Raw genomic sequence first — 57,671 nt, 5'->3', positions numbered from 1 at the left:
GTAATGTCAAGAATAGCATCAGCCTCTCTACGTAACGTAGGGCTACCGTAATATTCTAATTCTCTAATCATGATTTATCACCCCGCAGATTCGCTACGCATGTGCCTCTTCTATTGAATGAAAGGGACAGACTGTAGGCAATGGCGAAGGGTTCTCCATCTCTTTTTGAACTTTTTCTACTGAAAATATTGTAGAGCCAGGTAGTAGACCATAGAGACAAAATATATAAAAGACTTTTTTCATAAGATAGTGACTGTTTTAATTTTACTTCCTAAAAATAGATAATGTGCTTTAGGTAAAAGTCGATAACCTCTAGCGAAGCTTTCTATTCGCTAGAGATTTCTTCTCCATCTGAAGAAACTTGTTCTAGAACATGTACAGGAGGTTCTTGAGAATTTTTCCCCAAGTATGTTGTCGCAAAAGATAGAAACAAACAACTAAAGCAGAAAACTACTGCCAACCAAGCAGTGACTTTCTTTAAAATATCCGGGGTAGATACACCAAAAACGGAATCTCCTGAATCCACGCCAAAAGAAGAACCGAGTCCCATACTCTTGCTTTCTTGAATCAAAATCAGTCCGCAAAGAATTACGCACAAAAGAAGAAAGATAAATAAAAACGAATAAAACAAGGCGGTCACAATGCTTCTCCTAAATCAAAAAACCTATCTGAGGTGAATTCCTAGCCCTTTAATTCATTAGGATCTTAAAAATTTCTTTCTAAGCCAGTGTCTCTATAAACTGTAAAAATCCCTAAAAAGGCCCTGGAAATATTCTCGTATAAAACTAAATTAATCACCATATTGAAAAACATTTTATTGATTTGGAACACTGTTCTCAAACAAAACCTTGGTGTAAATTCTATGAAAATATTTCACACAACATGGCCAAAAAGCTAATATAATTTTTACTAGCTAACGATGAAAATTCGCGACAACATCGGCAAAAACTTTAGGATCTAAGGAAGCGCCTCCTACTAACAACCCGTCTACATCAGGACAACGAGCAAATCCTTCAGCATTATCTGCCTTTACAGATCCCCCATAAAGAATGGAAATCTCCTCAGCTTTCTCTTTGGAAAATATATTCGCAAGCACCTCTCGACAAAAGGCATGTGCCTCTTGCACATCAACCGCTGAAGCTACTTTACCCGTACCAATTGCCCATACGGGTTCATAAGCAATGATTACAGAGGCAGTTTCCGGAAGTTGCGCAAGCCCCAACATCAACTGGTTAGATAACATAGCTTCCGTCGCGCCTTTTTCTCTAACTTCTAGAGTTTCTCCGATACACAGAACGGGAATAATGCCTTCACGAGCTGCGGCACCAACCTTAAGCGCAATGGTCGTATCTTCTTCATGAAAAATATGACGGCATTCGGAGTGACCTAAAAGTACAAAATTGACATCAAATTCTTTGAGCATAGGCAAGGAAATTTCACCTGTAAAGGCTCCCGAGGTATCCTGATGGACATTTTGCGCTCCCAGCCACAGAGGACTGTGAAAAGACTTTATAGATTCACAGCAAGCATGTAACGCTGTGAATGCGGGGGTGATACCCACACGAGATACAGAAGCAACTTCTTCAAGGAGAGGGCAGAAAACAGACAAATAATCTTTAGCCTCTTTAGCTGTCTTATGCATTTTCCAATTACCGAAAATATAACGCTTACGTTCCATCTACGTCCTCTATTTGTTAGCTCGTTCATCTCCCACTATAGACATGATTTCACGATTCTTGCTAGTTTTTTACTAGGAAGGTGCTTTATTTTAAAATAATAGAACTTGAAACCTTTCTGTATTCTAGGGCATGGCAACTTCATCTCCTCCTCAAGCGGTAACGACTCTTACCGAGTCTATAAAAAATCTACTCGAGTCAAATTTTTGCCATATTGTGGTTAAAGGAGAATTAAGTAACGTCTCTTTACAGCCGAGCGGGCATCTCTATTTTGGTATTAAAGATAGTAAATCTTTTTTAAACGGTGCTTTTTTTCATTTTAAAAGTAAGTATTTTGACCGTCGCCCTAAAGATGGCGACTCGGTGATCATTCACGGGAAACTGACTGTTTATGCACCGAGAGGTCAATACCAAATCGTAGCCCACGCCTTAGTTTATGCTGGGGAAGGTGATCTCTTACAAAAATTCGAAGAAACTAAGAAGCGTCTTGCAGCCGAAGGGTACTTCTCTATAGAAAAAAAACAACCCCTTCCGAGAATTCCAAAATGTATTGGCGTGATTACCAGCCCAACAGGAGCCGTAATTCAAGACATTTTACGTATTCTTTCTCGTCGTTGTTATCAGTATAAGGTCCTAATTTATCCTGTGACAGTACAAGGAGCTACAGCAGCAAAAGAAATATCTCAAGCGATTGAAGTAATGAATAGAGATAAGCTTGTTGATGTTCTTGTCATAGCTCGCGGTGGTGGCAGTATTGAAGATCTTTGGGCTTTTAACGAAGAAATCATTGTCAAGGCCATAGATGCCAGCACAATCCCTATTATTTCTGCTGTTGGACATGAAACAGATTATACATTATGTGATTTTGCTGCTGACGTGCGTGCGCCCACCCCTTCAGCTGCTGCAGAAATTGTCTGTCAAAGTAGTCAAGAACAAATTCAAATATTTAAAAGTCATTTACGCTATTTGAATGCTCATGCACAGCAACTGCTTGCAGGGAAAGCAAAGCAAATTCAGCAATGGAAGCGGTACTTAGATCACGTAGATTTTTTCCGTCCTCCCCATCAATCTTTAGACTATCTTCGTGTCTCTATAGAACGGTCAATACAAACAAAACTTTCACAAAGCAAGCAACGCTATATGCAATATACGCGCTGGTTGCAAAGTGATATTTTACAACGTATGACGTACCGTCTCCAAGATCTTTGGAAAATGATCAATCTCGCTTTCCAAAATCGTTTGCTGGCTTTAAAACACCACTGTGTGCATATTAAAAAAAATCTTGTTATTCACAACACGCAGCAGTATAGGCAGAGATTCGATCCTTGTAGAGATCAAATTCACAGAGCTTTATCTCAGCGTTTAGGATATTTTCAGCAATCTTTAGCTCACAAGCAAACGTTATTAAAACATTTTACAACCAAAATTAATCAATTATTTATAAAAGAAACATCTGCCCTTAACCTCTTAAAAAGACGGTTAAATAAAGCTTTCGTTTATACAGTATGCGAACGTAGGGAGCATTTTTTATACGCTAAAGAAAATCTCTTCCTTTCCCTAAACCATCTTGTGGAAAGACATCGAGCAAAATACCACACTGTTTCCAAACAGTTAATTTCATTAAATCCTAAAAATGTTTTAAAACGCGGGTATGCTATGCTCTTTGACTTTAATGAAAATTCGGCTATCATTTCGGCCAAAAGTTTACATAAACATAGTTGTGTAAGGGTAAGACTACAGGATGGAGAAGCCACTCTTACTGTGACGGATGTTCAGAACTTTGAAACTCAAGAGTTTTAAACTATGGAAGAAATTCCCTTTGAAAAGGCTATGGAAAGGTTAGAAGAGATCGTAGATCTCATGAATCAACCTTCGACATCTTTAGATGCTTCTTTAAAATTTTATGAAGAAGCAGATGCCCTAATGCGTATATGTGAATCACGGATCCGTAAAGCGGAAGAGCGTGTACGTGAGTTGTCTGAAAAACGAAATGAAGATTTTCTTTCAGAAGAAGAGTCTTTCGTACACTAACTGTAGAGAGAGCGATGCCTTGTAATGATGTAGATACCCTAATTCAAGAGCTGAGTTCGTTACAAGATCATTTAAGCACTCTCGACTCTCTTGATGCTATTTTAGTTGTATATGAAAAAATGTTTTCCCTGATACATCAGGGTTTAGATGAGATCTTAGTCAAAGATCAACAATGTTATCTCCTTTCTGTTCAGCCTAATGGAACTCTTCTAAAAGATGCATTAGATGAACCTGTTCTACAAACATTTTCTATGACTACACAACCATGACTTCTTATACTTCCTCTATTTTAAGTCAAATTTCTTCTCCAGAAGATCTTAAGAAGCTTTCTTTTTCTGAGCTTTCTCTTCTTGCTGAGCAAATACGTCATAAAATTATTTCTGTCCTTATTAAAACAGGAGGACATTTAGCTTCTAATTTAGGAATTATTGAATTAACGATAGCTTTACATTATGTCTTTTCTTCTCCAGAAGATAAATTTATCTTTGACGTTGGGCATCAAACATACACGCACAAACTGCTTACAGGGAGAAACATAGAAGAATTCGAGCGCATTCGTCATGATGGAGGATTAAGTGGATTTACCTCGCCTTTAGAAAGTGCTCACGATTTATTCTTTTCTGGTCATGCAGGCAACGCTTTATCTTTAGCTTTAGGCATGGCAAAAGCTACTGAGAAATCTCAAACACACGTTCTTCCTATTCTTGGTGACGCAGCTTTTTCCTGTGGATTAACCTTCGAAGCTTTAAATAATATTCATACGGATCTATCTAAATTTATTGTCATTTTAAATGACAATAACATGTCGATTTCTAAAAACGTGGGTGTAATGTCCAAAAGCTTATCACAATGGATTCACCACCCTAAATTTAGTTTGCTTTCGCGCAAACTAGAAAGATCATTATCCAAGATTCCCCGCTACGGCAAAAGTATCGCTAAGTGCTCGCATAAGATTTCCACGTGTTTAAGGTCTTTAGTTTGTCCGATTCCTATTTTTGAGCAGTTTAACTTAGCGTATATGGGTCCTGTGGACGGTCACGACATAAAAGCATTAGTCTCTTTATTTCAGAAGGTACGTGACTTACCCTTCCCTATTCTTATCCATGTCTGTACAAAAAAAGGAAAAGGTTTAGAGATAGCTCAGGAAAATCCTACAAAATACCATGGAGTCAAGGCGAATTTCAAACTTACAGCGGAAGATAAGTTACTTCCGACGATTCAACCGCAGCTGACTTATCCTGATATTTTTGGGAAAACTGTATGCAAACTTGGAGAAATCTCTCCGAATTTACATGTGGTTACACCGGCGATGTCCTTAGGATCACGGTTAGAAACGTTTAAAGAAACATTTCCAGAGCGTTTTATCGATGTAGGCATTGCTGAAGGTCATGCTGTGACGTTTTCAGCGGGAATTGCGAAAGCGAATACTCCTGTCATTTGTTCGATTTATTCGACATTTTTGCATCGTGCTATGGATAACGTTTTCCATGATGTATGTTTACAAAATCTCCCGGTGATCTTTGGTATAGATCGTGCAGGTTTAGCCTATGGAGATGGTTGTAGCCACCACGGTATTTATGATTTGAGTTTTCTTCGTGCTATGCCCAACATGATTATCTGTCAGCCGAGAAGCTCTATAGTGTTCCAACAACAGCTACAATCTTCTCTACATTGGAAACAGCCTTCAGCAATTCGTTACCCCAATATTACAGCGCTTCAAGGTGACCCTATCGCTACCGATATAACGATGTATCGTGATCCAGGATTAGGAGAAATCCTGAGTCAGGGTGAAGATGTTTTGATTGTAGGTCTGGGGCACATGTGTAGTGCGGCATTATCTATAAAATTGCAGTTACTTAGCCATGGAATTTCTGCCACTGTCGTAGACCCTGTATTCATTAAGCCATTTGATAACAATCTCTTTAGCATCTTATTGATGCACCATTCCAAAGTTATCATTATAGAAGAACATTCTATTCGCGGAGGTTTGGCGTCGGAATTTAACGATTTTCTAGCTACCTATAACTTCAAAGTGGACGTCTTACACTTTGGCATTCCCGATAGTATCTTTTTGCATGGAGATAAAGAGAGTTTATTAAAAAGAGTAGGACTAGATGTAGATAGTATGGTGAAACGTATTCTCACATACTTTAACTTCCGTACAAAGAAGGCTCCATCTAACAAGTTAAGTATTGTCTAGTCCTTTAGCAAAGGATTATGTGTTCTTTTTTCCGTACTTAACCTGTTACAGAAGCTACAAATTTAGTTTCCCTGCAGCAACGACTAAACGGTGATAAGTATAACGTAGGAAGACACTGATCCGCTTGCAAAATGACGGGAGATAACACCGGAAGGCAGGGAATATAATTACGTGTACGCACTTTGCAATAGTATAACCAAGTCTCCATGAAAGATTCCTAGAGTATGTATTCTGAATATTTACTGACCAACAGCATTTAGGGAAATCCTCCCCTCTCTTCTGTTAATCCTGACGAGAAATAATACCATATTAGACTTTCAATTTCTTGTTTTTTCATTAAAAAAAACGCCTTTATAAAAATAAAAAATCTCTTATAAGAGATATAAATTAAAATCTTCTGCGTTTAATTTATATTTTTTCTCTTATATAGAAAAAGTCTGCTTTAACAATAGCCTGAGATGCACTTAGGCGTGCAATGAGAGAAGTTCAAATAGTTTGAGATAGTCATCGAGAGACAGGGTCTCTGGACGAGTTTTATCAGAAAAATTTAGTTGGCTTAAAGCCTCAAAAACACGTTCTTTAGGATAAAGATCTTTAAGAGCATTCGCCAAGAGTTTTCGTCTCTGGCCAAATGCCGCTCTAGTTAAAGAAAAGAATTTCGTACGGAGAGGTTCTTCAAGAGGAAAGCGATCTTTTACAGTCATATGAACAACCGCTGAGGATACCTGCGGTTTTGGTAAAAAGCATCCTGGGCTCACTTTAAAAGCGTAGCGCACATCAACGAAAAATTGTAAAAAGATAGTTAATGATCCGTATTCTTTACCTCCGGGTTGCGCTGTAATACGTCGCGCGACTTCATCTTGGATCATTACCGTAACCGTTTTCCACTGGTTAGGAACTTCTAAAAATAACTTTGTTAATAAAGGTGTGGTAACATGATAGGGCAGGTTAGCAACAACGCGTCCTTTTCCTTGCCATCCCTTATCTTGAAGTTGTGACAAAGGATATTTACAAGCATCTGTGATTTCTAGATGTATGGGAAGTTGCTTTAATGTTTCCTCAAACATAGGATCCTTTTCTAAAGCAACGACATGAGCTCCTTGATTCACGAGTACTTCGGTAAGAGCTCCGAATCCGGGGCCGATTTCTAATACCCAATCCCCTGCCTGTACACAAGAAACAGCAAGGATCTTCCTTAGAATATTCCCATCTATCAAAAAGTTCTGTGAAAGGCCTTTTTTAGGATGGCCATGAACTTCAGCTAAAAAGCGGGTAAGTTGTTCAGGAGAACTGCGTGACAAACGATCTCCTAAAGTAATGAAAATAGAGGTGGGGCTTCTTCAGAAAGCAACTTAGCAATCATCGATGAGTCAAAGCCGTAGCGCGCACGCAATTTCCTTTTATACTGACTTTCTATAGTCTCAGCATAATGCATAAATAATGTTTGCTTAATCTGAGTTTCTATTTCTTCCAAAGGCTGCATAGGCAGTGTTGATTTCTCAAGAAGCACATAGAGCTTATGCCCTGATTTATGAGCTTTCGGTTGACTACAGATAGCCAAGGGATAGTTCACACTAGATAATTCCATTTTATGAGCATCTGACAACTCTTTATCATTACGTATAAACTCTTCGGAACAGACAAATTGTCCCCCCTGAGATAGAGCTAAAGCAGATAAGCGCTCTTTATTCCAACTTTGTGTTTCATTTAACCGTGCGCATATCTTATCGGCAATTTGACTAGATAAGGATTCTGTCGCGGCTTTAATCGTGACTACGCGGTATTTCCATAGTTTAGTTTTTGCCGCTTCTTCAGCCAACTGGTTGTAATGCTCCCGGATTTTCCCTGGAGTCACTTTCAACATGACCTTAGAGCGCACCATCATACCCATCACTCTTTGAGCTATCAATGTACGATGCACGACTTTAAATATATCTTCAGGAGTCATATCGAAATGCACGTAAAAGAAAGATAAATCTCTACCAAACATTGCTTCGATTTCCTGATTGACTGTAGTAGGGTCAACTTGGATTTTTTTCGCTTTAGCGTCGGCAACCATAAGAAATTCGTCAATGACAGATTCTAAAACTACCGGCCACATAGCTGTGTAGTACTGTGAACGTGCTGGGTAGGACTCTAGAAGTTGCGGGTAGGAAGAAGCAAAAAGAAGATTTAATTTCTGGATAACATCTAAAGTCGTGACAACGGTATCGTCATCGATTTTAAATAACACACGATCATGAATAGCTATTCCTGCAGGCTCCTCAAGGATCTTTTCATTATGGTAGGGATACTCGCGCTGGTTAGTAGGAAGGGAGCCTTCATACCCTAGTAAACATCCCGGTAAACACACCAAACCGACCAAAGAGAAAACGCTGAATGTTTTGTTCTTCATGATTTGCTACTCCCTACTGGTTGACATGTCTAGGGACTAACTATAAGAAATTGACCAAATTTTGACCACTTCGAGAAGAAATCTTCTCACAAATAAATGAAAGACAAAGAATTATTTTGAATTCATATAGGTGCGAAACTCTTCAATGTTGGAGAATTTTCTCCCTACCCCCGATTCTAATAAGCAAATCACTGTGGATGTTTGCCCTTCTTTAGGGATCAGACAGTGTTCATATTCAGGAAGAATCTCTTCTAATGATTCACGCTCTTGTTCCCGCATCCAAACAATAGAGATATGGGGCAGGAACAGTCCTGCTAAGCAGGATAAAAGTTTCTCACGATCCTGTTCATTAGCTAAAGAAATAAGGATTTTTTGATGATTACGCGAAAAATATGCTTGTGCGGCCATGAGATTCCCTAAAGAAGAAAACTTATGGGTATGCCATCGGGCTTGGGCAATTTGTAGGATATCTTCCGCATAGGTAAGGTAATGCTTCTTTTCTGTAAGCATATGCAGTTTGATCAAAGCCTGGCAAACAAGAGCATTTCCCGAAATGGCTTCACCATCAGAGAGATTTTCCTGTTTTAACAGTAATGCCGAGTCTCTACCATCTGTGGTGTAAAATCCCCCACTTTCCGAACGAAAGGATACAATGACCTCTTTCATAAGATCTTCAGCTAGTAATAACCACTGAGCTCCACAACCAGTTTCGTAAAGAGCTAGGGCTCCTAGAATTACCCCGGCGTAATCTTCCAATCCTCCGGAGTATTTGGCGTCGCCATCGCGCCACCTACGCAATAACATGGGGCGTTTGCATAAATTTTTACAAATAAACTCGCCACACTTTTGAGCAACACCGATGTAAGAGAAATCACCGAGGATTCTCCCGGTATACGCTAGTGTGTAGACCATCCAACCATTTTGAAAAGCAAGAGATTGGTCATCTTTGAAAGGCCGTGCTTTTTTCTTTCTATGTAGGAGCAATTTTTCTTTAAGCCTATCGATAATCTCATGGAATTCTTCTATTGTGCAACCATACTTATCCGTAATTTCTTCGATATCAATATGCGAAGGAATATGAAGAATGTTTCTCCCATTACAAAACCCTTCTCTAGAAATCCCGTAGTATTCACAAAAGATCTCGGCATTTTCTCCCAGCACTTCGCGGATTTCCTCTCCGGACCAGGTGGCATATCTTCCCTCAGTATCCCCCCAACGTTCTCCATGTTCTGAAGTATAGAAGGCTCCCACCTCAGGATCATAGAGTTCAGAAAGAATATAATGGAGCGTTTGCTTAGCTATAGAACGATACTCAGGTTTTTTCATACAGACCCAAGCATCCAAATAATCTAGTAACAAGAAAGAGTTATCGATCAAACGTTTTTCAAAACAGGGAATTAACCATTTATCATCAATGGTGTAACAATAAAATCCCCCGCCCAAATGATCGAAAATCCCTCCTTGTGCCATCATGTGCAAAGAACGATCGACAAAAAATAAACTTCTATTATCTTGGTACTCTACACCATAACGCAAGAGAAACTGGATCAACAAAGCTGGTGGGGTTTTGGGAAACGCTTTTACTCCTCCATAATGGGGATCGATATCATGATATATGGCCTCGACTGTTTTTCGGAGGATACCCTCTTCTAACATTTCTTTTCTTGCGCATCTTTCTATAAATGAAGCAATCTCAAGAATCTTATGAGCTTGACGAACAAGCACATCTCTTTCCTCAGGATTCTCCCACATCAAATTCAGCCTTTCTATCGTCTGTGAAAACGACGGTAGCCCTAATTTCCCTTCTGCCGCCAAATAATTTGCGGAGAAAAAAGGCAGAAGATCTGGAGTTAAAAATACATTTAATGGCCAAGAAGGAGAACTTTGATGTTCTTCTGATATCGAAAGCATTTGTGCGAGATCAAAATAAAGATTCGCCACATGAGGCAATTCTTCTTTATCTACCTTAATATTAATAAAATTCTCGTTGAGTATTGCGGCAATTTCAGGATTTTCGAAGCTTTCCTGAAGCATAACCTGACACCATCGAGAATGTGCACAACCAATAGAAAGAAAAATGGGCTTATCCTCTTTCACAGCCAGGTCAAAAGCCTCGCTACACCAAGGATACCAATTTACCGGCGTATGAGCATAAAGAAGCAAATACGGTGATTTTTCAGTAATAAGTCTGTTCGTATATAGCGGCTGCGACATGATAAAATAAAAAAACCAAAAATCTATACTCCATTTTAGATCAAAAAACGTACTTTTAATATGATTTTATCATTCAATTTTTATTAAATTACTTATACATAAAGCCATAATTCTAATTAATTTCATTTCAATTTAAGCAAATAATAATAAAGATTCCCATCTTATTGATTTTCAATACAGTCGCTCTTGAGATGACTGTAGGACGTCTCCAACACCATGACAAGAGATCGCAAGGCACACTCGCGTGTTTTTAGCGTTTTAAGAATAGAAGAAAATTATGGTTGGGCTTGATTTCCTAGCGAGGAATACCTACACTAGTGCTCTCAAGGAAGAGTGGCAGAGTGGTCGAATGCATCTGATTCGAAATCAGAAGTTCTCTTAAAGGAACCGGGGGTTCGAATCCCTTCTCTTCCGTTATGTATTTCTTTCTGAAGAATTCAAGTTTAGGGAATCAGCCCATGGTTTTATCCTAAGGGCTTTTCCCTAACTTTTTTAAAATACTATCCTTGCCCCTCTGGACCAATGACATAGGTCAGCAAAGACTGAAAATACCTATCGGAGAGTTGGTTACATAATTGCAACCACTGCAGGTTAGCAATGTCAGATTTATAGCTCTTGACCCGTTTTACCGCAGGATTATAGAGCATCCCTATAAAATACACATTTGCTTGTTTACATGCTGCTTCTGCAGAAATCAGGTTCTCCTTATTCTGATCCAAATAGATCACTTGTTGAGGCAATGTGTCTAAAGTTGAAAATAAAGTAGAAAGAACTTCTTCCATGGTGATGCCGTTAACCAGCCCTCCAGTAAAGAGTATTTGCTCTTCTATAAACATAGCATGTTGAGGTCTACCGAATGTTTTAAGATGTGGCATCCACCCATCACTCCGGGCGGGTAAGCAGGAAGAAAACACTAGACCTAAAGCTTGGGCAGAACGAAGCAAATGATTCGCCATAGGAATAGGAAATTGAGACACTCCCATGACCCAAGCTTCGGATAAAGCTAAACTTTCTATAGCTTTAGGAACTTCAGGATGAATAAGCTCATACTCTACAGCAAAGGACACAGCGATTCTTTCGCAAAAAGCCTTAGCAAGAGGATCATAATCCGACTGTTCTTTTTTTAGATTTTCTAAACGTTCGTTAAACCAAGAGCTGGTTCCCAGCATTTGTTTAGGGAAGACGAGCGTTTCGTCCAGGCCTAATAAAACCAACGAACCTTTTCTCGCGTATTTATTCACAGCGTGTATATCAGATACTTTGATAATACTTGCTTCTAAAGAAAATACTGAAAAGAAAACTGAGATAAAAAATATTACCTTCATAGCAATGCTCTCAAAGACAAAAAATTGTTTTATTGTACGGAGCATCCCTTTAGGAATAAATAGTTTTTTATATAAAGCAATCTAAGGATTCAATATGTTCGAAAACTAAAAAAGGGCCCTAAGCACCCTCTCAGGGGGACAGAGAGGATACTATAAGGCTTGTTTCAAGTAAATAATGTTAACTCTTTTGATTAAGAGAATCTAGCGATAATTGCGCTGTAGCATCGGAGATCACCGCCAACGCATGTTCTTCTTGAATCTCAACCGCTGCCGAATAAGGGTAAACATAGGAAAATATGCTTTCTGCAGCAGGATAATATACTAAGCCAAAAAATTTGATCCCCAAATCTATACATTCTCGTCCTAAAGTTTTGATTTCTTCAGGATCATCAGTTAAAAATACTATGTTCTTTGGCATTTTATTTTCATAGATAAACAACAGCTTCATCGCTTCTGAAAACCCTAAAGTACTACAAAATAAAACACCCTCTTGTACTAATGCAGACGTACTGCACCTCTGTGTAGTTTCCAAAAAAAAGTCTTCTGTAGAAAATGCTCGCGAATGCAATTCTATACCGCATTCTTTTAAGCTCTTTAATGTGGAAGAAACGGATTCGATACCTAATGAAGACATCGCCAATAAAGAACATGAACATTCAGCAAGTATCTGAGCAAACCGCTCTGCCACATTTAACTCTAAACATTCTTTACTTATTAATGTATCTATGAGCACCTGTTCTTCAGCCACCCGTTTTTTTGCCTTAAAAAAATCTCCAAAACGCTTAGAAAGCTTTGACAACCTGTTTTGATACCAGCCCGGAGAACCTAGATATTTATGCTGAATTACACTATCTACGTTAATACAAAATAAAGTATCCTCTTTGTTTTTTTTTAAATGTGTAAAAACCTCGTCAAAAGAATAAACCATTGTCATCGGCACATGTTTTTTCTTTGCTGCCTCAGCTGTAGTCAATGTACCTAAGATAGCTACTATAAGTATGGACACCTTAGGAAGATATTTCAGCAGACTTGTCACGTTTGTCACATCTTGGTTATATAAGTGAAAAAGTCATAAGAATTTTTTGAAATAAAATCAACAAGAAAGATTTTATCCGCCGAAAAAAATTCGTCCCACACTCCTATTTCAACGCTATTTCCTTGTTCATGATAACCACGGAATTCCTTCGGAAAATTCCGTATTTCCCTTGTTCACTCGTGCCTGTCCATACGGTACTTATAAAAAAAATTCAGAACAGCGTCCTATAGAGATCAGCCTCATAGTCTTTGTTTCTGTATCTGCAGAAGGTGTGAAGAACATACATCCTCAGGATGAGGATAGTGCAGCACAAAGAATCTGGGTGCCAAACACCGCCAATGTCAGTGCATGACTTTCTGCGAGAACAACATGGTAGACAGAAAATGGGGATGGACAATCTTAGAAAGCAGCTGTGCATCATACAGAAAGCCTACTTATATTCAAAAATTTTTTTATAGACTTAAAATATTTTTTTGAAGAACATCTGCCCCCTAAATGCTTTTTAGCACATAAAATGAGGATAATTCACACATTTGTTGTTTCTCCAAGATTAACAATGTCATCTATCTATTTTACATAAGAGTCACAACTCTTATCCACCCTCTCCACAAGATGTCAAAAGTGCATAAATCCATTTAGCAAAAGAATAAGAACCATCAACAGTATAACGGTTCTTAGTAAATCACATTGTTATTTATGGAGTAAATTATATGCTGCCCTGGAATTAGCATGAGCTGCCGCTCAAGTCAAGATGCCTATGAAGAATAAACTATGTCTTTAAATGGGATTACAAAACAACCTGGATCCACTTCAGAATTTAGTTTAAAATTGGGTGATCCGTCATTACTAGATACCATTCGTGCTGCTGGAGACCTTGTCTTTGATGCTTTAAATTCTGCAAGAATACAACGCACCAGCCAATTCTGCCAAGATTCTTGCAGGCCTTGGTGTGCAGACAATTGCTGGAGTCCTTTCCTCTGTTTCTTCGATTGTCTTTGTACCTGCATGATTACTCCTGAAGAACAGCTAGGATCTGAAGCAAAATACGATGATTTAACTGATTTTATCCAACAACAAAGAGATGAGTTTGGCCCGATTTGCGTGGGTCTCGCAATGAAAAACGGTCCTTGGGATATTTCTAAACTACTCTCAGAAGGGTTGACTTTATCTGCAGAGCAGAAAACTCTATTTTCAGAAAAATGTGAAGAAGCAAAAAATCAGTTAGGTAGATGCTTAAAAGGAGGCTCTCAACAAGAACTCTTCAAAGTTGCTAATGCTGCCATCAACTTCCTTTAAAAGGTTCTACAGAGCTAGAAAATGTGAAAAACTCTTTAGAAGAGTCTATCAACATCTCAACTCCTCCTTCTCTTCCCATATGTTTAATTCTTTATCCTTCTGAAAACCATGACACAGCTGCGAATGAACAAAGATCTGGGTACTCTCTGAATATCCAAAGGTTACAGCACCAACTTAGCCAACTAGAAGTTTTAGATGTGAATTCTCAAACGACCGGTTTCTTAGGATTTCAAGCTCGGGCTGCTGTAAATTATTTTGTTACTCACTTTAAATAAGTATGTAAATGAGGAGAAAAATATCTTTGATCACCCAGGATTTGGATTGAGCATCGAAGAATCAAAATACCGTACTTTACTTATTCTTTCCTTACTAGCTTTAGGTTTTGTTCCTTTATTCCTTTAGGTGCAGAACAAGAGGTCCCTACGTCTTTAGAACAACTAGAAAATACAAGTAAAGAACTTCGTACAAAAGAGAAACATACGCCCGTATCTTCTGTAGATTCACGATCTTTCGGAACGGAAGTCAAAGTCAACGCAGGAACACTCCATCCTCTGCCTAAATACGGACAAAGAGTTGTTCTTAACGGTCGTTTGACTGAAAATGCTGGAACATCGTGTGCTGACGGGGTCACACCTGGAGACACAAGTGATGCTCAGCTTTGGGATTTCACAAATCCTAAATCTCAAGAAGCTCTTCTCAAAACGGCTAAAAACATCACAGCTATGACTTCAAGTCTATTTTTAAGATAATCATCAACACACGATTAGGGGCGGCTTCCTCCGCCTCTACTATCCCAACAAGTCCTTCAACTTATACAGCGATCTCACAATCTTGACTACGTAAAAACATGAAAACTTTTACATGATTCCGCACCAACCACAACTTCTACCGACTCTTACCTTATCCCCCCTATATTCAGACACCTAAAAAAAAAGAAACTCTTGGCAAAAAACAGCACTTTTTGAAAACATGGAAGGCTGTTTTAATCACAAGAGATAAGATGTAAGCATCTTAGCCCCTCTTTTATCATCAGGAGATATCGTATGTGCTGCCCACCTGCTGGATGCGGTTGCAAGTTGACTGTGCAAGAAGACAGCTGTGGCCTTCAACAAGAAAGCGCCCCACTACAACAACTACCGGTTACCCAACAACCTGGAAGGCAGGTTTCCTTGGAGGTTCAAGTTGGAGACCCATCCCTAGTGGAAACCATACAAAAAGCAGGAGCCATAGCAGCCTCTGTGTTAAATGCACCTCAAACACAACGCGGTGCGAGTTATTGCCATAAACATTGTAGCCCTTGGTGTGATAGCCATTGCCCGAATTGGCTTTCCCATTGCTTTCAATGCCTATGTACCTGCATCATCAATCCCCCCGAGGAACCGTCAGGAGTTAATCCTGATCTTCTGGACTTCTTAGGTAGTATGAAACAGAAGCATGGCCCGATTGTTTTAGGGCTGGGAATGGAGAAAAGCGGTATTGATTGGTCTTCTCTTCTTTCTGAAGGGCTCACCCTAACTGATGGGCAAAAAGACGATTTCGATCGTTTGTGCGTTGAAGCAAAAAAATTTTTAAAGAAACTCTTGGCAGGTGGAATACAACAAGAACTCTTTGATCTGGCTAATGATCCCAACAAAGTTCCTGAAGTAAACGACGTCGATACCTTGATGGCAAAACGTGGTTATGGTGATTTCCGCCATCAAAAATACGATATACCTCCACAATGTTGGGTTATCTATAACAAGAGGGAAGCTCAGGGAGAGCCTTCAGGATCACTACAAAGTGAAATACATTATGCTAAACAGCTCGATTATCTCAAACTGCGCTCTCAGCTCTACCATCTTACCGTGGTGGATCTAAATAATAGAGACGTGTTCCCTCTAGGAGGAAAAGAGGGGAAAAACGCCTTACGGATATTGCAAAATACGATAGCTTGTTTAGTTGGACACGCCCCATGCTTCACTTTTGGAATTCCAGGTTATAGCCTGAGTTTAGCACCCGAGGCCTTGTTAAAGCTGATTATTCTTGCACTTCTCGCATTAGGTTATGCCCCTACAAATAATAGAGGGGAAATTCCCGCAACATTTGATCAATTAAAACAGGTATCCGATTTCTTCAAAACGCAATGGGATACGCACGGACTACCATTTATCCCAGAAGATGATACTGATCCTTATGACGATGGTCTAGAAATAGATAGTGGAAGAGTGATTTCCGGACGCAATTCTCAACCAAAGCGTCCGGCACCAGATCCCTTCAACATACAATGTGGTAGGGGCGGTCAACAGCCTATCCCAAGAAATTATACTGATCCTTATGACAATGATGTAGAGACAGATGGTGGAAGAGCGGGAGCGGGGTCCAGAGGCCATACAAATGTAGCAAGTCTGAGGGATAAAGATGAGGACGAGGATGAGAACGGATGGTGTTCAAACCATCATCAGGAGCAATTACTCGGATTATGTAATAAAGTCTCCAGCTCCATAGCGTTTCTAGGGTAGCAATTTGAAGATAGGTAGAAATCCAGAGGGGCGAATTGTCCCCTTGTACTTGAGCAGAGGTTATCTACCTATTAGAAAAGAGAAAGTAGGGATCCTAACCACCAAATCGCCATACCACTGAAGACGATAAGTCCAGCCCACCAAAGATTAGACAAACTACGAATGGCTTTTTCTGGGGAATTTCTCCCTCCCATAGATTCTAAATCTAGCAGCATCTCCATATTATGCTCTGAAAATTCTTTGAAGATTTTCATAACATAAGGATGGTCTTGGAGAATGCGCTCGCCATCTAGCCCTAAATAGGCGGCATATTTCTTGATAAATCCCTGAGCGTAAATGGGAGAGATGAGCTTGCCTAAATAGCCGTTTTCTATAGCTTCTAAACAAGAGTAGCGTATGGATGTCGCTGCTTCTACATCTTTTAAAGATAAGGACTGTTCTTCGCGTTTTGTGCGAAACACCTCTCCTAAATGTAAGAGCTCTTTATGAATTTGTTCTGCCATGGAGATTCCTCTGCGGGTACCTAAATGCTAAACTCTAGATCTTTCTAGAGTCTTCTCGCCTTATTTTCTGTACAATAAGACTCTTTCCTCTGTTTCAAGATCCTGCTCACTTGCGGGAATATACAGGATTCACGTTTAATTTGTACTTCAAAAACTGCATTATACACTATATATCCTTATGCTATGTATAGCATAACAATAAATATACCTAGTAAAAACATACATAGGGATAGAGATTGCCCATCCTAAGTATGCCAAAAGAATTCGACGCTTATGTCCACACCGTTTGTTACTACACTCTCTCCTTCTCTCCACGGCTTACTGAAAGATCGCCTTGAGGAAAAGGGTTTTATTTTCACACAACCCCAGCACACGATTTTCCAAGCACGTTCTCCTTCGGTAAGCTGTACTCTCTACAATTCAGGGAAACTCGTTGTTCGGGGGAAAGGTACACAAGAGTTCATTGATTTTTTCTTAGAACCGGAAATTTTATTAACATTTACCCACAACCTTATGGAGAAGGATCTGCGTCCTCGCCTAGGTGTAGATGAATCCGGGAAAGGAGATTTTTTTGGTCCTCTATGTATTGCGGGAGTCTATGCTCGCGATGCGGAGACTTTGAAAAATCTGTATAAAACAAAAATCCAAGATTCAAAAATGCTCAATGACAACCAAATCCTAGCATTAGCAAAAACCATTCGAGCATGTTCTACATATGATGTGATGATTCTTTATCCTGAGAAATACAACGAACTCTATGCAAAGTTCCATAATCTGAATCTTCTTCTAGCCTGGGCTCATGCGACGATTATCGATCAACTTGCTCCGCGTCCCTCTGGAGAAGTCTTTGCTATCTCAGACCAATTTGCCTCATCAGAAAGTGTTTTACTTCAAGCACTAAGAAAAAAAAGCACGGATATCTCGGTAATTCAAAAAGTCCGTGCTGAGCAAGATATCGTTGTGGCTGCAGCTTCTATATTAGCAAGAGAAGCCTTCATTCATACTATAACCAAACTCGAACAACGTTTTTCTATAAAGTTACCTAAAGGAGCCTCGGCTCATGTGAAATCTGCAGGGAAAACTATATTAAACACCCAGGGAAAAGAGATTTTATCGCTTGTTTGTAAGACGCATTTCAAAACATTCTATGAAATTTGTGACTCTACAGATATATGACAAGGCGTTATGGAAAACCAAGCACAAACTTTAGAAATAAAGATCAGCGGATCCCATGCTCTTGTGAAAATGAGTGGTAATCTATCCTATGAAAGTATAGTCTAACTTTCATTAAGATAGGTCAAAATGGCTAACGTCCGTCTTCAAAAAAGACAACCTCTCCTTCTTAAAAAACATTACTGAGAGGATAGTTTCTTGTAGGAGTTGTAAATAGAGATATGTTGAAGTTGTTATTTCATGTGATGACTCTAGCTGGTCATCTTCTCTCCACACCCATCTACATTATTCATGATGCTTGCGGTATCGACAAAGAAACCCGTGAAGCTTCTCCTAAGCCCCATCCTTTTTCCTTACAAACTCAATACCTACAAGTAGAAAAAGCTGGCTTTAAAAAATTAGCCAATCAATCCCTGGGCTACCGTCAATTTGACACGACTGTACTGTGTACACTCCCGATCACATCACAAACCGGAGCCATCTTTTCTACAGGGTATGTAGGAGCGCGTATCCTTTGGGATAATGCTCAGCCTGTAGTTGGAGATCCTAACTCTTTAGGGTACTATACCTTCCAAAAGAAATCGTATTATAGTTATATCTTGCTGTCTGCAGGGGTGTACACCTTGTCATTAAAAAATTGGCAATGGTCTGCAGTTGTATCCAGCCTGATCGATCCGGAAAATATTGAGGCAGGCTATAGCCTCCACCAAGCGGTAATCTCTGGGAAATATCAAGCTACACAGCAACTCTCTGTGATTTTTGGTGTCATTAATGAAACAGGATTGCATCAAGAAAAGGCCTGGCCTTTACTGGGTGCCACATATAAGCCTAGTGACAAACTTACCATCAACTGCATCTATCCGGTCAACTTCTCTGTAGAGTATAATTGCACCTCTGTTTGTGATTTTGGTGCTGCCTATCGCCTGACGCGATTAAGAAAAAAACTCCATCCCAATGATCTTCCTTCTTCTCGGGGTATCTTTGAATACCAAGGCCGGGAAATCGAGGGCAATGTTAAACTCTATCCATGGCCAGGCAGCTTCCTGAAGTTATTCTATGGATGGTCTATCGGTAGTGATATCTCACTCGCTGATAGCCACAACAATAACGTGACGAGTTATCCGTTTAAATCTTCAGCTTTCTTCGGTGGATCTGCCGTACTTTCTTTTTAGAAGAAAATCTCCAGCATCTATTTTTCACCGTATAAATCACGGGGCTGTTACTGATGCTCTGCCAGAATCCTCCGTGTAAGTTGGAATTTCGATTGTAGTAAATTTTACAACTATCTAAAATGTTCGCATTCTAAAATGTAGACGCATTTTTAAGGTGAAAATGAATTGTCGTGAAGTTTGTAAAGAAAGCTCACAGATTTATTTCGATTCTACTTTTCCTGAGAGGGTGTTAGCGCGTCGTTGTCAAAATAAAGCGGAGCAATATCCCAAAACAGCTATGGCCATTGAAGTATTCGCCGCTGTTGTTTTTGGGACAATTAAAATTATTACTTTCCCTTTAATGACATTCTCTAACTTATTATCCATTCCCCTTACCTTCATAATCACAGCCATCCGATCAAGAGACTGCAGCCAAGCTCTTTCTTATTTCACTGCTTGGATGATGAGTTTGCTAATTTCTGCGGTGATCATCTGTACTGTTTTCGGTTTAGTGATGATCTCTCCACAAGTAGTTTTCTTTATGATCGGTGTCTTCGGAGCTCTGGGTGCCAGCACTACCCTTTTAAACATTCACCGGGAATTATTTCCTGTAAGATCTTTACACACTCCAAAGATTAAAAGAACTGCCAGCTTAGAAGAAAACACCTCGTCTCCATCCGTCGTGGAACTCTCACCGACACAGAACCAGCAAAATTCTTCTGAAGCCGCAAACCTCGATGCGTAAACTCTAGAAAACGAAAATATTGAATTTTTCATTTTGTTCTTACTAGGTCATATCTCGGGAAATCCTCATCTGAAGTTTTGCTAAGGAGAGGATCTTTACCTAAAATTAACATAGTTAAAGAATAAAACTATCACAACTAAATGAAGATAACTTTTATAATATAATTTACTAGTTGCTAACTAACGCATTTAAAACTGTTTTAACAACTAAAGACTATACAAAGAAAAATAGAGCTAAATACATGGTCAATCCTTTAGGGCAATCACACCAACCGATTCCAAGAAATCACGTGCCTGCATCGCCTACGAGCATAGGTAAGCGTATCGGAGCGACTTCCACAGGATTTTTTGGCAGGCTGCTTTCTCTTCCTGATCGCAATCCCAAGATGCGTTACATCTTTGACATAGGGATAATTGCTATTTCTGTGATCTCGATCATTGGTATTCTTGTCGCCTCTCAGGGGCAAGGTTTATTACTCTTTGGATTAATTCCCGGGTTTATCTTTGGTGCTTTGGGATTGACTATGCTCGTTTCTGATCTTGCTGACACACCAAAGTCACAAAAAATTGCCGATACGATCACAGCTGTTCTTTTACCCTTTATTCTTCTAGGTATTGCTTCGGCTTTAATTGCCTCTGCCTACTTCACTGCGGGAGGAAGTACGCTTATTCTGGCGAATCCTCAATTCCTTATGGGCTTTATGACCATAGGTCTGGCATTAGTATCATTGAGTAAGGTCACGTTCCAACACTTTAAAACTCAAGCTTTAATCAAGGCTCAGCAAAAAGTTATAGACATTTCCGAGCAGTCTATCACTCCCAATGCACCTTCTGAAAGAGATGCCAGACGTGTTTCTCAGGAAAGAAGACGGGATTTTGCTTCCGAGGCTCGACATGAGCATGCAGATCAAGAAAATCGCACGGATGCCCGGCATAGATATATCAGACAAAACTCCCAAGGAGTGCTGTATCGTGCATCTGGCAATCACCTAGAAGCCTCAGAAGCGGATTCTGACTTTATATCCTTAGAAAATGAAGAACACTCTCTATTTTCACCTAGGGACTTCTCATTCCTTCATGACTTATATAATCCATTTTCTCCTAACTACTACCAAGCTCCCTCGTCATCATTACCTCTAGAGGAGTCATCGTCTGCTGTACAGAACGCTCCTTTAGGTCAGGCTGTGACTGGCGAGCCTGTAGGGCCGGGGCCTCTTACCTCCACACCACGGAGGGTAAGTCGCGTAGAATCAGTAGCTTCAACAAAATCCCGTAGTAGAGACGAAGAACAACAAAGTAGAGATCATAGTCATAGCGATGACGAATCTTCTGATGCGGAAGGTTCGGAATTAGAAAACCCACCCAATAGGAAAAAACGCAAGAAGAAAAACTAAGTTTTTTGGACGTCTACGTAGGCAAAATAAAAGAGCTCTTTTGACGTTAAAAACGTCAAAAGAGCCTCCGTTCCCTTAGATACTCAATAGCATAAGACAAGCGATAAGATTTTTCAATTATTATTTACTTAATTCCACAAGTAAAAGTTCATTTACCCTATTTGGAGGGGCCTTGCCCTGGGTACGTTTCATAATTTGCCCAACTAAAAATCCTAACGCTTTGGTCTTACCACTTTTGTAGTCTATGATAGAATGCGGATTTGCGGTAATCACCTCGGAAATAATCGCCACCAACGCACTTTCATCTGTCATAGGCAACATTTCAGGATTTTCTTTGAGGATAGTCTCAGGACTCTTTTCAGGAGATTCCATCATCATGTCTGCGATATCCTTAGCGATCTTTCCGGTAATCACGCCTTGATCAATAAAATTCACAAGCTGAGCTACACTACTGGGCAGGATACCTGAGAAAGCGAGATTCTTACCCTTGAGTTTACAACGTCCGGCAAACTCAACAGTTAACCAATTAGAAAGGGCTCTGTAATTTTTACATTCCTGAGCGGCTAATTCAAAGAAGTGAGCACTATGCTTATCGCTAATTAAAATGGCAGCGATGTCTTCGGCAAGAGCATATTCGTGCAAATACCTTTGGTATTTGTTGAAAGGGAGTTCGGGAAGCGTATGACGAATTTCATCAATATACGCTTCTGTTAATTGCAATACCGGGAGATCAGGCTCTATGAAATACTTGTAATCTTCAGCTCGTTCCTTAAGACGCATCAACACTGTTTTTTTCTTTTCAGGATCCCAACGGTATGTCGCTCCCGGAATAACAGTTTTGGGGTCTGCATTTGGATTGTCTAAATATGCATCGATCTGACGACAACGCTCGGCTTCTAGAGCTTGGGCCATAAACGCAAAGGAGTTCATATTTTTAATTTCTACTTTATTGCGTAGTTCTTCGCTACCTTTAGGACGTACGGATATGTTTACATCAAAGCGTACCGAGCCTTCTTCCATATTACAGTCAGAAATGCCTATATAGTCTAATAAGAATACCAAAGCTGTGGCATAAGCAACAGCATCATCAGCACAAAACATGCACGGCTTAGACACAATCTCTATTAAAGGTACACCAGCGCGGTTATAATCTACTCCAGCAAATTCTCCGAAATGTTTTAGCATACCGGCATCATCTTCGATATGCGCTTGAGCCAGTTCAAAATGACGTTCTTCACCGTGAACGATAGCTTTTATATGTCCTCCTCGCACAATAGGATGTTCAAATTGGGTAATTTGAAAATTCCTTGGGCTATCGGGATAAAAATAGGACTTTCTATCAAAACGGCTGAGCAAAGCTACTTCGCCTTCAACAGCACAACCAAATAAAACAGCCTTTCTCACTGCTTCTTTATTCAGTACTGGCAGTGACCCAGGCATGCCGGTGCATACAGGAGAGATGTTTGTATTAGGTTCGTCTCCAAAACGGTTACGTGCACAACTGAATAATTTAGATTTTGTGTTTAATTCTACGTGGACTTCAAGACCTATGACGGATTCCCAATCAGCATAAACGTCGCTCATTATTTCACCTCTCCATCAACAAGTTTGTTACATCCTTTAGGGTATAAATTCTTAATTCCTGAATGTTCTTGGAAGCTATAGCCTACCTGGCATACCTGCTGATCCTTACCTTTTTGCCCAATCACCTGAAATCCTAGAGGCAACCCTTCTCGAGAAAACCCGGAAGGAACTGCGATAGCAGGGAGGAAGGCTAAGTTCATAGCAACGGTATAGATATCCTGGAGGTATAGAGAGGTAGGATCAAGAATTTCACCATCGGCGAATGCTGGGCATGAGCATACTGGCATCGCAATAACATCACACTTTTCATAAGCTTTTTGGAAAGCTTGAATGATTTTTGCTCGAATCGCCGAGCCTTTCTTATAATAGACACTTTGGCGTTCAGCTGATAACACATAGTTACCCAACAGAATCCTACGCATGACTTCCTTACCAAAACCTTGCACGCGGGAGATCGAATAAATATCTTCTATACTATAAGCTTCTGGAGAACGGTAGCCGTAACGAATACCATCAAATCTTGCGAGATTTGTTGCGGCTTCTGCAGAAGCAACAATGTAGTAAACAGACACAGCGTGATCTAGGATGTTAAGATCAACTTCAACAATGCGGCTACCTTGACGCTCTAAAACATTTAAAGATGCAAAGAAATTCTCTTTAACATCATCACGTAAACCGTCTAAAAATCCCATAGGCACGCCGATCAAACTCGGAACTTCTAAAGACAACGCCTCTTGGAAAGATCCTGTAAAAAACTTCTGAGAAGTTGCATCTCTGTCATCCTTACCTGCGAATACGTCCATAGCTAAGGCGACATCTTCAACAACGGTTGTTAAAGGGCCTATTTGATCTAATGACGATCCGAAAGCGACTAAACCGTAACGGGAGACTGCTCCATAGGAAGGCTTAAATCCAACAACTCCACAAAATGCCGCTGGCTGACGTATAGATCCCCCTGTATCGGAACCTAACGCTATAGGACAAAATCTTGCGGAAACTGCTGCGGCAGATCCTCCTGAAGATCCTCCTGGCACGCGGGAGAAATCCCAGGGATTTTTCGTAGGATGAAAAGCAGAATATTGTGTTGTAGATCCCATGGCAAACTCATCCATATTGAGTTTGCCTAAAATCACCCCATCTTCAGCCTCTATCCGTTCGACTACTGTAGCATCAAAAGGGGCTATATAGTTTTCTAACATTTTAGAAGCGCAAGTAGTGCGTAAACCTCGAATATGAATATTATCTTTTATTCCCACGGGGACACCTGCGAGTTTCCCTACAGGTTCTCCTCGTGCAAGTTTCGCATCTATGATAGCGGCTTTCTCATAAGCTCTTTCTTCACAAAGAGAAAGAAAAGCTCCTATCTGATTGTCTTCTGTTTTTATTCTATTATAAAAATACTTTGCTATTGCTGTAGCTGAAGACTCTCCACTAACTACGGCATTTCTTAACTCTAAGGCACTCTTCCGATACATATCTTCCTAAAACTGCGATCTCTACTTAATTACTGTGGGTACTTTTACTAATCCCCCTAAAGATTCGGGGACATTAGTAAGAAACTCCTCACGAGAGAAACTTGAGGCAACGATATCTTCTCGTAAATCTTCGGGACTGATGACATGGGATAAACCAACCTCGACAACCACGTCTGTTACATCCATAGCGATGGACGCTGCCATAGTTTTAATGACTTCATTCAAAGAACTTTCATACTCTTGAATAAGCTCTTCGCTTAATTCCAGAGCTGAACTCTTTGCCAAAAGTATAATGTCTTCTCTAGTTACATAGGGTTGTGTCATTTTCCTAATCCCGGTATTTCATTCCGATGAAGCTAATATTCACTTTTAGTTTTTATAACAAAAAACTTCTTGCACAACTTAACTCCTTGTATACAAAAAGTCAATGTCTCCCCAATAGCCTGAGAACAAAAAAAAACTTTATTAAATTATAAAAAAGATTAAAAGATGGAATTAAGTATACATCACTTAGGAGAAAAGCAATGCTAGGCAAACTCGTTCGGGGACTATCCTCTCTTATTGTTGTTCTTGGTGCATTGAACGTAGGAATTATAGGATTAACTCATCATAAAGTAAACCTTATTGCTCGACTATGCGGGGGCGCAAGTGCAACAGCAACACAAATTACTTACATTGTTATTGGAATCGCTGGGGTAATTTCTTTAATAAGTTTTTGTAGTTGTCGTGCTAAAAAACACCAAAATGGGGATTGCTGCCCTAAAGGACATTCATCTCACCATTGCGATCCTAAAAATTAAATTCCCTTCTTAAGCAAATCGAGATTTCTTCCTAAAATAATTCTCCTAGTTTTATAGAAGTTAAAGAGAAAAATCAAAAGCTGCGTGATTTTCCGTAGCTTTTGATATTTTTCATTTTCAATATCTCCAGGTATTCCCCTGTTTCTACTCGTCTAATGTCTCTTGATTTTTTAATTTCCACCACCTATTGCGTTGAGCAATCCTTTTTATCACCAAAAGAACCTTGTTATGAAGTCTTCCGTTCCTTGGTTGTTAATCTCATCAGCGATTACATTCCCCCTATCATCTCTTGCTAATGAACAAGCAGTATCGTCCTCTGCATCTCAAGAAACAGGAGAACAAACACTAAGCTCGAGTGATAATTACGATGGAAGCAGTTCACCCGAAGCGCCTTTTACATGTAAAAATTCCTCTAATTCCACAGGAACTACTTATACTCTTACCAGTGACGTATCCTTTACCAACGTAAGTACAACTCAAGCTGCTAAATCACAGCAATCCTCTGAAGCACAACAAAATAACTCTGAAGATACAGGTACGCAAGGGACTAGCTCTCCATCCACCCTAGCCACACCCCCAGTCTCTGATGATAAAAAAGAGAGCACGGATTCTAAAGAAGAAAATCATCCAGCCCATGTTCTACCAGAACTCTCCCCGACAGTGGGTACAGGTGAAGAGGCCAACTCTCCTAGTGGGGATACAGGAGCTGCTGAAAACACACAAGATAAAGAACATTCTGAAGAAGCAGACGGTACAAAAGTAGAAGAAAAGACAGAAGCAGATAAAGAAAGTAAAGAAGAAAAGGAAACTTTAGAAAGTTCAATACCCCATACACCATTATCTTTCACCGCATCATCTGATGTTGCCAATGAGAATGGCGCTCCAAGTCCTGAACCCAAAACACCACCGACTGCAACAACATCTCAAGCCAATGGGGACACTCCTTTAAGTTGTTTCTCCAATACTGATGGCTCTCTTGCTTTCGTGGGAGGCAGTCACTCTTTAACTTTTAGCAATATTAGCGTAACAGCCAAAGGATCTGCCATAAACAACAGTGCGGGATCTGCCCTCACATTTTCAGGATTTAAAGACTTATCTTTTATTTCTGCTACAAACCAAGATCAAGCACAAGCGGATAGCGCAATCTATGTAGGCCCCAAAGCAGCTAGTAGTGAGAGTGGACAAAGTGTAGACTCAAAGCAATCCCAAGCAAATTCACATACTGAAGGTAGTGTTAACACAGAGGCTTTAGTCAAGTACGCAGGAATATCTTCGGATGTTGCTACTATAACTGGAGAATCTCAAGAAGACTCTGGTAAACATGTTGCAACTGCCACTCAAGGTGGTGCAGAAAAAGAAGAGGTAGCGGCACCTTCCCCTGACATTATCCTTCAACAAAATGTAAATATCACATTTAGTAGCAACTCCTCTAAGAAAGCAGGTGGAGCTATCTGTGTGTCTGGATCAGCAACCATAGAAAATAACACTGGCACATGCACTTTCTCGAACAATAATGCTAAAGATCAAGGCGGGGCCATCTCTGTTAACGGCAACTGCAATATCACAGGGAACAAAAACGTTGTCTTCTCTGGCAACCAAGCTAAAGAAATATCCTCCCCTTCAACAGTCACTGTAGAAAAAACTGTTATTTCTGAGTCAGTTCAAGAAGTAACTACAGGAACTGGTGGGGCTATTTATTGCTTAACAGCGACGCCTTCTCTTCCCGCTCTTACTAACATCCCAGAAAAACTACCTTTAAAACAAACGCTTCCATCTTCAGAAATAGTCTCACTAGTAGCAGAAACTAATGCTAAAATAGCACAACAAGCAGAACCTTCTGCTGATCCCTGTTTAACTATCTCAGGCAATACTTCAGTTACCTTTAATAATAACTCGTCTACAACTACAGGCGGAGCTATTCATGCTAAGAAAGTAGTTTTGTCCTCTAATGGAAATATCACTTTCTCTAATAATTCCTCAGGAAAAGGAGGGGCTATTTATATTGCCGATGACGGTGACATCAGCATTACTGCTGCTACAGGATCAATTACCTTCCAAGGCAATAAAGTCACAGCAGCTGATCAAATTACTCTTCCTACAAAGACAGAAACAGCTGTGGCTTCTGTACCTACTAGAGAAAAGCAACAAACCGGTGACCAAACAGATTCTTCTAAAGCAAGTGGTAGTGAATCTGCAAAAATTCCCTCAGCCTTTGTGACTTTGGCTAACAAAGCTGAAATACAAGCTGAGTCGGAAGCTGAAGGAAATAATACACCTACGTGCAACTCTATTCATTTAGCTAGTGGCGCCACAATTTCACAGCTACGTGCTCAAACAGGACAAACCATCTTTTTCTATGATCCTATAACGACTACTGCACCAGCTGCTGCTACCGTGGCACAACCAGAGGTCTCCGTTGCTAAAGCGACCTCTAGGATCCCAGCCTCGGCGTCCGCAGTAACTGCGCCTGCCCCTGCTGCAGTAAAAACTCCTCTAAAAATCAATGCTCCAGACACACCAGCTCCAGAAATACAAAAAGTTGCGGTTGAAACAGCTCAACAATCTACGGTATATAACGGAAAAATTGTATTTTCAGGAGAGAAGCTCTCAAGTGAAGATGCTCTGAATCCTTTAAATACAACAAGTGTTATTCATAACGATGTATCTCTTGAAGCAGGGACTCTTGTTTTAAGCCATGGTGCAGGTCTTCTTGTTGATTCTTTCACTCAGAAAGAAGGCTCTTTAATCGTTATGGATGGCGGAACATCCATTATCACTAATGTGCCTGCTGCTAGCTCAGGTTTACAAAGTAGATCTATGCTGTCAAATCCTAAAACTCCAATTCCTGGAATCAGGGCGGTATCACAACGCATAGCGTCTTCTTTAATCAACTTCAAAGAAAGAAGCTTCTCTGCAACGGGAGACGTGGTTCCTACAGTAGAAGAAAGTCCCGATGGCTCGATTACCATTAATAACCTTGCTGTGAACTTAGATTCTTTAGAGAATGGAAAAGTCATTACCCTAGCAGCTAAAGGCGGAACGGGAAGTGTTACCTTAACTGGGAATTTGCAATTCCAAGATAGTAACCAAAATTTCTATGACAACCCCTTATTAAATAAGAATTTTACATTAAACTTCTTAGATATTTCTGCGCCTACTACAGATAAAATCCATACCGAGGGCTTCAATATGATCCCTCAAGGGGCTACAGGCTCTGATCTTGGTTATCAAGGAAAATGGGAAGTTACTGAAATTAAAGACTCGAGTGGAAAAGTCTCATTCGAAATCAAATGGGTATCTGCAGGTTACATACCGACAGCTAATCGACGTGCAACCCTCGTCCCTAATAGCTTATGGTGTTCTGCTATTGATATGCGTGCGTTTCAAAAGCTTGTTGAAGTTAGCACCGAAGGTGAAGACTTCCACAAAGGCTTATGGATTTCAGGGATTTCCAACTTCTTTCATAGAGACTCTATGAAAGAACAAGAAGGATTCCGTCATATCAGCTCTGGATATGTTGTTGGTGTAAGCACACAACCTATCTCGGATAAAGTTATTGATCTTGCTTTCTGTCAAATGTTAGGGAAATCTAAAGATTACCACCTTGCAGATGCTCGATCTCATGTCTACGCAGCTTCTGTCCATACAAAATTTGAGAAGTTAGTTAACCACTATAAATTGTCGAATAGAAAAGGAGCTATACTTACACGCAAGCCTGAGAAGTCCCCTGTAATCTTTGATGCACAACTAAGTTATAGCTTAAATCATAATTCTATGAAGACAAAGCATACGCCAAATCCTTCATCGAGAGGAAAATGGAACAACCACTGCGTAGCTGGTGAACTTGGAAGTTACCTTCCTATACTTGTGGATCATCCGGCAATTGAAGAACTCTTTCCTTTCGTGAAGCTTCATATCGTCTTTGTACAACAAGAAGATTTCAAAGAAACCAAAGGAGGAACTGAAAATAGGAACTTCCAAAGTGCGCACTTTATCAACGTTTCCTTGCCTCTTGGTGTGAAATTTGAAAAAACAAACAAGCTCAACACCTACAATATCAGGCTTGCATATCAACCGGATATTTATCGCGATGCTCCAAAATCTAAAGTCTTTTTACCTTCTGTAAATACTGCTTGGTCTACGGGAGCAACAAATTTATCGCGACAAGCCATGATCATTGATGGTTCTGATCATCACCATTTAACAGACAACCTAGAGGTATTTTGCCATGGAGCTTTCGAACTCCGAGGATCTTCTAGAAATTACAACGTTGACATAGGAGGCAGGTACAAATTCTAACAGGCTGTCCTCTCTAAAACTTCGGGGCCTCTTACCAAAAATGATAAAAACATGTCAAGTCTTTTCTGTATTAGACTTGCTTTCTTTTGTATCTTTGAGTATTTAACGAAACTGTTTTTTTCATTTCACCACAAGTGTATAAAATGAGGCCTTCTTTATATAAGATTTTAATATCGTCAACTCTGACGATACCAATATCTTTTCACTTCTCGCAATTGCATGCAGAAGTGGCTTTAACTCAAGAATCTATTCTCGATGCAAATGGAGCATTCAGTCCGCAATCTACAAACACTGCGGGAGGAACGACTTACAACGTCGAGAGTGATATTTCTATTGTAGATGCAGGACAGACAGCTGCTCTTGCTTCTTCAGCTTTTGTTCAAACTGCGGACAATCTAACTTTCAAAGGGAACAACCATAGCTTATCCATAGCCAACGTGAATGCCGGAGCTAATCCCGGAGGAATTAACGTTAGCACTGACGGTAAGATTCTTACTTTGACAGATTTTTCTAAGTTGAGCTTCACGGCATGCCCATCTTCTCTAGTAAATAATGGGAAAGGAGCTATGCAATCCGGAGGAGCATTAAACTTGGCGAATAATACCAGTATTTTGTTTGACCAGAACCATTCCGCTGATAATGGTGGAGCGATCTCTTGCAAAGCTTTTTCTCTAACCGGCTCGAGCAAGGAAATCAGCTTCACCACTAACTCTAGTGCGAAAAAAGGTGGAGCGATTGCTGCTACGGGAATAGCTCATCTTTCGGACAACCAAGGAACAATCAGATTTTCTGGAAACACTGCGATTAATTCTGGGGGAGCAGTATATTCAGAAGCTGCTACGACTATTGCGGGTAACGATCGTGTTGTTTTTAACAACAACGCTGTTTCCGGTTCTGCTGATGGTTGCGGTGGAGCTATCCATTGTAGCAAAGCAGGTTCATCACCGACCCTTACTATAAGAGATAACAAAGTCTTGATTTTTGAGGAAAATACTTCTTCATCAAAAGGTGGGGCTATTTACACCGATAAGCTCATATTGACTTCGGGAGGACCTACGTTATTTATCAATAACAAAGTTACCCATGCTGCACCTAAAGGTGGAGCTATTGGTATTGGTTCCAATGGAGAATGTAGCTTAACAGCTGAACATGGGGATATTACTTTTGAAAATAACCTTATAGCCACACAAAACAACGCTACAATAAAAAGAAACGCGATTAACATTGAAGGCAATGGAAAATTCCTCAACCTACGTGCAGCGTCTGAAAAGACGATTTCTTTTTATGATCCTATAACAGTTGAAGGTAATGCTGCTGATCTTCTCACTTTAAATAAAGCTGAGGGTGATAAGGTGTATAATGGAAGAATTGTTTTCTCTGGGGAAAAGCTCACTGAAGAACAAGCTGCTGTTGCTGATAACCTTAAGACAATATTTACACAGCCAATAACTTTAGCTGCTGGTGAACTTGTGTTACGAAGGGGCGTTGAAGTAGAAGCAAAAACTGTCTCGCAAACAGCAGGATCTTTGATTCTCATGGATACAGGCACAAAGTTATCAGCAAAAACAGAAGATGTTACACTGACGAATCTGGCTATTAATCCGAATACCTTAGATGGGAAAACATTCGCTGTAGTCGATGCCGTTGCTGCGGGGAAAAATGTGACTGTATCAGGTGCTATCGGCGTTGTTGATCCTACGGGAAAGTTTTATGAAAACCACAAGCTCAATGATACGTTAGCTTTAGGAGGAATTCTACTTTCTGGGAAAGGTGCCGTTACAACAACAAACGTTCCTAGTCATGTTGTAGGTGTTGCTGAGACACACTATGGTTATCAAGGAAACTGGTCTGTCAGTTGGATCAAAGATAATAACTCTGATCCTAAAACACAAACCGCTGTCTTTACTTGGAATAAAACAGGATATGTTCCAAATCCTGAACGTCGTGCTCCCCTAGTACTGAATAGCCTTTGGGGATCCTTTATGGATTTACGTTCTATTCAGGATGTTATGGAACGTAGTGTTGACAGTATTCTTGAGACACGTCGTGGTCTGTGGGTCTCTGGAATTGGGAACTTCTTCCATAAAGATCAGAGTGCTGAAAATCGCAAATTCCGTCATATCAGTTCGGGATATGTGTTAGGAGCCACAACCAATACTTCTAGAGAGGATTCTCTTAGTGTCGCTTTCTGTCAGTTATTTGCAAAAGATAAAGACTACCTTGTAAGTAAAAATGCTGGAAACGTCTATGCGGGTTCTATTTATTATCAACATGTGAGCAAGTTTGATGACCTAACACGGTTATTTAATGGGCCTAACACATGTTGTTCAGGGTTTTCTAAAGAGATTCCTATTTTCTTGGATGCGCAAGTTACCTATTGTCATACCGCCAACAACATGACAACGTCCTATACGGACTATCCTGAAGTGAAAGGTTCCTGGGGTAATGATACTCTTGGCGTAGCTTTGTCAACTAGCGTACCTATCCCAGTATTTAGTTCTTCTATCTTTGATAGTTATGCACCGTTTGCAAAACTACAAGTTGTCTATGCTCACCAAGATGACTTTAAAGAACCAACAACAGAAGGCCGAACCTTTGAAAGCAGCGATCTTCTCAATGTTTCTGTACCTATAGGTATAAAATTTGAGAAACTCTCCTATGGAGAGAAAACAGCTTATGATCTTACGCTTATGTATGTACCTGATGTGTACCGTTATAATCCCAGCTGTATGACAGGATTAGCGATCAATGACGTTTCCTGGTTAACCACAGCGGCGAATCTTGCTAGACAAGCTTTCATAGTTCGCGCAGGTAACCATATTGCCTTATCCTCTGGTGTTGAGATGTTCAGTCAGTTTGGTTGCGAATTACGAAGCTCTTCAAGAAATTATAACGTAGATCTTGGAGCTAAGGTCTCTTTCTAAAAATCTCTCCCCTGCCCAGCTCTGGGCAGGGTTCTCCCTTACTCTTGCCCACACAATCCCCTTGACTTTTAATGATTTTTATGATCGGTTTAGGGTATCTCAAATCACCCAAAGCATGAATTTATGAAACATCCAGTCTACTGGTTCTTAATATCCTCGAGCCTACTTGTCTCGAACTCCTTATGCTCCGATGAAGCAGAGCAAAAAACCTTAACCTCTGCTGATAGCTATAATGGGAATACGGCAGGGGATCAAAAATTTGCACCAAAAGTAACCAACCAATCTGCGGGAACAACATACACGTGTACAGGGAATATATGTATTGCCTATGCAGGGTTAGGTGATACGGGCTTAGACAATAGTTGCTTTACTGATACCACGGGTAACCTTGCCTTCGTAGGAAATGGTTACACATTGTGTTTTGATAATATTAATACGCAAGCAAGTAACCCCGGAGCCATTAATGTTAAAGGTAGCGATAAAACCTTAAACGTCTCAGGATTTTCGTTATTTTCATGTGCTCACTGCCCTCCAGGCACAACCGGTTACGGGGCTATTAAAGCTGTAGGGAATACCACTATCAAAGATAACTCTAGTCTTGTCTTCCACAAAAACTGTTCGAACACAGATGGTGGTGTCATTTACTGTAAAGGAAGCAGTACCACTGAGTTAAAAATAGAAAATAATCAGAATCTCGTTTTCTCAGAGAACTCTTCTAACACCAAAGGTGGGGCTATATTTACTCAAAAACTCACCATAACTTCCGGTGGGCCTACGTTATTTTCTAATAACTCCGTATCCAGCAATTCATCCCCTAAAGGCGGAGCTATTTGTTTAGATGATACAAATAGCGAGTGTAGTCTAACCGCGAACCTTGGAGATATCACCTTTGATGGGAACAAAATCATCACAACTAGTGGTAGAAGCGGTCCCGATGTAAAAAGAAATTCCATTGACCTCGGCAATAATGGGAAATTTACAAACTTGAGAGCTAAAGATGGATTTGGGATCTTCTTCTATGACCCCATCGCTAATACAGGGAACAATAGCGATGAAATTGAGCTAAATAAAGCTGAAAATTCCACTACTTATACAGGCAAAATTGTCTTCTCTGGTGAAAAATTATCCGATGAAGAAAAACAAGTTCCGGCCAATCTACAATCATATTTCAAACAACCTCTAAAAATCGGTGCGGGTTCTTTAGTCCTTAAAGATGGTGTCACTTTAGAAGCAAAAAAAGTCACACAGACTGAAGGCTCCACTGTTGTCATGGATTTAGGAACTACGTTACAGACGCCTTCCTCAGGTGGAGAAGCCATTGACCTAACTAATTTGGATATCAACATCGCCTCGTTGGGGGGGGGGGGGGTACCTCTCCTGCTAAAGTCGCAGCAAATACAGACAGTAAAAAAGTCACCATCACGGCTGTCAATCTAGTCGATGCTGATGGCAATACTTATGAAGATCCCATCCTCTCTTCATCCAAACCTTTCACAGCAATAACAGCAAAATCTGGTTCTAGCGCCACTACTACTGCACCCACAACCAATCTAGAAAACTATACCCCTCCTACCCATTACGGTTACCAAGGAAATTGGACGGTAACTTGGAAAGAAGGATCAAGCGCCCAAGAGCAAATAGCCACTCTAACTTGGGAACAAACTGGTTATTCTCCTAACCCAGAACGTCAAGGATCTTTAGTTCCGAATACCCTTTGGGGATCCTTCTCGGATATCCGGGCTATACAAAACTTAATGGATATCAGCGTCAATGGTGCTGACTACCCTAGAGGTTTTTGGGTATCCGGTCTAGCCAACTTCCTACACAAAAGCGGTTCTGATACGAAACGCAAGTTCCGTCACCATAGTGCCGGATACGCTTTAGGCGTCTACGCGCAAACTCCTTCAGAAGACGTATTCAGTGCGGCTTTCTGCCAACTCTTTGGCAAAGACAAAGACTATTTCGTCTCCAAAAATAGTTCTAATATCTACGCAGGTTCTCTTTATTACCAGCATATCTCTTATTGGAATGCTTGGCAGAATCTACTACAGAGCACTATCGGTGCTGAAGCTCCGTTAGTCCTTCATGCGCAGTTAACTTATTGTCATGCCTCGAATAACATGAAAACACACATGACAAATACATATATTCCCAAAAACGTCACACTCTCAGAAATCAAGGGCGATTGGGGAAATGATTGTTTCGGAGTTGAGTTTGGAGCTATGGCACCCGTAGAAACGCCAGTCTCTTTCCTATTTGATAGGTATTCACCTTTCTTGAAGTTGCAACTTGTGCATGCACACCAAGATGACTTTAAAGAAAACAATAGTGATCAGGGAAGATATTTCGAAAGCAGCAATCTCACCAACCTTTCTCTGCCTATCGGCATCAAGTTTGAGAGATTTGCGAATAACGATTCAGCTTCTTATCATCTCACTGCTGCGTATGCTCCGGATATCGTAAGAAGCAACCCTGACTGCAACGCTTCTCTGTTAGTGAGCCCAACCACGGCTGTTTGGGTAACGAAAGCCAACAATCTTGCGCGAAGTGCTTTCATGCTACAAGCAGGAAACTATTTGTCTTTAAGTCACAACATAGAACTCTTCAGTCAGTTTGGTTTCGAGCTCAGAGGTTCTTCTCGAACCTATAACGTAGATCTCGGATCCAAGATTCAATTCTAATCTCATCCACCTCCCCTGCTCCGTATGTGCGGAGCAGGGCCTCCCTTTGTTTACCCCAGCCAGCGACCTTGACTTTTAATGATTTTTATGATCGGTTTAGGGTATCTCAAATCACCCAAAGCATGAATTTATGAAACATCCAGTCTACTGGTTCTTAATATCCTCGAGCCTTTTTGCCTCAAGCTCATTATGCTTCGCTGACGCAAAAGAAGAAACCCTATCACCTGCTGATAGCTACAATGGGAAGACAGCCGGAAATCAAGAATTTAAACCAAAAACAACTACTGAAGCCAATGGAATAACATACACGTGTGTAGGAAATGTATGCATTGCTTATGCAGGACTAAGTGGAGAGGGTTTGTCTAGTAGTTGCTTTGCTGATAGCTCTGGCAATCTTTCTTTTATAGGAAATGGTTACACACTGTGTTTTGATAATATTACTACTACTGCTAGTAACCCCGGGGCCATTAATGTTAGTGGTGACCAAAAAACCTTAGATGTCTCAGGATTTTCATTATTTTCATGTGCTCATTGCCCTCCAGGCACAACCGGTTACGGAGCTATACAGACTAAAGGCGTATCTACTTTCAGCGGCAATAACAAACTCATTTTTGATAACAATTGCTCTACAGGAGAAGGTGGAGCCATTAAGTGTGCTACAGGAAGTAATGCAGAGCTCAAACTGGAAGGAAATGGCTACGTAGTCTTTTCTGGAAATTCTTCTCAAAGCAAAGGTGGGGCTATCTACACAAAAAAGCTGACAATTACTGCTGATGGGCCTACGTTATTCTCTAATAACTCTGCATCTCATAATTCGACACCTCAAGGCGGAGCTATTTGTTTGGATGATACCAGTGGTGAGTGTAGTCTAACGGCGAATCTTGGGGATATTACCTTTGATGGGAACAAAATCATCACAACTAGTGATGGAAGTTCTACAATCAAAAGAAATTCCATCGATCTTGGCTCTAGTGGGAAATTTACAAACTTGAGAGCTAAAGAAGGTTTCGGGATTTTCTTCTATGACCCCATCGCTAATCAAGGTAGTACTAGCGAAACAATAGAGCTAAATAAAGCTGATGGAAGGAGTTCTACTACTTACACAGGTAAGATCGTTTTCTCTGGTGAAAAATTATCCGATGAAGAAAAAACGATTCCAGACAATCTGCAATCATATTTCAAACAGCCCTTAAAAATCAGTGCGGGTTCTTTAGTCCTTAAGGATGGTGTCACTTTAGAAGCAAAATCCTTCACACAGACAGCAGGCACTGTTGTCATGGATTTAGGGACTACGTTACAGACACCTTCCTCAAATGGAGATACTATTACCCTAACTAATTTAGATATTAACGTCGCCTCGTTGTTGGGGGGGCTCCTCCTGCTAAAGTCACATCACAAACCTCAAGTAAAACCGTTACAATCAACGCTGTCAATCTAGTCGATACTGACGGTAATGCTTACGAGTATCCGATTCTTGCTGCATCTCAACCTTTCACAGCAATAGTAGCTACCGGGACTAGTCCAGTGACTATACCTGATAGCAATCCAACAAATTATGTTCCCCTACTCATTACGGTTATCAAGGAAATTGGACTCTAGCTTGGGCCCCCGGAGGCGAAGGTAACACTCAAACAGCCACGCTAACTTGGGAGAATACCGGCTACATTGTGAATCCAGAACGCGAAGGTTCGTTAGTCCCAAACACTCTTTGGGGTTCCTTCTCGGATATCCGTGCCATACAAAATCTTATAGATGTAAGTGTGAATGGTGCTGATTACCCTAGAGGGTTCTGGGTATCCGGTCTAGCCAACTTCTTACACAAAAGTGGGTCTGATACGAAACGCAAGTTCCGTCACAATAGCGCCGGTTATGCTTTAGGCGTCTACGCAAAAACTCCTTCTGAGGATATCTTCAGTGCGGCTTTCTGCCAACTCTTCGGAAAAGACAAAGACTATTTCGTCTCTAAAAATAGTTCCAACGTCTATGCGGGTTCTCTCTATTACCAGCATATCTCTTATTGGAACGCTTGGCAGAATCTGCTACAAAACACTATCGGTGCTGAGGCTCCGTTAGTCCTTAATGCACAGTTAACTTATTGTCATGCTTCAAATGACATGAAAACAAACATGACAAATACATATACTCCTAAAAACGTCACACTCACAGAAATCAAGGGTGATTGGGGTAACGATTGTTTCGGAGTCGAGTTTGGAGCTATGGCACCTATAGAAACGCCATCTTCTATCCTCTTCGATATGTATTCACCTTTCTTAAAACTCCAGCTTGTGCATGCACACCAGGATGACTTTAAGGAAACCAATAGCGCTGAGGGAAGATATTTCGAAAGCAGCAATCTCACCAACCTCTCTATGCCCATCGGTGTGAAACTGGAGAGATTCTCTCACGAGGATACTGCTTCCTATAACCTCATCCTAGCTTATGCTCCGGATATCGTAAGAAGCAATCCTGACTGCACTGCCTCTCTGTTAGTGAGCCCCAACTCCGCTGTCTGGGTAACAAAGCCAATAACCTCGCACGAAATGCTTTCATGCTACAAGCAGGAAACTACTTGGCTTTACGTCACAACATAGAACTCTTCAGCCAGTTTGGTTTCGAGCTCAGAGGTTCTTCTCGAACCTATAACGTAGATCTCGGATCCAAGATTCAATTCTAATCTCATCCACCTCTCCTACCCCGCTCTCACGGGGTAGGGCCTGCGGTCTTTATCTTCCTTATTCTCTTGACTTTTTTAATATTTTTATGATCGATTTAGGCCATCTCAAATCACCCAAAGTATGAATTTATGAAACATCCAGTCTACTGGTTTTAATGTCCTCGAGCCTATTGGCCTCACATTCCTTGGGCTTTGCTGAAGAAGTTCAAACAACCTTAACTCCCTCGGATAGCTATAATGGAAATACAGCGTCTTCGGATTTCGAAGTAAAAGACACGTCAACAGGCGTGATATATACTTGTGAAGGCAATGTGTGTATCTCCTATGCAGGTAAAAGCTCTCCTCTAAAAAAACAAGTTGTTTCTCAGAGACTACAGGAAATCTTTCTTTCATAGGAAATGGTTACACATTGTGTTTTGATAATATTACTACTGAAGATAGTAACCCAGGCGCTATTAATGTTAGTGGTAGCGAGAAAACCTTAGACGTCACAGGATTTTCCTTGTTTTCATGTGCCCACTGTCCCCGGGTACAACCGGTTACGGAGCGATACAAACCAAAGGCATCATAACTTTAAAAGATAACTCTAGTCTTGTCTTCCATAAGAACTGTTCAACAACAGAAGGTGGAGCCATCAAATGTCAATCAGACGGCTCTAATGGTAGAGTGAAATTAGTCAATAATCAGAATCTGGTTTTCTCAGAGAACTCCTCCGCTGTAAAAGGTGGCGCTATTTATGCTGATAAACTTACCATTGTCTCAGGTGGACCTACGTTATTTTCTAACAATTCTGTATCCCATGGTTCGTCACCTCAAGGCGGGGCTATTTGTTTGAATGATACAAATAGTAAATGTAGCATAACAGCGAATCTCGGAGACATTATCTTCGATGGAAACAAAATCATCACAACTAGTGACAGAAGTAGCCCCGATGTAAAAAAGAAATTCCATCGATCTTGGAAGTGGAAAATTTACAAACTTGAGAGCTAAAGAAGGTTTCGGGATTTTTTCTATGACCCGATTGCTAATACAGGAGATACTGAAACAGCCTTAGAATTAAATAAAACTGCAAACTCCACTAACTATACAGGAAAGATCGTCTTCTCAGGAGAAAAATTATCCGATGCAGAAAAACAAGATGCGGACAATTTGAAATCGTATTTCAAGCAACCCATCACATTATCAGCAGGATCTCTTGTACTTAAAGATGGTGTCACTCTAGAAGCAAAAAAAGTCACACAAAACAGCAGGCTCTAATGTTGTCATGGATTTAGGGACCACATTACAGACACCTGCCACAGGTGGAGAAACCATCACTCTAACTAATTTAGATATTAACGTCGCCTCATTGGGGCACTCCAGCTCCTGCTAAAGTCGCAGCAACTACAGAAAGCCAAACAGTTACAATCAGTGCTGTCAATCTAGTCAGTACAGATAGTAATTCTTACGAAAATCCCATCCTTTCTTCATCCAAACCTTTCTCAGCAATAACAGTAATATCTAGTTCTGGACAGACTACTAATGCACCAGATAGCAATCCAACAAATTATGTCCCTCCTACCCATTACGGTTACCAAGGAAATTGGACAGTAACTTGGAAACAAGGAACAGGCACCGAAGAGCAAATAGCCACTCTAAATTGGGAACAAACTGGCTACTCCCCTACGCGCAGAACGTCAAGGACCTTTGGTTCCTAACACTCTTTGGGGTTCCTTCTCGGATATCCGTGCCATACAAAACTTAATGGATCTCAGCGTCAATGGTGCTGATTACCATAGAGGATTCTGGGTATCCGGTCTAGCCAACTTCCTACACAAAAGTGGTTCTGATACTAAACGCAAGTTCCGTCACAATAGCGCCGGATACGCTTTAGGCGTCTACGCAAAAAACTCCTTCTGATGATATTTTCAGTGCAGCTTTCTGCCAGCTCTTCGGAAAGGACAAAGACTATTTAGTGTCGAAAAACAACGCCAATATTTATGCAGGTTCCCTATATTATCAACACATCTCTTACTGGAATGCTTGGCAGAATCTGCTACAAAACACTATCGGTGCGGAAGCTCCGTTAGTCCTTAACGCACAGTTAACTTATTGTCATGCTTCAAATGACATGAAAACCAACATGACAGACACCCATGCTCCTCATAAAACAACGTATTCAGAAATCAAGGGTGATTGGGGTAATGATTGTTTCGGAGTCGAGCTTGGGGCAACTGTGCCTATCCAAACAGAATCTTCTCTCCTATTCGATATGTATTCACCTTTCTTGAAGTTACAACTTGTGCATGCTCATCAAGATGACTTTAAGGAAACCAATAGCTCTGAGGGAAGATATTTCGAAAGCAGCAATCTCACCAACCTTTCCCTACCTATCGGTATAAAGTTTGAGAGATTTGCGAATAACGATACAGCTTCTTATCATGTCACTGCTGCGTATGCTCCGGATATCGTAAGAAGCAACCCTGACTGTACTACTTCTTTGTTAGTGAGCCCCGACTCTGCCGTTTGGGTAACTAAAGCCAACAATCTTGCGCGAAGCGCCTTCATGCTGCAAGCAGGAAATTATTTGGCTTTAAGTCACAACATAGAACTCTTCAGCCAGTTCGGTTTCGAACTCAGGGGTTCTTCTCGAACCTATAACGTAGATCTCGGATCGAAGATCCAGTTCTAATCTCATCCACCTCTCCTACCCCGCTCTCACGGGGTAGGGCCTAGGGATCTTTATCCTTCCTCAAGGATCTCGAACGAAGTACCAGAAAAACAAATACTTGATCTAGTGTGTACCCATTTCTTAATTACAAGGGTAAAAATCTGCTCACTTGCAAGACCAACAGGCATATCTTGTCCTGCTGTATCTATTCTGCATGCATAGCAAGAGATAGGAAAACGTTATCACTATCCGTGTTGTTAACGCCTTGATCTTCTAGAAGCTTCTTATCTTAGATCGTTATCTAAGCAGAGGATATCCTCTGCATTTTCCTCATCAACATACAGCAACTCTTGCTTTATTTTCCTCTTTCCCTTATGTCAAGTAGAGCCGCAAAATATGCAGGGAATACTAATGAAAAACTCTATTTATGGGGTTTTGCTGTTTTCCTCTTTTGCCTTATCCACTGCTACCAAACTTCTTGCAGATGCCGACTCTGTCAACCTTGCAACTGGATTCAACGGCTCCACTAGTGAAACTTTCAATGTTAAACAAACCAATAATGCTGATGGGACAACATATACTCTAAGCAGCGCGATTACCTTTGAACACATAAATCAATTAAAACCAGCAAATACTAGCTGTTTTGCGAATACAGCTGGGGATCTAACTTTTACTGGGAATCGACGACTTCTCTATTTCAATAATATTTCATCGACAGCGAAAGGTGCTGCTATTAGCACAACTGCGGATGGCAAGACACTCACAATATCAGGGGCCTTACAACTGATTTTCTACATGTCTCCGCGATTAGATACAGGGAATGGCGCCATTTATTCGAATAGCTCTGTACTCATAGAGAATAATTCTCAAGGAAGCTCTGGAATGAATCGGTCTGCAGGGAAAGGCGCCTTCATTTGTTGTGAGAAAAGTACGGATGCAGGAGCTACATCACCTACATTAACAATACGGAATAACGGAGAGTTTCTTAATGTAGGTAATATAGCTACCGGTTCTGGAGGAGCGATTTATGCTGAGAAAATGATCTTATCCGCAGGAGGATATACAAAATTTCAATCCAATATTAGCTATGATAAAGGCGGGGCAATTGCCATTGCTGCTAATGGAGAAATTAGTCTATCCGCGGATAGAGGAAATATCATCTTTGAAAGAAACCTTAGAGTTGTCAACGACCAAGATATTTCCAATGCTATTCACCTAGAAGACAATGCGAAATTACTTCAATTACGTGCCGCTAAAAACAAAAGCATATTTTTTTATGACCCCATTACAACCACGGGATCTGTTGCAGATCGGTTAATTATTAACAACTCGCAAGGAGAAGCCTCTACTTACGAGGGGTCGATTGTATTTTCTAGTCACAACTTTTTCATTCATTCCCCTGAGTGTAAACTCTCTTCATTTTCTCAAGATCTCACTTTAGCGGGAGGATCATTAATTTTAGACGAGGGAGTATGTATACAAGCTCCGTCCTTTGATCAAAATCCTCACTCCATACTCTTCATGCATCCTGGGACGAAGTTACAAACTACCAACAACATCTCAGTAAAGAATCTCCATCTCGATCTTAACAAGATAACAGAAGAGCCCGCATATATCACCACAACAGACGATGCTTCTGGTGTGGACATTCGCGGACCTGTAGTTATGCATATAGATGATGAGATCTTCTATAACCAGATAGCATTAGCGAATGAGTTATCTGTAGAGTGTTTAAATCTCAGCTCTCCCCATCTCGACAATATCACTATTGATGACGTTCCCAAAGCGCCTATCCTTACGTTAGAATCGCATCGTGGTTATCAAGGTACATGGGAAATCTCTTGGAAAGAGCAACCTAAGCGTACCTTTGGGAAGGCGACTGTCTCACCTAATAAGCAGATGCTCCTGATTTGGAAACCTTCCGGTTACGTTCCTTTCTCAGGAGGGACTGGAGAGTTTACGACATCTTTAGTTCCTAATAGCTTATGGAATCTCTTTTTAGATACCCGCTTTTCTCAACAAGCTCTTGAGAAACATGCGTTATCTTCGGGTAACGGTATTTGGATTTCATCCATGACCAATTCTTTTCTTAAAGGTTCTACTAACAACAACCACGGCTTTCGTCATAAGAGTTCAGGATATATCGTAGGAGGGAAAATCCACACACTTCAAGATGACATCTTTAGTGTAAGTTTTTCTCAGCTCTTTGGGAGATCTAAAGATTTTGGATCTGCAACATCTAAGGATAAATTCTTATCAGCTTCTTTCTATGCTCAGCATTCTAGACGTTTACTTCCTATTATGAGATTCCTTGCAGGAACATCAAAATATCAACCGCGATTCTTATTGAGTATCCCTAGGGATCTTCCTGTCAATTTTGATGTCCTTGTGAGTTACAGCTATGACAACAACAACATGACAGTCAAAAATGCTGACCGCACACAAACAAGAGGCTCATGGAACACCTATGGGTATAGCGCGCAAATCGGCAGTTCGATTCCTTTTGTTTTAGATGTATCTCATACCTTGTTCCAATATGTCTCTCCTTTTATCAAACTGCATTGGCTATATGCTCATCAGGTACAGTTTCAAGAACAAGGAATAAAAAGACGTGCTTTTAACAACAGTAATTTAAAAAATCTCTCATTGCCCATCGGTCTTAAAATCCAAGGACAATCACTACATCGTCTCTCTTATGAACTCACGGGGATGTACATTACTGATCTATATCGTTGCAATCCTGAGAGCGTGACTTCATTAATCTCTGGAGGCCTACTCCCCTGGACAACAACAGGGACAAATCTTAGCAAGCAAGCAGCTCTGTTGCAAGGATCGAGTAACGTGTCTCTTACATCACACATCAATGTCTTTGCGCAAGGAACTGTGGAATTCCGCCGTTCCTCTTATAGTTACAACATGGATTTTGGCAGCAGGGTGCATTTTTAACTGTGTATACCCCAACCACTTAGGAAGGGGCATGCCTATGTCATAGCAACCCAACACTGAACTAATCTGCTTTTTTGGTTCGGTATAACTTTCCAAGTTATCACCATTCCTAAAAGAAGAAACATTTTTTCCTATAAAACAACAGGGAATGTATTATGAAAAACTCTATTTATGGGGTTTTAATCCTTTCATCTTTTACTGTATCCATAGCTTTTGCAAACGCTGAAAACTTAGACTCTTCGGCGAGTTTTGACGGTTCTACAGGAGCCGGGCAATTTACTGCTAAGCAATCCTCACAAGCAGGAGGAACTACCTACACTCTAACTGCAGATGTTACTATCGAACATGTCAAATCAACCACACCCGCAAATACCAGCTGTTTTAAAAACTCTACTGGCAATGTAACATTTGTTGGAGCAAACCACTCCTTAATATTTGAAGATATCGCCTCTACAGCTCAAGGAGCTGCTATCAGTACAAATACTGATGGCAAAACAATCACGATGTCTGGGTTTAATGTTCTATCCTTCATTTCCGCTCCCCAAGCAATTACTGGAAATGCTGCGATTTATGGTATAGCTTCTATAACAATCAAAGAAAACAAGCAGCTCGTTTTTGATACCAACCACTCTACGGCAGCGGGCGGCGCTATTCATTGTTTAAAAACAGGGGCAACAGCAACAACACTCACCCTAGAGAACAATGCTTCTATGATCTTTAGGAATAACTCCTCAGCAACTAAAGGCGGAGCTATTCATACGGATAAACTTGTACTTAAAACTGGGGGAAATACTTTATTTGAAAATAACCATGCCACGCAAAAAGGTGGGGCGATTTCCATTGCTGATTCTGGGGAGATCAGTTTATCTGCGGATAACGGTAGCATTATCTTTAAAGGGAATACCTACACAGACGGAGGGAATAGAGTCAACAATGCGATTTATGTCGGGGCAAATGGGAAATTTGTAAAACTCGAAGCGAAAGAAGCACAATCTATTCTATTTTACGATCCTATTCTTGTTGAAGGGGCAGCGGCTGACAACCTAGAAATCAACAAAGTGAATGGAGCCACCACTTATACAGGATCTATTATCTTTTCAGGCAGGCATATCAATAGTCCTCATAAAAAGATGAAACATGTTTCTAAATTCACGCAACCTTTGACTCTTTCTGCAGGATCTTTAGTTTTAGAAAAAGGGGCTCATTTAGAAGCCAAATCGCTAACACAAACTGAAGGCTCTAAAATTATCTTAGATCAAACTTCGAGCATAAAAGTTCAAGAAAACGTTGATATTAAAGAACTGTGGTTAAGCCTTGATGAGTTTGTGGAACCTACAGCAGCAAATATCTCATCTTCAGGGGCTGCTCATACCGTAACAGTTAAAGGTCCTTTGGGGATCTTCGCTGATCAAGAGGCTTTTTATAATCACCATGCTCTTGCTAATAACGTTGATCAAGAGCTACTACAACTTGCTGACCAAGACATTACAAAAATCTCTTTAGTGGATGTTCCTGAATCTGTAAGAGAAAATCTTAACACCCATCGTGGATATCAAGGCAGTTGGACTGTAGATTGGAAAACGGTTCCTGGTTCTACATCTGGAGGGGTGACTACTCTTGGCACGAAAACAGCCACTGTACATTGGAGACCTACGGGATACATTCCTTTTGGTGGTGCGCAAGAAATTACCACACCTTTAGTTCCTAACACTCTATGGGGAAATTTCTCAGACATCCGCAATTTAGAAAGAACTGTAGAATCTCTAGCTACGAATTCTCTGTGTTCTGAAGGATTCTGGGCTACAGGAATTAAAAACTTTTTCTATGCTAATAGTGCAGAAAAAAATTATGTTTTCCAACATAACAATGCTGGCTATGCCATCGGCATAAATAAACATACGCTGTCAGAAAATGTATTTTCTGCAGCATTTTCTCAACTCTTTGGTAAAGATAGAGATGATGCTAAAGGTCAGGTAGAACACCAAACACTTTCAGGATCTTTGTATGCACATCACGTAGGTACTGTACCTATGTTACGATTCCTCTGTGGTGGCTCTACAAATTGCGTTCCTGAACTGCAAGCATCTCCTTTCATTCCTGTTATTCTCAGTGCTCAACTCAGTTATAGCCATAGCAATAACAATCTTACCATAACTCACGAAGATAAAACCAAAACGACAGGAAACTGGTCGAATTACTCCCTAGCTACAGAATTAGGATCTACATTTGTTTATACTTTGAGTAAATGTCCCTCTATATTCAAAAATGTATCCCCATTCATCAAACTCCAAGGGGTGTATTCTGAACAAAGGAAATTCACAGAAGAAGGCTTACGTCGCTGCTCATTCTCAAGTACATATTTAGCTAACCTTGCTCTTCCTCTAGGGATAAAAATCCAAGGTACCTGTCCTCGAGAACTTCTTGCTTATGATCTTTCTGCCATGTATGTTCAGGATATCTTCCGCATTAACCCTGAAACTATGACGTTATTCTTAATTGGAGGGTTAGCTCCATGGACAACACCAGCAACAAATCTAGATAACAAAGCTCTAGTTGTTCAAGGATCTGGACGATTCGCTGTTCGACCTAACATCGAAATCTTTGCCGAAGGCAACTGCGAACTCCGTTCTTCTTCCCATAGTTATAACTATGATTTCGGTGCTAAAGTACATTTTTAGATCTTCCTCCCTCCCTGTTCTTTAAAGAGCAGGGAGTATCCCCTATTTCTCCTTATCCTCTCTGATAAACTTGAAATTTTTTATTTTTTTTTCTATGTGGCGGGTTAGACATTTGTAACCCAAGATGCCTCATGAAACTTTCCGTTTATGGGTTTTTACTCTCATCGTCGCTACTCTCTACCCATATTATATTCGCTGAATCGTTATCAGATTCTGTCTCTGAAACATCCGCAGTTGCTAAAGCAGCAACAGAAACAGAATTATCAACCGGTTTTGATGGATCTGGACAACCATCTTCAGGATTTACATCAAAAGCAACAAGTAATGAGGCAGGAACTACATATAAACTAACTACTGATATTTCCTTTGCGAACATTACCACTATTACTACAGAAGAAGGACAACCTCTAAGCATTAAGAGTGATAATGCTGACGGCAGCTGCTTTACCAACACCAAGGGGGATCTTTTCTTTGCCGGTAATTCTCATTCTCTAGCATTTACTAATATCTCCCTCACAGGACAGGGTGCTGCGATTAGCCATACAGCAAAAGATAAAACATTAAATTTATCTAATATCTCTGACCTTACATTCTCCTCATGTCCAGGGACTGGTGCTTCAGGTAAAGGAGCCATCTTTTGCCAAGGCTCCTCACTACAAGTCAAGGATAACACTAACGTTATATTCTCAAATAACCACTCTACCGATAACGGCGGGGCTATATGCTATACACCCCCCCCCGAGCCGGAACCTGAGCCGGAACCGGAACCTCCTTTAGAAGGAGCTACCTCTTTAACTAAACTCAAGGACGCCAATTTAGGATCAATTCCATCCCCTGTGGGGATAATAATGCACTCGAAGGCTAAATCAGCAGAAGTTACTGATAATAGCGTCTTTACCTTTGAAGGGAACTCTGGGTTAACATTTTCTGGGAATTCTTCAAGCAAAAACGGCGGAGCGATCTATGCTAAAAACCTCAAGATTGTCTCTGGTGGCCCGACCTTATTTACCGATAATACAGCCCAGGAAGCAGGTGGGGCGATTGCGATTGCTGATGGTGGGACTCTCTCCTTAACCGCAGAATCTGGAGACATTATCTTTAAAGGAAATAAGGGCAAAGATGATGCTCCGAATGCTATAAATATAGGATCAACAGCTAAAATTACCGACTTGCGGGCATCCCAAGGAAGCTCCATTATTTTTTATGATCCCATAACATTTAGCTCGGGTGCTGGTACTGAAATCGCACTTGCTAATGCTGGTACTCAAGAAACACTAAAAATCAATGCTCCAGACGCGTTGCCAGAAAAAACAGCTCTTCCCACCATGGGGAAATTGATGATCAGAGCCGAAGGTGATGTTCAATCAACACCCAAAAGCTATACAGGGAAGGTGGTTTTCTCTGGGGAAAGTGCTACCAATGTTAAGGAAGGCACCCCGACCTTCACGTTTCCCACCCCTGTGGAACTCACTGCAGGAACATTGGTTTTATCCGATGGTGCTTCACTCTCTGCAAAAACCTTCAAGCAGGCAGATGCCGGCTCTTGCATTCTATTGGAACAAAACACAAAGCTACAAGCTTCAGACTCCATGGATCTGAAAAACTTGTGGTTAGACATTAAGGACCTGAATTCTACTACATTGGCAACAGTCAGTACTACGGGCAGTTCTGGAAATATTGACATTTCAGGTCCGGTGATTGTTGCTATTTCTGACCCTGATTTTTATGAAAACCCTGAGCTGGCACAACAACTCAATAGAGAATTTTTAAAAGTATCCGCTACAGGGCAAGTCACTGTTTCCAATGGCGATGCGACCAATGACAAAGAAGAGGCTCACGCAGGTTATCAAGGTATATGGAAATTAACCTGGGAGGACTCTCCAGCAGGAGGCTCTGGAAGTGCCAAGGTTGCGAATTTAAATTGGCAACCCTTAGGATACATTCCTACGACTGCAGATACACAAAGCTACACTGCTTTAGTGCCTAACAGTCTCTGGGGTATGTTTGCTGATGTCACAGCGATCCAAAGATTAATTGAGAGTGAAGCCCACTCTGCTACTGGTAAGGATATCTGGGGTGCCGGATTATCTAACTTTTTCCAAGCAAAGAAAACGAATAAAAATCGTAAATTCCGTAATTTTAGCTCTGGCTATGCTGTAGGAGTAAGCTCGGAATCTCGTCATAAGTTTAAATTTAGCTTTGGTTTGAGCCAGCTATTTGGACGAGCTAAAGATTATGGAGGTGCAAGGATCCATGAAAAAATCCTTTCAGGCTCTCTATATACCGAATACTCTACAGAATTGCTGCCTATTCTAAAATTCCTTGCAGGAACTTCAGTGTTTAAACCAAAATTTTTAAAACAAGTTCCTGAGGATTTCCTAGTAAAATTCCAGTCGCAATGTGGTTATTTTTATGGGGATAACTCCATGAAAATAAAATACGCAGATGCTACACAAACGCACAGCTCTTGGGAAAATCACTGTTATGCAGGAGACATAGGTGCATCTATAACTCTACCTATAAAAAGTAAAGATGGCATTCTGCAAAAGGCTACGCCATTTGTAAAAGTACAAAGCGTATACATATATCAAAAAGGCTTCCATGAAAAAGGCTTGAGACGAAGAGCTTTTAGTCATACCTATTTGACGAATATCTCTATACCCTTAGGGCTACGCATTCATGGAGATTCTCCATCTAAAGATCTCCATTACGAACTTTCTGCAGCATATATAGGAGATGCTTACCGCCATAATCCTAAAAACACAACGACACCGCTTGTGACCAATGTTGTTACCACACCATGGATAACAACAGCTACAAATCTACAAAGACATGCTGCACGATTCGAATGTTGTGGAGATTATGCCTTAACCTCGTATATCCATCTATTTGCTCAAGGAAGTATAGAACTACGTAAATCTGCAAGAGGCTACCACGCTAACGCAGGCAGCTCTATCCACTTCTAAATGTGTTTCCCTGCTCTTTATGAGCGGGGAACATCTTAACGAAAATCTATTTTTTTCGATTCCCTTGTGTGTAAACACCTTCCAAAGAATGTCCATTATTGATCTTGATTAATTTCAAAAAATTGCCTATGAACTAAAAGGCTTTTCTCTATTTCCCTCCCCTAAGCAAAAAATATTCTGAACATATACATTTGAAATAACGTATGACGCAAAGACTGAATCTATGGATTTTTTGCTGCTATGCTATGTCCTATATGTGTTTTCCCACAGCAGATTCTGCTGTGTTAAAAACACTCTCCTCTGCTGATAACTTTAACGGCATAAATAATGCGGCTTTCCCTATTAAATCTTCTGATAATGATCAAGGTACCACGTATATCTTATCTGATGACATTCTAATACAAAATGTAGCGGCGACAACACCAAACAACTCTAGCTGTTTTAAAAACACCAAAGGGGATCTATTATTTAATGGGAATAACCGCAGCTTGACCTTCGATAAAATCACGACGAGCAGTGAAGGAAAAATGATTCTTCATGACGTAGAAAGCTTCTGTACACTTTCATGCTTTGCTCATCTTAAGTTTTTGGAACCGCTAAGTTCAAGAAAAGGGAAAAGTGCCGTTGTCTCTAAAGGATCTCTCATGTTTCGCTCCAATGATACGATTACCTTTACAGGATGCTACTCATCAGACAAAGGCGGAGCTATCTGTTGTATACCCAATCCAGGTTCAAAAAGCCCTTCTTCTCTTTCCTTTTATAGAAATCGAAAAATCACCTTCTCTAATAACACTTCAGTAAACGGTGGAGGGGCTATCTATGCTAAAAACTTATACCTCACCGCTATGGATGATAGCGTATTCATTGATAATACAGCTGTTGGTGATCAAGATTCCCGTCCTGGCGGAGGGGCAATTGCCATTGCTCCCGAAGGAGAGCTGGGGTTATTCGCTGAAAAGGGTGATATTATCTTCGCAGGGAATAGTACGATAAGAGGAAGGCATATCGAAAAAAACGCTATCCATTTAGAAAATGGTGCCTTCATCAGCCATATAGGCGCCAGAGAAGGCAAATCTGTGCAATTCTATGATGCGATTACTTCAACATCGCGCTCCACAGTCCCTCTACTTATCAATCAAATCCCCGGTGGAGGCATACATCATGGCACCGTATTGTTCTCTTCGACAAATTGTCTTTATTCCTGTTCTACTCTGGCAACCGTAAATATGAGCAGAATTTCACAAGACGTGGTACTAGCAGGAGGAACTCTAAAATTAAACAGTGGCGTCATCCTCGGAGTTTTAAACTTTATCCAACGTCCTAACACCACACTCATTCTCGATCATAGTAGTATGATGAGAATTCACGAAAATGCCGAGCTCTCAAACATTACCATACCATTAAAACTCTATGCTTTAGATCCCCTACCAGAAAATTCGAAAATAAAATACCGCTCATTATCGTCTAGAGACCCCGGGCAAATCTTCCTTTTGTCGGCAGACAAAAAACTATCGTTTTCCGGATCTATACACGTCCATTTGCAAGATGAAGATTTCTATGAGAATAAAGAATTAGCCACATCTCTTAGAATTCCCCTAATTAAAATTGAATCTGACAAACTAGAAAATACACATATCAAAGTAGATCACCTCACAGTTCCAACTCAACCTTACGGATATCAAGGATCTTGGGATCTTGAATGGGTAGACACTGCACCAAAACAGTTAAATACTCATACAGTATCACTTGCAAAAACGATAGGAGAACTCGTATGGACTCCCAAAGGCTATCGACCACGCCTGATAGATTGTCAAGGGAATTCCCTAGTTCCTAATAGCCTATGGAATGCCTTTGTAGACATCCGCGGTATTCATAATCTTATGGACACCATCTCTGATGGCAGCCTATACCGCAATGGCCTGTGGGTATCAGAAATTTCTCGATACTTCCATAAGGACCATCATAAAGATAACCAAGGATTTCGCCATACTAGCGGAGGCTATGCCTTAGGGATCTCAAAACAAACTCCGTCCAAAGATATCTTCTCGATAGGCTTTTTCCAAATGTTTGGGGTTTCTAAAGATGCGTCCCTAGCCAAAAACCATGAGAATATCCTTGCGGGATCTATGTACCTCCAACATAGCCTACCTGTAAAACCTATTTTAAATTGGTCCTTAGGAAACTTTTTCGTTCATCCTGAGTCCTTATCTAAAGTCTCTGCTGATCTTCCTCTAATTTTCAGTGCTCAAGCAACTTATAGTCATAGTAAAAACACCCTCACAATAAATCGCAAATCCTCAGAAATCACCCAAGGGTATTGGAATACCCATTGTGTAGGTGCAGAACTCGGGTCCTCGCTTTCCTTTGACTTCCATGAAGAACATAATATATTCCAGCACATCCTCCCCTTCATGAATCTTCAGGCAGTCTATGCCTACCAAAGGAAATTCAAAGAAGAAGGAGTGAAGAAACACGAAATTACCAGTAGTACGTTAGCGAATCTTTCTTTACCTATGGGTGTCCGTTTAGAAGGCCATGCCTCACACTACCCTATTTTCTATTCAGCTTCTGCAACGTTTATCTCAGATCTATATCGTAAAAATCCTTCTGCTACAATTACAGCTACCTATGATCCTTTCCCCGTATGGGAAACCTCAGGAACAAATCTCTCACGACAAGCCTTATCCGCACAACTTTCCTTACATTGTGCAATTTTAGATAACATCTCCCTGTTTTCAAAATTTTGCACAGAACTACGGAAGTCCTCGCAATATTATTCAGGAGATGTGGGAAGCCAATTGCTATTTTGATATGTAGGTAGAAAACTTAACTTTGAGAAATTCAGAAACCTTATCAAAAATCGCTTTCTGAATTTCTCTTTTTTCTTTCAGACAAGCAGATCTGCTTACATCACATAATCTGTTAAAAAGAGATATAAAGCGTTTAATCCTAGTCTTTTCTTTGCAATTTTTCCCTATCCTATTGTTTTTTTAATACTTTTCGTTTATTAGCAAGATCAATCTTGTTGCATCCTGTCTAGCAAATGAAAGCGTCTTTCCGTAAGTTCTTAGTTTCTACAACGCTGACTCTTCCTTGTTCGTTCCAAGCCTTTTCTTTGGAAATTGTAGTTCCTAACGGAACTTATGACGGTTATCTTAGAGAAATGTTTCCCTACACGATTACGTCAAATCTAGAAGGAACAACAGCGATCCTGTCAGGAGACCTAAATATTTTAAATCTCGACAACTCCATGGCAGCAACTCCTTCAAGTTGCTTTTTTAACTCTGCTGGGTCCATGACAATTGTAGGAAAAGGTCATAATTTAACCTTTACTAATCTTCGCACATCGGTAAACGGTGCTGCTTTAAGCTCTATCCCTACGTCAACTCCTGAATCGTTCTCCTATACCATCACAGGAATCAAGACCTTCTCTTGCTCTAATTGTGCAGTATTAATCGGACGTACCAATAGTAGTACTGTAACTACTCCTAAAGGCGGTGCGGTATATTCTAAGTCACCTATATTCTTCAAAGACATTCAAAACGTCCTATTTAAGAATAACCGTGCGGGAAATAATGGTGGGGCTTTATGGGGACAAGTAGTCGACATTAGCAATGTAACAAAATCATTACAGTTTCTGAGTAACGTGGGCGCCAACGGAGGTGCTATAGGGGCTTCCACAAGTCTGAATGTTACGCGTTGCCCATCCATTCTTTTTAGATCCAACTCTGCGGAAAAGCTCGGTGGTGCTATCCACTCTGTGAATCCACAAACTCCCCCACCGCCTGCTGAAAATGGGGTTATCAACACTGTTGTTAACTTTTCAAACAACGGCTCTGTACAATTCGATGCGAATAACGCTAAATCTGGCGGAGGTATTTACTCTAAAGGGAATATTAACTTCTCGAACAACGCACAATTAATCATGCAGAACAATTCTGCATCTCCTGAAATCGGGGATTCTGGTGAGGTACTAGGTCAAGGGGGAGCAATCTATTGTACCCAGGCAACTGCGGCAACAAAGAAAGAGAAAGAGGAAAAAGAAAAATCTAAATCTGAAGCCGCTCCCATTGAATTTACTGGGTTAACTATAACGAACCAACACGACATCTTCTTTGCTAATAACTTCGCAGCAAATGCAGGCGGAGCTATTTATGGAGAAAAAGTTAGCATTACTTCTTCAGGAAAAACGGTGTTTACCAACAACACCGCAAAAACCGGTGGAGCGATCTATATTGCTGCTGGCGGAGATCTCAGCCTATCCGCTGACTACGGCAATATGATTTTCTATGACAATCTCAACACCAATGATGGATCTCTCAAAAGAAATGCCATTACTCTAGATAAGGGAGCTACTATTAAGTTGCTTGCTGCTTCCGGAGATCATAAACTCTGTTTCTATGATCCTATTGTAACTACTCTTCCTGAAACAGCCCCTAATGGCACTAATACTCTAACTATCAACCCAGATAGAGGAGATTCTGCTCCCTTTACTAATTATATTGGAACAGTTCTCTTTTCTGGAGCTCACACAAACTCCACAGAAGATACTCCCAACGCATCAACTATTTATCAGAAAGTGGTTCTAGGCGGCGGGAAACTCGTCTTAGCGGATAAAGCTAGCCTATCTGTGGTTTCCTTTGATCAGGAATCTGATTCTATCCTCCTCATGGATAGTGGTACCTCATTATCAACTACCACTAACTCCCATGCCACTCCTGCTAGTGTAGAAGCTGGAGCAGCTGCAGCAGCTGCCAGGGTTATGGCTACTGCCGAGGCAAGTAGCGCCACATCGACTACAACCACTACAGCCTCTGCGACCAATCAACCCAATACTGATGGATCAATCTCAATAAAGGATCTACACATCAATCTTGGTTCTCTGACACAAGCTGGAGAAGGAGCTAAAATCGATGTAAAAGGTTCGAATGGTACCATTAAAATCACCGGACACATTTCTTTAGACGATGTTTCTGGGAATGCCTATGAAAACCATGATTTATTCAATCAAAATACAGTCACGCTCAAACTCCTTTCTCTATCAACAGCAGGTGACAGTAAAATAACGAACAACGATCTCCAACTCACCCCAAGAGGAGATGCAGATCCTCAATATGGATACCAAGGTTCGTGGAAACTCAGCTGGGAAGACGGGACAAATGGAGATGCCAATAAAAAGAAAGTATTAAAAGCTACTTGGACAAAAACAGGATTTATTCCCAGCCCTGAACGTCAAGCTTCTTTAGTTCCTAATAGCTTATGGGGGGCCTTCATAGATCTACGCTCTATGAACGCACTCGCTACAGCAAGCTGTGATGGCTTTGGCTACAGCAAAGGATTATGGGTAGCGGGAATCTCTAATGTTTTCCACCACGATCGCAATTCTGTATCTCATGGTTTCCGCCGTATTAGTGGTGGCTACGTCATTGGAGCAAATTCACAAACACTATCGGATTCTGTATTTGGCGTAGCTTTCTCTCAGGTATTCGGAAAATCTAAAGACTACGTGGTCTCCACAACAAAATCACAAGCTCTAGTAGGTAGCGCTTATCTATCTATAAAACGCCCATTAAGCAATACGATCTTCACAACGTTCGCTGCAAGAATCAACTACAGCCATACTAATGAAGATATGAAAACACGCTATACCTTCATCCCTGAAGAAAGCGGTAATTGGGATAACAATTGCTGGTTAGGAGAAGTAGGCGGAAGCTTGCCTATTGTTCTGAACACTGGTAAATTACACCTAAATCAATTCGTTCCTTTTGTGAACGTGCAGATTGGTTACGCGGAACATGGCTCCTTCAGAGAACAACTCGCTGAAGCACGATCTTTCTGTTCCTCTCGTTTAATTAACCTAGCGATTCCTTGTGGTTTTAAAATAGATAGACGTTCTCACTCCTACCCGGATTTCTACAGCTTAGCTGTATCCTATGTTCCCGATGTATGGAGGAGAAACCCCGGATGTACAACGTTATTATTAGCCAACGGCGCTAGATGGAAAACCCTAGCAACAAACCTAGATAGACAAGGTCTGTTAATAGAAGGGTCTACACATACAGCCGTAAATAATAATATTGAAATCTTTAGCCATGGTAGTTGCGAGCTACGTAAATCTTCTCGCAATTACAATATAAATGTAGGAAGTAAATTTCGATTCTAAATATTACTAACGATAGGGTTGAGGCATGCCTCTTTCTTTAAGATCTTCTTCTTTTTGCTTTTTGGCTTGCTTATGCAGCTCTGGGTGGGTTGCTGCCCAAACCATAAATCAAACTAACCTTACGCCTCCTTTGTATGATATAGGGGAAGCTTTTTACCTTACCTCTAATTGTTTCATCGAAGATGTCTATGGAGCAAAGTTCCCTTCATCTTTCTTAGGATCAAGTTCAAACCTTAGCATATTTGGGAAACGGCGTTCATTAACATTTACGCAATGTCATGCTCCTGCAAAAGAAGGTGCTTCATTAATCTCAGCTACAGAAGCTCTTACCTTATCCAATCTTTCCAAGCTTGTACTTAATGAAAACATCTCTACGGGAAAGCATGGGCTAATTTCCGGAAAAAATATCTCGATTACCTCCTCAAAAGCGGTAACCGTAACCAATAACAGAACCCCCTACACTCCTGTAGTTACAGAATCTTCGCCTCCTGATTCACTTACGGTAAACTGTTTTTGTGGTTCCGCAGTTCATACAACAACAAGCTTAAATATTACGAATATTCGTAATCAAATTACCTTTGACAGCAACTCAGGAAACTTTGGATCAGCACTTCTTAATGATACAGACGCATCCTGCAATATTGAAAATAACTCTGCTGCTATCTCGTTTTCTCAAAACTTTGCTGCTTGCGGTGGTGGAGCTATTTATGACGGAACTGTCACATTTAAAAATAACTCCGGACCCATTGCCTTATCAGGCAATACCGCAGCCAATGGTTTGCTAACTAAAACTCCAAATCCTCCTAAAGTCATAGGCGCAGGTTGTGGAGGAGCCATTTGTGTCCCCACAAAATCTGTTTCCTTTGTGGGCAATACTGGCGGTTGTAATATTTGCTGCAATCTTGCTCAAAAAGATGGCGGAGCTATTTATGCAACCACATGTACCTTTTCAAATAACTCCCCTACACATATCACGAAAAACTCCGCCAAGGAAAATGGTGGGGCTATTTGTGCCAAAGTCCTGACAATAAACGCTCAGGGCCCTATGGTGTTCTTCAATAACAGAGCACAAAAAGGTGGGGCTATTTATATCGATTCCGCTGTTGGCAATACCTCGGATCCTGATACTTCTACCCTAAGTTTAACAGCAAAATCTGGAGATATGGTCTTTATCGGCAATATGCTCAATGGTTTCCCAGGAGTACGCAATGCTATCCATGTGGGGGAAAATAGTAAGATCACAGCTCTTAATGCTTCCGGTCTCTCTAACCTGATCTTTCATGATCCCATCACCGACGTAGGACCTGCAACAATGGCTCGTGCTGGCTCGCCAGATACAATCACTGTGAATTCCTCGGGTCATTCTGGATCAGTAAAGTTTACATCAGAAACTCTGACCATATCGGAGAAATTACATCCCGCAAATACGACGTCATCTCTCTTCGGAAAAGTAGTTATCCAAGATGGACAGCTTATTGTAACTAACAACGCTAAGCTCAATGTGCTTGGTTTAACTGCTGAAACAGGAAGGTTAACTTTAGGTTCTGGAGCTAGTATCGGGTTATTATCAACAACAGGTGATTCTCCAGCTGCTGAAAACTTCACGATTAAAAAGTTAGGATGCAATATACAATCCTACCTAAATCCTGACTTTGTTCCTGCTTCTGTAACAACATCTAACAGCAAGACAATTACATTATCCGGCTCCCTAGACTTAGTCTCTGAAAATGATTCTGAGCTGTACGATAATCCCCTATTACAAGAGGCAGTGTCTTTTCCTTTTGCTACCTTCACAAGTAACGATACTGATCCAACCAAAAGTGACTTCACTGAAGGGCCTCTCACTGTTCCTCAGCACTACGGCTACCAAGGAGTTTGGTCATCCTCATGGACAACACCTCTACTTGCACCTACGCCTAGCGGAGGTATTCCCTCAGGAACAAATAATCGAACACTTTATGTTGTATGGAGACCAGAACCTACACACCGTGCTCCCTACATTTTAGCTCCCGAACGTCGTGGTGAAATTGTATCGAATACGCTGTGGACCTCCTTCTTAGCAACTCAAGTATTTTCAGAAGCTTTAGAAGAGACCTTCTTAAGCCAACACGAAGGTGTTCTTGTTTCTGCAAAGGCTATAGGAAATTATATCCTCCATCCTATACATAACGGTCATGAAGGATTCAAAGGACGAT

At 40.7% G+C, this 57,671-nt stretch carries 36 protein-coding genes, 1 tRNA gene and 3 pseudogenes (2 of these 40 only partly in view); 27 read left to right on the top strand and 13 right to left on the bottom strand.

Features of this window, described 5'->3' with window-relative positions:
* From def to tpiA, 3 genes are all read right to left on the bottom strand, one after another.
* A protein-coding gene (gene def / locus FI836_RS04315; protein WP_006342992.1) for a peptide deformylase crosses the window boundary here: on the bottom strand, positions 1 to 71 show its start. 484 nt of this gene lie to the left of the window's left edge; the window shows 71 of its 555 coding nt (coding positions 1-71); the start codon lies at positions 69 to 71; its stop codon lies off the left edge, out of view.
* Between the two features lie 254 nt (positions 72 to 325).
* Positions 326 to 640 carry a preprotein translocase subunit SecG gene (gene secG, locus FI836_RS04310; protein ID WP_006343955.1) on the bottom strand — a complete coding sequence of 105 codons (315 nt, stop codon included), beginning with the start codon at positions 638 to 640 and terminating at the stop codon, positions 326 to 328.
* A gap of 273 nt (positions 641 to 913) precedes the next feature.
* Positions 914 to 1,678 (bottom strand): triose-phosphate isomerase, encoded by a 765-nt coding sequence (tpiA, locus tag FI836_RS04305; RefSeq protein WP_014943764.1) that lies wholly within the window; start codon positions 1,676 to 1,678, stop codon positions 914 to 916.
* 130 nt (positions 1,679 to 1,808) lie between these two features.
* On the opposite strand from tpiA, the gene xseA reads away from it, so the two are divergent.
* Genes xseA through FI836_RS04285 form a run of 4 tightly spaced genes read left to right on the top strand, consistent with a single transcriptional unit; the run spans position 1,809 to position 5,907 of the window.
* Positions 1,809 to 3,476, top strand: coding sequence for an exodeoxyribonuclease VII large subunit (xseA, locus tag FI836_RS04300; RefSeq protein WP_006342989.1), 1,668 nt, complete (start codon positions 1,809 to 1,811; stop codon positions 3,474 to 3,476).
* A gap of 3 nt (positions 3,477 to 3,479) precedes the next feature.
* Positions 3,480 to 3,707, top strand: coding sequence for an exodeoxyribonuclease VII small subunit (locus tag FI836_RS04295; RefSeq protein ID WP_006343952.1), 228 nt, complete (start codon positions 3,480 to 3,482; stop codon positions 3,705 to 3,707).
* A gap of 14 nt (positions 3,708 to 3,721) precedes the next feature.
* A complete protein-coding gene (locus FI836_RS04290; protein WP_006342987.1) occupies positions 3,722 to 3,976 on the top strand; it encodes a hypothetical protein in 255 nt (84 codons plus the stop codon).
* A complete protein-coding gene (locus tag FI836_RS04285) occupies positions 3,973 to 5,907 on the top strand; it encodes a 1-deoxy-D-xylulose-5-phosphate synthase (RefSeq protein ID WP_014943763.1) in 1,935 nt (644 codons plus the stop codon). The genes FI836_RS04290 and FI836_RS04285 overlap by 4 nt, the downstream gene beginning before the upstream one ends.
* Before the next feature lie 37 nt (positions 5,908 to 5,944).
* Here the strand turns inward: FI836_RS04285 and FI836_RS05240 are convergent, their stop codons facing one another.
* The 4 genes from FI836_RS05240 to FI836_RS04270 form a co-directional block, all read right to left on the bottom strand.
* Entirely contained in the window at positions 5,945 to 6,115 is a 171-nt protein-coding gene (locus tag FI836_RS05240) for a hypothetical protein (RefSeq protein WP_014946532.1), read from the bottom strand.
* A 256-nt stretch (positions 6,116 to 6,371) separates the two neighbouring features.
* Positions 6,372 to 7,208, bottom strand: coding sequence for a 16S rRNA (adenine(1518)-N(6)/adenine(1519)-N(6))-dimethyltransferase RsmA (gene rsmA / locus FI836_RS04280; RefSeq protein WP_014943762.1), 837 nt, complete (start codon positions 7,206 to 7,208; stop codon positions 6,372 to 6,374).
* A gap of 8 nt (positions 7,209 to 7,216) precedes the next feature.
* A complete protein-coding gene (locus FI836_RS04275) occupies positions 7,217 to 8,302 on the bottom strand; it encodes a hypothetical protein (RefSeq protein ID WP_014943761.1) in 1,086 nt (361 codons plus the stop codon).
* A gap of 111 nt (positions 8,303 to 8,413) precedes the next feature.
* On the bottom strand, positions 8,414 to 10,516 hold the full coding sequence (locus FI836_RS04270) for a thioredoxin domain-containing protein (RefSeq protein WP_041460087.1): 2,103 nt from the start codon (positions 10,514 to 10,516) through the stop codon (positions 8,414 to 8,416).
* 327 nt (positions 10,517 to 10,843) lie between these two features.
* On the opposite strand from FI836_RS04270, the gene FI836_RS04265 reads away from it, so the two are divergent.
* A tRNA-Ser gene (locus FI836_RS04265) sits at positions 10,844 to 10,930 on the top strand.
* Between the two features lie 86 nt (positions 10,931 to 11,016).
* Here the strand turns inward: FI836_RS04265 and FI836_RS04260 are convergent.
* Positions 11,017 to 11,841 carry a DUF2608 domain-containing protein gene (locus tag FI836_RS04260; protein ID WP_181146659.1) on the bottom strand — a complete coding sequence of 275 codons (825 nt, stop codon included), beginning with the start codon at positions 11,839 to 11,841 and terminating at the stop codon, positions 11,017 to 11,019.
* Between the two features lie 178 nt (positions 11,842 to 12,019).
* The gene (locus FI836_RS04255) at positions 12,020 to 12,877 is read right to left on the bottom strand and encodes a DUF2608 domain-containing protein (protein ID WP_014943758.1); all 858 of its coding nucleotides are present in this window, start codon (positions 12,875 to 12,877) and stop codon (positions 12,020 to 12,022) included.
* Between the two features lie 169 nt (positions 12,878 to 13,046).
* On the opposite strand from FI836_RS04255, the gene FI836_RS04250 reads away from it, so the two are divergent.
* The 3 genes and pseudogenes from FI836_RS04250 to FI836_RS04240 all read left to right on the top strand — a co-directional run bounded on the left by FI836_RS04250 (position 13,047) and on the right by FI836_RS04240 (position 16,671).
* Positions 13,047 to 13,229 (top strand): hypothetical protein, encoded by a 183-nt coding sequence (locus tag FI836_RS04250; RefSeq protein WP_234885806.1) that lies wholly within the window; start codon positions 13,047 to 13,049, stop codon positions 13,227 to 13,229.
* Between the two features lie 356 nt (positions 13,230 to 13,585).
* Positions 13,586 to 14,922 (top strand): annotated as a pseudogene (locus FI836_RS04245) (hypothetical protein).
* Positions 14,923 to 15,216: 294 nt separating this feature from the next.
* On the top strand, positions 15,217 to 16,671 hold the full coding sequence (locus FI836_RS04240; protein ID WP_014943753.1) for a hypothetical protein: 1,455 nt from the start codon (positions 15,217 to 15,219) through the stop codon (positions 16,669 to 16,671).
* 71 nt (positions 16,672 to 16,742) lie between these two features.
* Here FI836_RS04240 and FI836_RS04235 read toward each other — a convergent pair whose 3' ends face one another.
* Entirely contained in the window at positions 16,743 to 17,174 is a 432-nt protein-coding gene (locus FI836_RS04235) for a helix-turn-helix domain-containing protein (RefSeq protein WP_006343944.1), read from the bottom strand.
* Positions 17,175 to 17,447: 273 nt separating this feature from the next.
* Between FI836_RS04235 and rnhC the strand changes: the two genes are divergently transcribed.
* The 4 genes from rnhC to FI836_RS04215 all read left to right on the top strand — a co-directional run bounded on the left by rnhC (position 17,448) and on the right by FI836_RS04215 (position 21,636).
* Positions 17,448 to 18,350, top strand: a complete 903-nt coding sequence (rnhC, locus tag FI836_RS04230) for a ribonuclease HIII (protein ID WP_014943752.1) — start codon at positions 17,448 to 17,450, stop codon at positions 18,348 to 18,350.
* 218 nt (positions 18,351 to 18,568) lie between these two features.
* A complete protein-coding gene (locus FI836_RS04225) occupies positions 18,569 to 19,519 on the top strand; it encodes a hypothetical protein (protein WP_014943751.1) in 951 nt (316 codons plus the stop codon).
* Between the two features lie 160 nt (positions 19,520 to 19,679).
* Complete coding sequence (locus FI836_RS04220; protein WP_014943750.1) at positions 19,680 to 20,243, top strand: DUF5422 family protein; 564 nt, start codon at positions 19,680 to 19,682, stop codon at positions 20,241 to 20,243.
* Between the two features lie 241 nt (positions 20,244 to 20,484).
* Positions 20,485 to 21,636 (top strand): IncV family inclusion membrane protein, encoded by a 1,152-nt coding sequence (locus tag FI836_RS04215; RefSeq protein ID WP_181146654.1) that lies wholly within the window; start codon positions 20,485 to 20,487, stop codon positions 21,634 to 21,636.
* 120 nt (positions 21,637 to 21,756) lie between these two features.
* Here FI836_RS04215 and gatB read toward each other — a convergent pair whose 3' ends face one another.
* Genes gatB through gatC form a run of 3 tightly spaced genes read right to left on the bottom strand, consistent with a single transcriptional unit; the run spans position 21,757 to position 25,019 of the window.
* Positions 21,757 to 23,220, bottom strand: coding sequence for an Asp-tRNA(Asn)/Glu-tRNA(Gln) amidotransferase subunit GatB (gene gatB, locus FI836_RS04210; RefSeq protein ID WP_014943748.1), 1,464 nt, complete (start codon positions 23,218 to 23,220; stop codon positions 21,757 to 21,759).
* Positions 23,220 to 24,695 carry an Asp-tRNA(Asn)/Glu-tRNA(Gln) amidotransferase subunit GatA gene (gene gatA / locus FI836_RS04205; protein ID WP_014943747.1) on the bottom strand — a complete coding sequence of 492 codons (1,476 nt, stop codon included), beginning with the start codon at positions 24,693 to 24,695 and terminating at the stop codon, positions 23,220 to 23,222. The genes gatB and gatA overlap by 1 nt, the downstream gene beginning before the upstream one ends.
* A 21-nt stretch (positions 24,696 to 24,716) precedes the next feature.
* Entirely contained in the window at positions 24,717 to 25,019 is a 303-nt protein-coding gene (gene gatC, locus FI836_RS04200; RefSeq protein WP_014943746.1) for an Asp-tRNA(Asn)/Glu-tRNA(Gln) amidotransferase subunit GatC, read from the bottom strand.
* Positions 25,020 to 25,219: 200 nt separating this feature from the next.
* On the opposite strand from gatC, the gene FI836_RS04195 reads away from it, so the two are divergent.
* From FI836_RS04195 to FI836_RS04125, 15 genes and pseudogenes are all read left to right on the top strand, one after another.
* The gene (locus FI836_RS04195; RefSeq protein ID WP_014943745.1) at positions 25,220 to 25,495 is read left to right on the top strand and encodes a DUF378 domain-containing protein; all 276 of its coding nucleotides are present in this window, start codon (positions 25,220 to 25,222) and stop codon (positions 25,493 to 25,495) included.
* 228 nt (positions 25,496 to 25,723) lie between these two features.
* Positions 25,724 to 29,794 (top strand): polymorphic outer membrane protein middle domain-containing protein, encoded by a 4,071-nt coding sequence (locus FI836_RS04190; RefSeq protein ID WP_014943744.1) that lies wholly within the window; start codon positions 25,724 to 25,726, stop codon positions 29,792 to 29,794.
* 143 nt (positions 29,795 to 29,937) lie between these two features.
* Entirely contained in the window at positions 29,938 to 32,718 is a 2,781-nt protein-coding gene (locus tag FI836_RS04185; RefSeq protein ID WP_139934586.1) for an autotransporter domain-containing protein, read from the top strand.
* A 123-nt stretch (positions 32,719 to 32,841) separates the two neighbouring features.
* Positions 32,842 to 34,155: a polymorphic outer membrane protein middle domain-containing protein gene (locus FI836_RS05345; protein ID WP_268706053.1), complete on the top strand. Its 1,314-nt coding sequence runs from the start codon at positions 32,842 to 32,844 to the stop codon at positions 34,153 to 34,155.
* Positions 34,137 to 34,316, top strand: a pseudogene (locus tag FI836_RS05370) (autotransporter domain-containing protein); the annotation flags it as partial. The gene FI836_RS05345 and the pseudogene FI836_RS05370, both read left to right, overlap by 19 nt.
* A gap of 156 nt (positions 34,317 to 34,472) precedes the next feature.
* Positions 34,473 to 35,399 carry an autotransporter outer membrane beta-barrel domain-containing protein gene (locus FI836_RS05340; RefSeq protein ID WP_014943740.1) on the top strand — a complete coding sequence of 309 codons (927 nt, stop codon included), beginning with the start codon at positions 34,473 to 34,475 and terminating at the stop codon, positions 35,397 to 35,399.
* 130 nt (positions 35,400 to 35,529) lie between these two features.
* Positions 35,530 to 36,837 (top strand): polymorphic outer membrane protein middle domain-containing protein, encoded by a 1,308-nt coding sequence (locus FI836_RS04175; protein WP_139934585.1) that lies wholly within the window; start codon positions 35,530 to 35,532, stop codon positions 36,835 to 36,837.
* Positions 36,838 to 37,066: 229 nt separating this feature from the next.
* Positions 37,067 to 37,990: an autotransporter outer membrane beta-barrel domain-containing protein gene (locus FI836_RS04170; protein WP_235672858.1), complete on the top strand. Its 924-nt coding sequence runs from the start codon at positions 37,067 to 37,069 to the stop codon at positions 37,988 to 37,990.
* 212 nt (positions 37,991 to 38,202) lie between these two features.
* Positions 38,203 to 40,744, top strand: a pseudogene (locus FI836_RS05335) (autotransporter domain-containing protein).
* A 390-nt stretch (positions 40,745 to 41,134) separates the two neighbouring features.
* Complete coding sequence (locus tag FI836_RS04150; RefSeq protein ID WP_020338321.1) at positions 41,135 to 43,669, top strand: autotransporter domain-containing protein; 2,535 nt, start codon at positions 41,135 to 41,137, stop codon at positions 43,667 to 43,669.
* A 155-nt stretch (positions 43,670 to 43,824) separates the two neighbouring features.
* Positions 43,825 to 46,347: a polymorphic outer membrane protein middle domain-containing protein gene (locus tag FI836_RS04145; protein ID WP_014943735.1), complete on the top strand. Its 2,523-nt coding sequence runs from the start codon at positions 43,825 to 43,827 to the stop codon at positions 46,345 to 46,347.
* 131 nt (positions 46,348 to 46,478) lie between these two features.
* Positions 46,479 to 49,313: a polymorphic outer membrane protein middle domain-containing protein gene (locus tag FI836_RS04140; protein WP_014943734.1), complete on the top strand. Its 2,835-nt coding sequence runs from the start codon at positions 46,479 to 46,481 to the stop codon at positions 49,311 to 49,313.
* A gap of 254 nt (positions 49,314 to 49,567) precedes the next feature.
* Positions 49,568 to 52,123: an autotransporter domain-containing protein gene (locus FI836_RS04135; RefSeq protein WP_014943733.1), complete on the top strand. Its 2,556-nt coding sequence runs from the start codon at positions 49,568 to 49,570 to the stop codon at positions 52,121 to 52,123.
* A 233-nt stretch (positions 52,124 to 52,356) separates the two neighbouring features.
* On the top strand, positions 52,357 to 55,476 hold the full coding sequence (locus tag FI836_RS04130) for a polymorphic outer membrane protein middle domain-containing protein (protein ID WP_014943732.1): 3,120 nt from the start codon (positions 52,357 to 52,359) through the stop codon (positions 55,474 to 55,476).
* Between the two features lie 25 nt (positions 55,477 to 55,501).
* Positions 55,502 to 57,671, top strand: partial view of a polymorphic outer membrane protein middle domain-containing protein gene (locus FI836_RS04125; RefSeq protein WP_014943731.1) — the 5' portion only. Its footprint extends 785 nt past the window's final position; only the first 2,170 of its 2,955 coding nucleotides appear in the window; the start codon lies at positions 55,502 to 55,504; the stop codon falls past the right edge of the window.

Source organism: Chlamydophila parapsittaci, assembly GCF_006385615.1.
Classification (GTDB): domain Bacteria; phylum Chlamydiota; class Chlamydiia; order Chlamydiales; family Chlamydiaceae; genus Chlamydia; species Chlamydia psittaci.
This window is presented reverse-complemented; position numbering and strand designations above follow the sequence as displayed.

Excerpts from the sequence above, each read along its gene's own strand:
- FI836_RS04295 (WP_006343952.1), top strand. The coding sequence starts at position 3,480 with ATGGAAGAAATTCCCTTTGAAAAGGCTATGGAAAGGTTAGAAGAGATC.
- tpiA (WP_014943764.1), bottom strand. The coding sequence starts at position 1,678 with ATGGAACGTAAGCGTTATATTTTCGGTAATTGGAAAATGCATAAGACA.
- FI836_RS05240 (WP_014946532.1), bottom strand. The coding sequence starts at position 6,115 with ATGGAGACTTGGTTATACTATTGCAAAGTGCGTACACGTAATTATATT.
- rnhC (WP_014943752.1), top strand. The coding sequence starts at position 17,448 with ATGTCCACACCGTTTGTTACTACACTCTCTCCTTCTCTCCACGGCTTA.
- gatC (WP_014943746.1), bottom strand. The coding sequence starts at position 25,019 with ATGACACAACCCTATGTAACTAGAGAAGACATTATACTTTTGGCAAAG.
- FI836_RS04275 (WP_014943761.1), bottom strand. The coding sequence starts at position 8,302 with ATGAAGAACAAAACATTCAGCGTTTTCTCTTTGGTCGGTTTGGTGTGT.
- FI836_RS04175 (WP_139934585.1), top strand. The coding sequence starts at position 35,530 with ATGAAACATCCAGTCTACTGGTTCTTAATATCCTCGAGCCTTTTTGCC.
- FI836_RS04225 (WP_014943751.1), top strand. The coding sequence starts at position 18,569 with ATGTTGAAGTTGTTATTTCATGTGATGACTCTAGCTGGTCATCTTCTC.
- FI836_RS04285 (WP_014943763.1), top strand. The coding sequence starts at position 3,973 with ATGACTTCTTATACTTCCTCTATTTTAAGTCAAATTTCTTCTCCAGAA.
- FI836_RS05345 (WP_268706053.1), top strand. The coding sequence starts at position 32,842 with ATGAAACATCCAGTCTACTGGTTCTTAATATCCTCGAGCCTACTTGTC.
- xseA (WP_006342989.1), top strand. The coding sequence starts at position 1,809 with ATGGCAACTTCATCTCCTCCTCAAGCGGTAACGACTCTTACCGAGTCT.
- FI836_RS04135 (WP_014943733.1), top strand. The coding sequence starts at position 49,568 with ATGTGTTTTCCCACAGCAGATTCTGCTGTGTTAAAAACACTCTCCTCT.
- FI836_RS04220 (WP_014943750.1), top strand. The coding sequence starts at position 19,680 with ATGAATTGTCGTGAAGTTTGTAAAGAAAGCTCACAGATTTATTTCGAT.
- FI836_RS04290 (WP_006342987.1), top strand. The coding sequence starts at position 3,722 with ATGCCTTGTAATGATGTAGATACCCTAATTCAAGAGCTGAGTTCGTTA.
- FI836_RS04150 (WP_020338321.1), top strand. The coding sequence starts at position 41,135 with ATGAAAAACTCTATTTATGGGGTTTTGCTGTTTTCCTCTTTTGCCTTA.
- gatA (WP_014943747.1), bottom strand. The coding sequence starts at position 24,695 with ATGTATCGGAAGAGTGCCTTAGAGTTAAGAAATGCCGTAGTTAGTGGA.
- FI836_RS04270 (WP_041460087.1), bottom strand. The coding sequence starts at position 10,516 with ATGTCGCAGCCGCTATATACGAACAGACTTATTACTGAAAAATCACCG.
- FI836_RS04190 (WP_014943744.1), top strand. The coding sequence starts at position 25,724 with ATGAAGTCTTCCGTTCCTTGGTTGTTAATCTCATCAGCGATTACATTC.
- FI836_RS04240 (WP_014943753.1), top strand. The coding sequence starts at position 15,217 with ATGTGCTGCCCACCTGCTGGATGCGGTTGCAAGTTGACTGTGCAAGAA.
- FI836_RS04235 (WP_006343944.1), bottom strand. The coding sequence starts at position 17,174 with ATGGCAGAACAAATTCATAAAGAGCTCTTACATTTAGGAGAGGTGTTT.
- FI836_RS04145 (WP_014943735.1), top strand. The coding sequence starts at position 43,825 with ATGAAAAACTCTATTTATGGGGTTTTAATCCTTTCATCTTTTACTGTA.
- FI836_RS04260 (WP_181146659.1), bottom strand. The coding sequence starts at position 11,841 with ATGAAGGTAATATTTTTTATCTCAGTTTTCTTTTCAGTATTTTCTTTA.
- FI836_RS05340 (WP_014943740.1), top strand. The coding sequence starts at position 34,473 with ATGGATATCAGCGTCAATGGTGCTGACTACCCTAGAGGTTTTTGGGTA.
- FI836_RS04185 (WP_139934586.1), top strand. The coding sequence starts at position 29,938 with ATGAGGCCTTCTTTATATAAGATTTTAATATCGTCAACTCTGACGATA.
- FI836_RS04215 (WP_181146654.1), top strand. The coding sequence starts at position 20,485 with ATGGTCAATCCTTTAGGGCAATCACACCAACCGATTCCAAGAAATCAC.
- gatB (WP_014943748.1), bottom strand. The coding sequence starts at position 23,220 with ATGAGCGACGTTTATGCTGATTGGGAATCCGTCATAGGTCTTGAAGTC.
- FI836_RS04140 (WP_014943734.1), top strand. The coding sequence starts at position 46,479 with ATGAAACTTTCCGTTTATGGGTTTTTACTCTCATCGTCGCTACTCTCT.
- FI836_RS04130 (WP_014943732.1), top strand. The coding sequence starts at position 52,357 with ATGAAAGCGTCTTTCCGTAAGTTCTTAGTTTCTACAACGCTGACTCTT.
- FI836_RS04195 (WP_014943745.1), top strand. The coding sequence starts at position 25,220 with ATGCTAGGCAAACTCGTTCGGGGACTATCCTCTCTTATTGTTGTTCTT.